The following is a 57,671-nucleotide window of genomic DNA, read 5'->3' on the forward strand; positions in this document are numbered from 1 at the left end:
CACCACCGATGCCAGAGAAGTTATTAACCTTAGCTGAGTCTCGGTGGTAATCAGGAAATTAAATATTAATTACCAATTAAAAATTGATCTTAATGGTGAATACTTCGTATATCCATATATTTAGTAAGAGATAATAAATATGGATAATATTCGATTATCATCATGTGATATTCAAACAATGGAAAAACGCCAAAGAGTTCAACTGATAAACTCTTTGCCAGGTTTTAAAAGCGCCAACCTTATAGGAACTACTGATAATGATGGAAATGAAAATGTAACCATTGTTAGTTCTGTTATCCATCTTGGATCATCACCTGCTTTATTAGGGTTTATATTACGCCCTGATACTGTCGAACGACACACTTATACAAATATCCAACAAACAGAACAATACACGATTAACGCTGTATCTGAAGAGTTTTACCAACGAGCCCATCAAACATCCGCTCGCTATCCTAAAGAAGTGTCAGAATTTAGTGAAACGCGTCTCACCCCTTTCTATGACAATCATTTTGATGCGCCATTTGTATTAGAGAGCCCAATAAAAATAGGCTTAAGACTAGCAGAGATTATACCGATCCCATCGAATGGTACACATATGATCATTGGAGAAATTGAGCGAGTTATTTTGCCTAAATACGCATTACGGAAAGATGGCTATATCAATATTGAAAGCCTAGATTTAATGACGCTTTCTGGGCTCGATAACTACCACGTAACACAAAGTGTCGGACGTTTAAGCTATGCAAAACCCGATAAGCCTATCGTACCACTCGATATTGACGGCAACGCTTTTTATATTAAAGAGTAAAAAAACAAGAGCCTCAATGATTGTTAAAAACAATATATTGAGGCTTATAACTTGAGGTTAATATACTGGTTATAATATTTTTTGCTTAATAACTGTCATAACACCCTGTTCGTTATTACTCGGCGCTTCAAATCGAGCTAATTTTTTAATCTCAGGATGTGCATTTTCCATTGAATAACTATGGTAGGTTTCTTTCAGCATTTCGGCATCATTGAAGAAATCACCAAAACTCATACTCTCCTCAAACGTAAAACCAAATTCTTTTTGTAAGTGCTTTATCGCGGCACCTTTTGACGCTGTTTTGTGCATTAAATCAAGCCAAATCTTTGCACTAACAACGACTTGATGCGTTTCACCAAACACAGGCGCTAAAACAGGGTAAATATGCTCTTCTGTACCATTGAAGTTTAATACTGCTATCTTGATAAATTCATCATCAACAGAAAACAAGTCATCAACCAACTCTAAGTTATGATAATACTTGCGGATTTCGTTAAGTGCTCGTTCGCTGGTGGCTTCTGTATAAGCTGAGTTTTTACCGCACAACACGATGTCACAATCAGGCACTTGCTGAACCGATTTTAAAATGGTGTGGATTTCATCGGTAGGTATAGTAGAACTGTAAATCTCTTTTCCTTTATACATCACCAAAGTGCCGTTTTCGGCAATAAACACCATGTGATCTTTTACTGGTTCAAATGTATTAACAAGACTTTGATATTGGCGACCTGACGCAGCAGAGAATAAGATATTTTTTTGTTGAAGCAGTTGAAATACTTCATAGAAATCTGAAGGTAACTGCTTATTATCACAAAGAAGCGTGCCATCCATGTCGGTAGCAATAAATTTGATAGACGTTGTCATTAGGGTTACCACTTAATTATTCTTATTGCCATATTACCTGTTTATTGCGCATTTATGAGTGATTAAAATAAAATATTGCACAATATTATCTTCGTTCATTTCGATAAATTATTTGTAACACGAAATTTAAGACCAATAGCTATAAGTAATTCACATCACATTGCATATTAATAATTAGTTACATTCACCACAAATATTATACTTAGATCACGGTTTAGTATTCTTATTTTCTATATTGTTCTGACATAATTAACTATAAAACAAAGGATAAAGTATGGCTTACCAAGCTAAAGATCTTAACTACCGTGGTGAAAACTGTGGCGTGCATAATTGGATCACAGATGGCGGTCAATCTTTTTACTGGCATCCAGATTGGCTTCATATTGCTGAAGAAGAAACCGGCTTATACGGCAAACATGAGATTGAAGTAGAGAAAGGTGGAGAAGTAACAAAGGGACACGCCGTTCATACAATTTTGAAAAAGTTAAACGAAATGCTCAAAAGTACTGATCACGAATAACAAAATCCCCTAACACGTTTGTTATGATCTGAAATATGTTAGGGGCTTTAATTAACTACAACGAATTAGCTATATTTTTCTGCTGTTTTTTCGACCACTTTGATGATCACACTCACTGCCTTTTCCATCCCTTCAACAGTAATAAACTCATGAATACCATGAAAGTTATAACCGCCAGTAAAAATATTCGGGCATGGTAAGCCTTTAAATGATAAACGCGCGCCATCTGTACCACCTCGAATCGGTTTGATCTCTGGCTGTACATCGCATTCAATCATTGCTGATTGCGCTAATTCAATGATATGTGGGTATGGCTCTACCATTTCACGCATATTGAAGTAAGAATCTGTTAGAACAAGCTCAACACGCCCTTTTTCTAACTGCGCATTTAGCTCATCCACTTTTTGCTGCATGAATGCTTTGCGTTGTTCCTGCCCTTCACGGCTAAAATCACGAATAATATAACCTAGCTCTGTTTTAGCGACAGATGGCTTCATTGATTTTAAATGGTAGAAACCTTCATATCCTTCTGTTGCTTCAGGCGTTTCATTGCTTGGCATCATTAATTGAAATTGCGCTGCAATGTTCATTGAGTTCACCATTTTACCTTTAGCAGTACCAGGGTGAACATTAGTGCCGTAGCAAATCACATCTGCAGATGTAGCGTTAAAGTTCTCGAACTCTAACTCGCCAACAGGACCACCATCTATGGTGTAGGCCCATTGTGCATTGAATTTCTCTACATCGAAGAGATCAGCCCCACGTCCGATTTCTTCATCAGGCGTAAAACCAATGCAAATATCACCGTGCTTAATTTCAGGGTGTGCAACAAGATACGCGATAGCTGTCATGATTTCTGCAACACCGGCCTTATTATCAGCACCTAGCAATGTTGTACCATCTGTAGTGATAATATTGTGACCGTGTAACTTATTTAAATCAGGGTATTGAACTGGAGATAACACTTCATCACCCATGCCTAATGCAATATCACCACCTTGATAGTTTTCTACAATTTGAGGCTTAACATTTAGACCTGAAGCATCAGGTGCTGTATCCATGTGAGCAATAAAACCAATAGCTGGAATATCAGCAGAAACATTTGAAGGAAGGCGTGCCATTAAATAGCAATGTTCATCTAATGAAATATCAGATAAACCCAATTCTTCCATTTCAGATTTTAATTGTTGTGCAAGGTTAAATTGCCCTGCGGTACTCGGACACGTTGCAACGTCACCATTAGATTGTGTTTCGATGCGGACATATCGGAAAAAACGTTCAAGTAACTTATCCATCATTAACCTTACATAGCTTATTTATTTCGAGATAAACACATAGCTTCTCATCTAGATAAATTATGACGGATAAGTTAATCAATGTTCTTGCGATGTATCAGTTTTAATATGAATAAACGCAGATTTACGATTTAGCTGGGATCCAAGGGGATATTTTTTCTATTGACTGGGTAAAACGTAACGTCTCATTAGCAGATAGATCATCAGGTTTAATTTTACCAATCCCTTCTATAAATGAAATGGTTTTACCGTTTTCTAACACTATTGTTTGGTCTACATTAGGATCTGATAACGTGACAACGACACCTTCCGCTTTGGGCATAAACCAGTTACTAAACATACCACCTAAATCTGTCATCATCACATTCATTTGCGGTACGATTGACGCTATATACTCTTTGCTTAGAGAATTGGGCTTATAGTTTAAACCTAAGATCTGCATAGAAACATCACAGGTAATACCCTCATCGATAACAAAAGTAACATCAGGATTGGCTTGCCGAAGGTTACTATCAAGAGGAATAGAAAGTGCATAATCAGCAGGTATCACCAAATCCTCATAATGCTTGTCTTTACGCATTGACGCTTTGTGAATTTTACAGGTATTACCCTGCTGATCGACAAGATATAAACGTATGTTTACGTCTTCATGCCCTTCTTTAAGATTATTTTTAAGCTTTCCATATAACGAGCTATAACGTATTTGAACATCTTGTGAATAAGCACTGTTCGCAGCCAACAATGAAAGGCAGCTCGTTATAATCAATAATCCCTTATTCAATTTCATTTCCCTTACATATAAAAGCTTTTAAATTATCGTATCACGATTTTAATAAGTTATTGCTTGTTATTTTTTTAACAAACAATAAAGTTATAGTGCATTAGGGTGTTGTGTGATTTTATTTTAACAATAAAAAAGCTCCAAATTCAGGAGCTTTTTTAACTTATAACGATTTAGGCATTAAAAACATCTTTATCTATCTTATCAACTGGTGGTTCACCGTTATCTTTCGGTGGTTGCTCATCATCACTTTTTGCCACAGAGGTGACTTGTAAAGTTACGCCAAACATATTGCGATAGATGATACCTTTCACGTTAAAGAAAAAAGGCAATGTCCAAATCAAACCAATACCAGCTGTTGCAATTGAGATAAAAAACATCAGCATGATCACAATATAGATAGCCGTCATTGGTAATACTTTACGGATCGTTGCCATGAAAGAATATTGGATCGCTTTTATTGGTGATACTTTCTTTTCACACACCAATAAAATAGCCATGCTTAATGCCATCGTTAAGAACAAGCCAACCAATGGGAATAAACTACTACCTAGCCCTTGGATTGAAGAAAGCAACAACATGGTAATAAGTGATACTATAGTAAAAGAAAAACCTTTTACTATCTGGCTTGGTTTACTCGGTAAACCAACTGCATGATTTAATGCCATTAAGCTAACACCCACATAAAGTGGTGCAATAAGCACATCAGACCAAAAGTTAGCCATAAAGCCCGCTTTTAGTATTTCAGGTGTAAAGCCCTGCCCTGTGATGAACGCATCAAAAAATACCGTTGGGCTGCCTAATTGAACTTCAAGCCCTAAAAGTAATAATGCAACTTGTGCAAGAAACAAACAAATTACTGCAGGTAAAAAACTAAAAATGTTTTTCCCTGTGATTTTCCATGCCTCAATTAAAACAGTGACGGGTTGTAGTTCCACTTCACCCTTCAATGCTTTTTCAATAGACCCACCAATGTGGAAGCTTCGATTAATTGGCTCTTTCATACTCATGTCAGTTATTGGTGTAATGGCGGCATTGTACGTCAGAGAGGATAAGACAAAAACATTTCTAAGATAAAAAATCAGTCAAGCTGACTAATTTGTGTGTTTTTCATGCAAAAACCCCAAAAAAGCTGATAATGAAATCGTCTTTTCATTAAATATCTACTAATGATACTAAGCTGTAATAAGGCTTTTTATTATAAGGATAGTTTTTTGAATAATAATATTACCGACATCATAGTAAAAGATTGTTTATAAAATCGATAAAGTGACTGACATCATATAAGGGATTTCGCTACTTAACGATGAAAAATATTACATCTTTGCATTAAAATTAGTGAAAAAACGCTTTAATTTGAAAGACTACAGGTCTATCATGCGCCCTTTATTTTTAAGCCAAAATGTTGGGATTTAACCAAATAATCCCAGGGTGGAGATAACGTAGAATTGAACGCTGAAAAAACATCTCAGAAACCTGTCATTCAGCTGAAGGGTCTTAGCAAAAGCTTTGACGGTAAGCAGATCATTTCAGGTTTGGACCTAAACGTAAACAATGGTGAATTTCTAACCATTCTAGGTCCATCAGGCTGTGGTAAAACCACAGTACTTCGTCTAATTGCTGGATTTGAAACTGCCGATAATGGGCAGATCACTATTGATGGCAAAGATGTTACAGACATTCCTGCTGAACAACGTCTAGTAAATACGGTGTTTCAGAGTTACGCACTGTTCCCACATATGACAGTGTTTGAGAACGTCGCGTTTGGTTTACGCATGCAAAAAGTACCCGCGAGTGATATTGAACCGCGTGTAATGGAAGCATTGCGTATGGTGCAACTTGAAAAGTTTGCCCCTCGTAAACCTCATCAACTGTCCGGTGGTCAGCAACAACGTGTTGCGATTGCTCGTGCTGTTGTAAACAAACCAAAAGTTCTTTTACTTGATGAATCACTGTCTGCACTTGATTACAAATTACGTAAACAGATGCAGCTTGAGTTGAAACAGCTACAGCGTAAATTAGGCATTACCTTTATTTTCGTAACACACGATCAAGAAGAAGCCTTATCAATGTCTGATCGCATCATTGTTATGCGCGATGGTCGCGTTGAGCAAGATGGTTCACCTCGTGAAATTTATGAAGAACCAACTAATTTATTTGTTGCCCACTTTATCGGTGAAATCAATGTCTTTGATGCAACAGTTAAAGAGCGTTTAGACGAAAAACGTATCATGGCTGATGTTGAAGGTCGCCACTCATTGATCCACTGTGATTTAGATGTGAATGTTGGTGATAAGGTTAAAGTATTACTTCGACCTGAAGACATTCTTATCGAAGAGATCCATAACGGTGACAAAACTAACGGAATTGTTGGTTATGTTCGTGAACGTACCTATAAAGGTATGACATTGGATTCTGTGGTGCAGTTAGAGTCTGGCAAGTCTGTGATGGTTAGCGAATTCTTCAACGAAGATGACCCTGACGTAGACCACTCTCTTGACCAAAAAGTTGCCATTACTTGGATTGAAAGTTGGGAAGTGGTACTCGCTGATGAGCAAGAAGTTTAATTTACAGAATTTCATTATCGCGTTAGTTGTTAGTTGGTTAGTACTGTTTGTTTTTGTACCTAACTTAATGATTATAGGAACCAGTTTCCTAACTCGTGATGATGCAAATCTAATCAAAATGGTCTTCACGTTTGACAACTATGAAAGACTGTTTGATCCACTGTACGCAAAAGTACTTTGGCACTCTTTTTACATGGCAATCACAGCAACCATTCTGTGTTTAGTAATTGGTTACCCTTTTGCTTATGCCATTGCAAAAATGCCAGAGAAATGGCGTCCATTTATGCTGTTTTTGGTTATCGTACCATTTTGGACTAACTCTCTAATTCGTACTTACGGCCTTAAACTGATGCTAGGTACCCGTGGTATTTTAAATAACACATTAATGTACCTTGATATTATCGATAAGCCACTGCGTATTATGTACACCGAGTACGCAGTAATGATCGGTTTAGTGTATATCTTGCTACCATTTATGGTGCTACCACTCTACTCCGCGATCGAAAAGCTTGATAATAACTACATTGAAGCAGCACGAGACTTGGGCGCAAATAAGGTTCAAACCTTTATTAAAGTGATCTTCCCACTAACCATGCCTGGTGTTATTGCAGGTTGTTTGTTGGTATTACTTCCTGCTCTAGGTATGTTCTATGTTTCTGACCTTTTAGGTGGTGCGAAGAACTTACTGATTGGTAATGTTATTAAGAGTCAGGTTTTAAACGCGCGAGATTGGCCATTTGGTTCTGCAACAAGTATTGCCCTTACGTTAGCAATGGCAATTATGCTGTATGCCTACTACCGTGCAGGTAAGTTGCTGAACAAAAAAGTGGAGCTTGAATAATGGGACGCTTGTTTAAATTTAGCTTTATGTCAGTGGTATATGCATTTTTATATACCCCTATCATTATTCTGATTGTTAACTCATTCAACGAAAGCAAATTCGGTATGAAATGGGGTGGCTTTACTACTAAATGGTATGAGCAACTGGTTAACAATGACAGTTTAATGCAAGCGGCAGGACACTCGATCACCATCGCCGTGTTCTCTGCAACAGCAGCATCTCTAATTGGTAGTTTAACGGCCGTTGCTCTGTTTCGTTATAACTTTAAAGGTAAGAAGTTTGTATCAGGTATGCTATTTCTCGTTATGATGTCTCCAGATATCGTAATGGCAATCTCGCTACTTGCACTGTTCTTACTATTGGGTGCTAACTTAGGTTTCTTAACGCTATTGCTTTCTCATATCACATTCTGTTTACCTTTTGTTGTTGTAACAGTTTACAGCCGATTAAAAGGCTTTGATGTGAAAATGCTTGAAGCGGCACGTGACTTGGGCGCTAGTGAGTGGGTTATCTTAAAGCAGATTATCCTACCATTGGCTAAACCCGCAGTTGCTGCAGGCTGGCTACTAAGCTTCACTCTATCGCTAGATGATGTAATTGTAAGCTCGTTCGTAACGGGTCCAACTTACGAAATCTTACCATTGAAGATTTACTCAATGGTTAAAGTAGGCATTTCACCTGAAGTGAACGCCCTAGCGACAGTGATGTTGATTGTTTCTCTTGTTCTGGTTATTTGTTCACAATTACTGGCTCGAGACAAAATAAAGTAAGCATCAACAACAGCTAATACTAAATGGCTAACTGTATCCAGTTAGCCATTTTTTTACCTATTATTCAATGACCTTCAAATATATTCCCCTGTAACATTTTCAAACACTTTTTTGCTATCTAAAAACTGAAACTTGCTCTAAATTTCGGCCACTTTTTATCGCATTCACTACGAAGACACTCGAATGAAAAAATGGTCATCTCTTGTTATCGGTACAGCGCTACTTTCAGCAAGCGTTAATGCTTTTGCTTCAGAAGAAGAGAAAGACAAACAGTTAGTTTTTATGAACTGGGGTCCGTATATCTCTACTGAGCTTCGTGAGCAATTCACGAAAGAAACAGGTATTAAAGTGATCTACTCGACTTATGAGTCGAATGAAACTATGTATGCAAAACTTCGTGCTCACCCAGAAGGTTATGATCTGGTTGTGCCATCAACATACTTTGTTGCAAAAATGCGTGACGAAGGCATGTTACAAAAGATTGATAAGTCTAAGCTGTCTAACTTCACTGAGCTAGACAAGAACTACCTAGACAAGCCATTTGATCCAAATAACGATTACTCTCTTCCACACGTAATCGCGATGACAGGTCTTGCCGTAAACACAGACATGTATGACCCAGAAGATTTCGATAGCTGGGCGGATTTATGGGACCCAGAGCTGAAAGGTCAGCTAATGCTAATGGATGATACTCGCGAAGTATTCCACATTGCATTACGTAAGTTAGGTTACTCAGGTAACACAACTAACCCAAAAGAAATTGACGAAGCCAAAGCAGAGCTTGAGAAACTAATGCCAAATGTATTAGTTTTTAACTCAGACAACCCTGCTGCGCCTTACCTTGCTGGTGAAGTAGGTCTAGGCATGCTATGGAATGGCTCTGCAGCGGCAGCGCAAAAAGAAGGTTTACCAATTAAGCTTATTTGGCCGAAAGAAGGCGGTATTTTCTGGGTTGATAGCCTAGCTATTGCTAAGAATGCGAAAAACGTAGAAGCGGCACACAAGATGATTGACTTCCTACTTCGCCCAGATATTGCAGCACAAATTTCAGAGCAAACGGGTTACCTAACCGCAGTAGAGAAATCAAACGCAAAATACAAAGACAACCCTACTCTATTCCCACCGCAAGCTGATCTTGATCGTGGTGAGTGGCAAGATTCCGTAGGTAACATGAATATTCGCTACGAAAATTATTTCCTTGAATTAAAAGCGGATCAATAAACAAAATAGAAAGCTGCCATTGGCAGCTTTTTTTATATCTCATATTTATTAATAAACATGGTTAGTTGTAGTTTTTTCTGAAGATTTACTTAGCAAGCTTGTTATTAATCAATATGATAGCGATATTTAACAGTCAAAATTCTGTTTTTTTGTGATGTGGTCGACGAATATTCTCTGCTATAATAACTTTGTTTTATGATTAACATCTGTTTATGCATTAAAAATAATACTCTAATGCGTTTACAACCAATTAGGAGAAGCGGTCAATACCGCTAGAGAACACTCTCGACATCCTGTTTAGTTAGGAGCTAACACAATGAAAAAATGGTCTTTATTAATGGCCGGTGCTGCATGTGCAATGTCAATGTTTTCGAACGTTGCGACTGCTGACGATAATAATAATAATAAATCTAATGAGCTGTACTTTTACAACTGGTCTGAATACATCCCATCAGATGTTTTAGAAGAGTTTACAAAAGAAACAGGCATTAAAGTTATTTATTCGACTTACGAGTCGAATGAGACGATGTACGCCAAGCTAAAGACCTACGATAAAGGTTATGACCTTGTTGTTCCTTCTACTTACTACGTAGCTAAAATGCGTAAAGAAGGTATGCTTCAAAAAATTGACCATTCGAAAATTCCAAACTTCGCAGGTCTAGATCCTAACTTCTTAAATAAACCTTTTGATCCTAACAACGACTACTCTATTCCATACATTTGGGGCGCAACGGGTATCGGTGTTAACACTGACATGATCGACAAGTCTAAAATCACTAGCTGGGCAGACCTATGGGACCCTAAGTGGCAAGGTCAGTTAATGATGATGGATGATGCGCGTGAAGTATTCCACGTAGCGCTACGTAAACTTGGTTACTCTGGTAACACTGAAGACCCTAAGCAAATCAAGGCAGCATACGAAGAACTGAAAAAACTAATGCCAAACGTATTAGTCTTTAACTCAGACTACCCTGCTAACCCATACATGGCAGGTGAAACCTCATTAGGTATGCTTTGGAATGGTTCTGCTTATATGGCACGTAAAGATGGCGCACCAATCGACATCGTATGGCCAAAAGAAGGCGCAATCTTCTGGATGGATAACATTTCAGTACCAAAGAATGCTAAAAACGTTGATAACGCATACAAGATGATCAACTTCTTACTGCGTCCTGATATTGCAGCGAAAATTGCATTACAAATTGGTTACCCAACACCGGTTGCTGCTGCTAAGAAATTACTGCCAGCAGACTTTGTTAACGACCCAAGCATCTACCCACCACAATCTGTAATGGATGCAGGTGAATGGCAGAACAGCGTTGGTCCTATGACTGAAGTTTATGAGCAATACTTCCAAAAACTAAAAGCTGGCGAATAATCGACACTGATAGTTAAATACAAAAACCGAGCCTCTAGTGCTCGGTTTTTTATTATCTATTCAAAACATCACAAAACATCAAAATTGTTATTTCTGCGCGTTAAGTAACTCTTCTACATAAGTAGGTACAAGTTCAGATGCTTTGCCATAACGTTTTTCTTCAAACTCATTTTCAACGTTACTTGGCTCAAGATTAAGTTCAATAGTATGAGCACCTTGTAATGCCGCCTCATGCACAAAGCCCGCAGCTGGATATACATTGCCAGATGTACCAATAGAAATGAATAAATCAGCCTTCACAATCGCATCATGGATTCTGTCCATCCCAATTGGCATTTCACCAAACCACACAATATCAGGGCGCATTGGGGCTGGTATTTGACAACAGTGACAATGATCGCTGGTATGTAAATCACCATGCCATTCAACTGTTTGTCCCGATTCACAGCAGCGTGCTTGTAATAACTCACCATGCATGTGAATGACGTTTTTACTGCCAGCTCGCTCATGCAAATTATCAATGTTTTGCGTAACGATAGTCACATTACCATCTAATTCTTGTTCAAGCTTGGCAAGTGCCATATGCGCAGCATTTGGGGCAACAGAACCATTTTCAATTTGTGCACGACGAGCATTGTAAAAGCGTTGAACAAGCTCAGGATCACGCAAATAGCCTTCTGGGGTTGCCACGTCTTCAACACGATGTTCTTCCCATAAGCCATCAGCAGCACGGAAAGTTCGGATCCCCGATTCAGCTGAAATGCCGGCACCCGTAAGTACGACAACGTTTTTGTAGGGGAAAAGCATAACAACATCCTTTCTTTAGTATTTATTATTCCTTTATAGCACTGATATCACACGACTTTAAGCATCTTTTATCTCGATATAATTTGTACGTGATATCACACAATAAACCAGCGTAATTATCATATTCATATACAACAGATATAAAAAAACCGACACGCATGTCGGTTTTTAAAATCACAAACTACGATTATCAATTAGACGAAGATTTTCCCTTCGCTTCTTGCTGTTGTGATTCACTGTATCCTGGTTGGTTTTCTGGAAGATCTTTTACTTCCTCATACCATTCACTGTGGTGTTCACGCGCCCAAGTTTCATCAACCTCACCCGTCACCATACCATCAATACCCGCTTCCATACCGAACAGGCCGATATAGATGTGGAAAATGAAACCACAGATCAGGATAAGTGCAGAGATCATGTGTACTAGGTTAGATAATTCCATGTGACGACGTGTTTGGTCGAAAATTGGGAAATCAAGCACAAAACCGCTGATCACAATAAATACACCAAAGATCGCTAACAGCCAAAACAAGGCTTTTTCACCACCGTTCGAGAAACCAGCTTTTGGGTGTGAGCCTTTATGTTTACCCACCATGCCGCCCATTTTCTTGAACCAATCAATATCCACTTTACTAAAGATACTCTTACGCCACCATTTAATGACAACGAAAAGAAGAATGATTCCAAACAATGGACCTATATAGTTATGATACTGCTTCGCTGCATAAATGATCCAGCCCCACACTTCTGTTGGTACGATAGGTTTAATAAAATGTTTACCGTAAACAAGAGTTAAACCGCTAAAACCTAACGTTAAAAATGTGAATGCTAAACTCCAGTGCAGAGCACGATCCATCCGGCTCCAGCGCTGAATTTTACGACCTGTTTTAGGCTTACTTAATTTAAGAGGACCTACAACAAAGTATGCTAGCGTCACCATCACAAGGCTGCCAAAAATAGCCATCGCGCCAAGTGGTGACATCCACTTTTCTTTTAAGATATACCATGTTTGACCAGGCACACTGATCAAAACATCGTGCTCAGGCCAACCTGATGTTGTATACCCTTTTTCGCCATCTTTGACCGCACGCCAATAATCAGCACCAGCAAAACCTATGACTTCTTTTTTTACCACAGATTCACCAAGTTGCTCACTACTGGTTGTTGTAGTAGCTTCGTTTGCCATCACTTGGACAGAAAACGCAACCATTAATGCGGTAACGAATACCGTTAACCAGCGTTGAATTCGCTTAGTCATTAAAGCTCCTGCCTGCTCAATTTGAACAGAAATTTGTTACATCCGAGATCTAAAATTTAGGCTCAACACATAGGCTGAGCCCAAATAAAGACAATTACGCTTTACGTACTTTTGCCGCGTCGTACGCTAGATCTTCAGTACTTGCCCAACCTGCATCTTTTGCACCACGAGCAACAACACGCTTGCTGAAGATTTCAGAAATCTTCTCAGCGTCACCTGCAAGTAGTGATTTAGTCGAACACATAGATGCACACATTGGTAACTTACCTTCTGCAATACGGTTTGCGCCGTAAAGTACACGCTCTTTTTCTGAACCAGGTTCAGTATTTGGACCGCCAGAACAATAAGTACATTTATCCATTTTGCCACGCTCTGCGAACGCTTCCTGTTTAGGAAACTGAGGTGCACCAAACGGACAAGCAAATAGACAGTAACCACAACCAATACAAAGATCTTTATCGTGCTGAACGATGCCATCTTCTGTTTGACTGAAACAATCTGCCGGACAAACCGCCATACAAGGCGCATCACTACAGTGCATACAAGCAACAGAAATAGATGTTTCACCTGGTAAACCATCGTTTAGTGTCACAACGCGACGACGTTGAATACCCCAACCTACTGCTTCTGAGTTAGCATTTTTACAAGCTGTCACACAACCGTTGCATTCAATACAACGCTTAGAGTCACAAAGAAATTTCATACGTGCCATTTGATGACTCCTTACGCTTTAGTGATGTTACAAAGGGTGACTTTTGTTTCTTGCATCTGAGTTACTGGATCGTAACCATATGTCGTTGCTGTGTTAGCAGCTTCGCCAGAAACATAAGGAGCACAACCTTCTGGGTAATGACTACGTAGGCTTTCACCTTCGAATTCACCACCGAAGTGGAATGGTAAGAATGCTAAGCCTTCGCGAACACGTGGGGTTACCATCGCTTTCACTTTAATACGGCCTTTTTCTGCACCTTCAACCCAAACCATCTCGCCATCTTTAATGCCACGATCGTTTGCATCTTTCAGGTTAAGTTCTACAAACATTTCTTGTTGTAGCTCTGCAAGCCATGGGTTTGAACGCGTTTCTTCACCACCACCTTCATATTCAACCAGACGACCAGACGTTAGAATAATTGGGTATTCTTTCGACATATCTTTGTCTTGAATTGACTTGTACAGAGTTGGTAAACGGAACAAATGCGCCTTATCATCCCAAGTTTGGTACTCAGGAAGAAGATCACGACGAGGTGTGTATAGTGGCTCACGGTGAATAGGCACTGCATCTGGGAATGTCCAAACCACAGTACGTGCTTTTGCGTTACCGTAAGGAATACAACCGTGTTTAATCGCTACGCGCTGAATACCACCAGAAAGGTCAGTTTTCCAGTTCTTACCTTCAGCAGCCACTTTCTCTTCTGCTGTTAGGTCGTCCCACCAACCAAGTTGCTTCAGCATCTTAGCGGTAAACTCTGGGTAACCATCTTCTAGCTCACAACCTAATGAGTAGCTATCGTCAGCAAGTAGGCTTACACCATTGTGCTCAACACCGAAACGTGCACGGAAGTTACCGCCACCCTGTGCCACAGTCTTAGATGTATCATAAAGAATATGTGTACCTGGGTGCTTCATCTCAGGTGTACCCCAACAAGGCCAAGGTAGACCGTAAGTTTCACCATTTGCAGGACCACCCACCGCTTCTAAAGAAGTACGGTTAAATGTGTGCCAGTTTTGTTGGTGCTCTTTTAGACGCTCAGGGCTTTGACCTGTGTAACCAATCGTCCACATACCTTTGTTGAATTCACGTGTGATGTCTTCAATGTGTGGGCGGTTGTTTTCAATTTTAATGTTCTTGAATAGTTGATCCGCAAAACCAAGACGCTTAGATAGCAAGTACATGATTTCGTGGTCAGGTTTTGCTTCAAATAGCGGCTCGATAACTTGATCACGCCATTGAATAGAACGGTTAGTTGCCGTTACTGAGCCGTATGTTTCAAACTGCGTAGTCGCTGGGAATAGGTATACATTATCTGTACGACCATTCATTACCGCTGCAACACCTGGGTATGGGTCAACGATAACCATCATATCCAGTTTTTCCATCGCCGTTTTCATTTCAGGACCACGCGTCTGTGAGTTTACAGCGTGACCCCAGTAGAACATGGCACGGATATTATCGCGCTGTTCAATCTTATCTTTGTTTTCTAAAACACCGTCGATCCAACGAGAGACAGGAATACCTGCACTGTTCATTGGTTTCTTACCGTTGTAAGTGTTTTGGTCGAAACGACCTTGTAGCCATGAGTAGTCTACATCCCACACTTGTGCCCAGTGTTTCCAAGCACCTTCAGATAGACCGTAGTAACCAGGTAGGTTGTCAGAAAGTACGCCAAAGTCTGTTGCACCCTGTACGTTATCGTGACCACGGAAGATGTTTGCGCCGCCACCTGATTTACCCATGTTGCCAAGTGCAAGTTCAAGGATACAGTAAGCACGTGTGTTGTTGTTACCTGTCGTATGCTGAGTACCACCCATACACCAAACAACACAGCCAGGACGGTTTTCAGACAGCATTTTCGCTGTTTGGTAAACTTGATCTTCTGGCACGCCAGTTACGCGCTCAACTTCTTTTGGATTCCATTTCGCCACTTCTGCGCGAACTTCGTCCATACCGTAAACACGTTGACGGATGAATTCTTTATCTTCCCAGCCATTGTTGAAAATGTGGTAAAGCACACCCCATACAAAAGCAACGTCAGTACCCGGACGCAAAGAAACGTAGTGATCTGCTTTTGCAGCAGTACGTGTACGGCGAGGATCGACAACCACAATCTTACAGCTGTTCGTTTCTTTCGCGATAAGGATGTGCTGCATTGCTACTGGGTGAGCTTCAGCTGGGTTTGAACCAATGAATAACATCGACTTACAGTTATGCATGTCGTTTAATGAGTTAGTCATTGCACCGTAACCCCAAGTGTTCGCTACACCTGCCACTGTTGTTGAGTGACAAATACGCGCTTGGTGGTCAACGTTGTTAGAACCCCACATAGAAACCATTTTACGGAACATGTAAGCTTGTTCGTTGTTATGCTTAGCAGAACCTAGAAAGTAAACAGAATCTGGGCCTGATTCTTCACGGATCTTAAGCACTTGCTGGCTTACTTCATCTAAAGCTTGTTCCCAGCTCAGTTTCTTCCACTTGCCATTAACAAGCTTCATTGGGTATTTTACGCGACGAGCACCGTGACCATGTTCACGAAGTGCTGCGCCTTTCGCACAGTGTCCACCAGCATTAAAAGGGTGATCGAAAGCGGGTTCCTGGTGAGTCCATACACCGTCTTGCGTCTCTGCGTAAATACCACAACCCACTGAACAGTGTGAACAAATAGTACGTTTAACCACTTTAGGCGCGTCATATACATCTTCAGATGCAGCTTCTGCTTTTTTCATCATACCTGGTGCAAACATGCTTGCACCAGCAACGCCACCAGCGGCAGCTAGAGATGTATTACGAATAAAAGAACGACGAGAAATACCCAGTTGGTTTTCTGCTTTGCTCACTTTATCGGAACGTTTAGTAAGTTTCATTTAGAGCTCCGTCTTACAAAGTGTTGTAGTAATCACGAATATGTTGGGTCTCGTGATAACCTTTAGTTGTTTTTGTTTTTTTCTCTTCTGACTTTTCAGCAGCCTGAACTGCTGTTGTCGTACCAGCAGCAACAGCACCAGCAGCCACAGTTAAGCCAATGTTTTTCAACAATTGACGGCGGCTTTCATTGGTTTTTTGCTCACTCATAAAGTTTGCTCCTTTATCGTCACTAAAATAAGTTACGATGGGTTTTTGCCTTAGTTTTATTGCTTTGAATCAAACCGTTGCAAGCAACGTATAGGGATTATTTTGATTCTAAAAAGCGTGTTTTCTCTACAGTTAAAAACTGCAAAGCAAGCTCACCAACAGCGGTATAAAAAACAGCGCTGTTAGCAGCTTTAACATCGGTACAGAACTTTTCACACCACTCAGCTAAGTGACGATTAAAGAACGTTTTTTGAAGGTGCTCATCGCCGCCTTCAACTAGCATTGCCATAACTTCAAGCAAAGCCGCAATATGATCTTCCGGTTCCTTCACTGACTCATCACGTTCAAATCCTAATTGCTTAAGATCTCGTCGAAGATAAGCCAGAGGCATTTCCATTAATGAACCTGTTAAATACCATGATCCAAAAGGCACAACTTCACCGCGACCAATACCAATAAATACATCTTGATATTCTTCTTCAACTGCAAGTGGCATGCTCTTTTGTGCTGCAAGTTTCAGTAAAGGCCAAGCAGCAGACATAGTAGATTGTTGAGGTTTATTCGCCGTATCAACATCTATATCAGCCAAAAAATTCAATACATTTTGATCAGGCGCTTGACGAAATAAATGTGCAAGCATGTTATAAATTTCAATACGAAGTACTGCGTCTTCATTCAATGACGTTTGAGCAGGGCTCATAGCAATTGTTTCCATCTTCGTTCCTTAAACTCGAGCCTGACTTTCTGGATCTTTTTCCATTTGTTCGAAAATATCGCGAACACGACAATCTTCACACATGGATAAACGACGAATAGCATCACCTTGGAAGTGAGAATGTCCTTGAAGTTTTTCAGTTAACATTTTCACCATAGATGCTGGCGCGAATGCATTTCCACAACTGATACAACAAGCCGCAGGCTCTTCATGAACAAGACGTGCTTCTTTACGAGCATGCCAATCCCAATTAAAACGAGGTTCTAATGAAATCACTTTTTCAGGACACGCTTTTTCACACATACCACATTGAACACAATCTTCCTCAATAAATAGAAGACCAGGACGATCACCAATGGCATGTAAGGCGCGAGTTGGACAAACGGCCACACAACTCATACATAACGTACAATCCGTTGTGTCACATGAAACAGAACCATAAGGCGCTTTTTCTACAACGGAAGATTGTTCTGGTTTTGTACTTGCTTGGGTGTAAAGCATTTCAAGTGAAGAAAATAGTTTTTCACGTTTAGAGCCAGTTAAAGCCTCTGTAACAGGAGAAACTAGTGCATCGTCATAAGAAACAAAGTTCTCAACATCACTAAAATCAAACAGGCAAATACGATCAGCGTCATAACCCATTTCCGTTAAGAAACGTTGAGCCATTGCAAGCTCATTAGATAAAACGCGATCAATCGTGGCAGGAATATATTTTTTGTTAGTCGCAAGAAGAACTTGATGCGCACCATAAACTAACGCACTAAACCAAGTATCCACACCCACTGTTGCAAGCTCTTCTAATGCAATCGCAATGACTGAACTTGGAAAAGTTGCTAATGCTGCAGTCACCACTTTCTCATCACGATTACCGTACAAAAGTAATGTTGGTTTCTCACCGCCCTCTTGCTTATAACGAGTAAGAACACGATGAACAAAGTTTTGTGTATTTTGAGGATCAGGTAATGCATATGTGATCGCCTCTGTTGGACAAGCTGTAGCACACGTGCCAACACCCTGACAAAGATAAGGATCAATCGCAATTTCTACCCCATCACTGCTTAGTGCGCCTGCAGGACAAGCATCTAAACAACGATCACAACCTTCAACACCACGAGATGAGTGTGCACATAGATCTGGGTTTAAACGAAAGTATTTAGGTTTATCAAAAGTACCCATCATAGCCGGTAAATCTTCCACCAGCTGAGCCAGTTTATCTTTACGACTACCTACTGCGTAATAACCCGGAGCAGGAATTTCTAACGACATAATGCCGTTTTCTGTCATATCTAGGATCAAATCAAAACAATCACGACCAATAGCTACTTTTGCTAAATTCGCTTTTGTTAATTGACCTGTAACCTGACAAGTCACTTCAAATGCACCAAGGTAACCTTTAGCTGATACATCTTGACTAAAATAAAGATTAGACAATCCTGCTTTATCGCCAGTTGTATCAATTGCCAGTAACGTTACGCTATTCAGTTCTGAAAACTGTTCGGCAAGTGCAATAATGTTTTCCTGAGAACCCACGATCAACAAATCCCCACGGCTTTCATACGTTACCGTAGGTGGAATTAAATTTGTTAGCTCTACTGTGCCATTAATTGCAGTAGCACGTGCTTTACCGTTTGTATCAGAAAATGCTTCTAGTGTACTTTTTAACATTCTTATTCCTGTTTGCCCGTCACCGCTAGTCAGTGCCGATTGAAGAAGCGACGAAGCTATGTCTTAATGTCTTTCCACATTAAAATCTAACTTTCATTTTCTTCTCACCCTTATAGAGCAATAACCGATCCAACTTTTCACGGAATAAAATGACTTAAAAGGAACTAAAGTCGGAGATGGATAATCACCCTTACCGCTATTGAGACATTTTGTCTTAACGCAAAAGACCCATTGCGCCAAAATGTCCCAACAATAAATATGGTTTTAGTTCCCTTTTTGTCTCACACAATAAATTTAACTGTCTTGCGCTGTTTTATTTTCTAAAGAAATCGATGTAGGGATCGTTTCTTCAACAGCATTATTTTCGTTAGATAGTGCTGAATAGTGAGTATATTGAGGAGCGACCGATTCAGCCTCAACTCGTTCAGTAGTTGATTCAGACAGTTCAGCTATCTCTGCTTTCTTCGTAACCTCAGAGTCAGGTGTTACTTCACTACCTAAGTCTTCAACAATATCTGTCACTTTCTCTACCGCTTTATCCATCCAGCCACGCATTTGAGAAGCAATCGCAGGATCAAGCGTTGGGATGTTGCTAAAATCTTCCGTGCAATCATCCATGTCACTGATATAATTAAATTCTTCCGAATGAAATAACTTGCGTAATGCTGCTTTCTTAACTGATTTCTCAACCGATTCTTTCATAAAAGATGCAACGCCAGAATCATAAGTCACTGTTGAAACATCATCATGAGTCAGTGCTATATCAGGGATATCACCAGCGACCAAATCAGTATTATCTAATTGATTATCTGGCGCTTTATCCGTTTCAATAAGTTCAACAACATCTGTATTAATAGCAGTATTTTCGGTAACAACTACGTCTTGTTCTAAGGCCGTTTCAGCACTTTCGAGAGTTAACTCTTCACCAGCAGATTTATCTTCTGTTTTGGTTAATTTTCTTTGAGACCAACGTTGAAAAAAATTAGTTGCCACTTGAACGCCCTTTTTGCTTTTTACCTTTGCCACCGCCTCGACGTTTACACTCTTCTAATTCGCCGTGTCGGCCAAGGTACGCTTCCATCCATACTTGAATAGGTAATGGAATTTGGATGTGAAGTACAACGTAATCACCATCCATATAACGTGCTGCAACCCCTTGAGCGGCCGTCATTAAAACAGGTTTAAGTTGTTCATCTTCTTCCGCACAAACAAAAAATAAATGCGGATCTTGTGCGTTTAAGTTAAAGCGGTACTCCATACGTTCATCACGAAATAATTCAAGTGGCAGCATGTAATTACCAGCACCGATTTCCGCAAGTTCTACATTTAGATCTTCTTCACCATTCAAGCAAAGATCTTCAATCGTCCACGCATATGTCGTCCAACGCCCAACTTGTCTCTCTTCGGCTTGAAGTCGAAAATAAATAGGCCAAACACTTTCATCTTTCTTTATTTCTAGCTTTGCTTGTTCTGGCACAATTACTCCTTACATCTTGCTTTTTACATACCCGCCTATCGCGGTATGTTGAGAATATTCGTCCGTTACAAGCAAAATTTAGACCAAGTAATCAATGGTAATTAAAATATCGCCAATAAGTAACAATCAGGAGACTCATCTACCCTGAAAGTTAAAATATGGAACAATATTTGCTTTAGTGCGTTTAAGGTGAACTTATTCACCTTGATACGTGTCATTTAATACTACTTATTGAGCTTAGTATCATTGTGTGTATTTTGACGGACTTATTTGAAATCTCGATACGTTTCTTGTAACCACTGGATATCCTAATGAGCCAACTGCCTAAAATTATAAAAACTAAATCCGCCGTTAAGCAGACAATGTCTGTGGAAATCATGGATGAGTACGGTGATTTGCAAATCAAAGAAATTGCATGTGAGCATCCCCTAACGGTTTATTTAAATTGGATTGAAATCGTTACCCTGATGACGTTGGGTGAACGTCCTTCTGCGCTTGTGCTCGGTTACCTAAAGAACCAAGGCTTTATCGAAGATATTAATGCCATCGAATCTGTGATCATTGATTGGGATACCAACTCTGCCGCCGTTATTACCCGTGAAAATACTGATGGCTTAGAGAAAAAATTAGAAAAGAAAACTGTTACCTCAGGCTGTGGTCAAGGCACCATGTACGGTAACGTAATGAAAAAGCTTGAAAACGTAACCCTGCCACAAGTACAAATAAAACAATCTATGTTATATGGGCTTCTTGAAGCGCTAACTCACCACAATGAAACTTACAAAGCTGCTGGTGCCGTTCATGGTTGCGCCGTTTGCCGTAATACCGAGATCTTATCGTTTGTCGAAGATGTAGGTCGCCATAACGCCGTTGATACCCTAGCCGGTGAAATGTGGCTAAAAGGTGAAATAGGCGAAGATAAGATTTTCTACACCACAGGACGCTTAACCTCAGAGATGGTGATTAAAGTCGCGCAAATGGGTATTCCCGTACTTTTATCTCGTTCTGGTGCAACGCAAATGGGTTATGAGTTAGCACAGAAACTTGGTATCACAATGATTGCCCGCGCTAAAGGTCATCGTTTCCAAGTTTATAATGGCGGCCATAACCTTATTCTTGATGTAAAAGGTGCTGATGCCTCACAACAATCAAATAAAACAGAACAACCATCTTCTAATAAAGAGCAAAACTAAATGGCAGACTTTCCAGAATTCATGAACGCGAAATTAGTCGCGGAATATTTAGATCTTAATGAAAAGAAAGTTTATGCCCTTGCTAACGATGGCTTACTTCCTGCAACTAAAGTAACGGGTAAATGGTTATTCCCTAAAGCGATGCTGGATAAATGGCTATTAGAATCTTGCCATAACGGCGTATTAACCGATCGTTTATTAATTGCTGGCTCAGACGATCCACTATTACAAATGGTAGTTGGTAAGATGGCTAACCAATTAGGCAGTACAGCATTAGTTGGTTATACCTCAACGGGTACACGACAAGGCTTAGCTATGTTAAGTAAAGGGCACGTTGATATGTGTGCCATTCACTGGGGCAACGCTGAAGAAGCTAGCCTTCGACACCCTGCACTGTTACAACAATACCAAGGTAATAAAAACTGGGTATTAGTCCACGCATTTGAACGTGAACAAGGTTTAGTGGTGAGTAAAGAATTAGCCGAAGCGGTAAATTCAAAGTCGATTCAATTACCTGAATTGCTGTCTTCTCGCTGGCGCTGGGCATTACGTCAGGAAGGTGCTGGTAGTATGCGAGCATTAGAAGAATGGTTACACGGTCACGCTTATAACCTCTCAATGCTGAATCAATCTGATGTGTGTAACAGTGAACGTGAATTGGCCTCATCCATTGCTCGCGGCCAAGCTGATGTAGGTTGTGCTAGCCAAAGTACAGCAGGTGAATTTGGTTTAGGCTTTATTCCACTGTGTACCGAAGCCTTTGAGCTAGTTATTCCAAAGAATATTTATTTTAGAACCCTACAACAGCAGTTGCTACAAGCAATTTCAGATGAGGATGTTCAAGCGCACGGTAACGCACTCGGTGGTTATAATTTCGCACGGACAGGTAAACAAGTATGGAGTGCTAACTAAGTCAGCCACCAGCTAATAGCCATCTTTGAAGTAAGATGGATAATAAAAAGCCCTGATAATACATGATGATTATCAGGGCTTTTTTCATTCAGTTTAAACCGCATTACTACTGGCTTAAGAGAATTAATAAGAGCGAGTAAACAAACCAATAATAGAAGCGCCTGTTTCACCAAAATGCAAGGTCACTGACTTTGTTTCACCTTGTGCAAACTTACCCTTTTGCTCAATTCGTATCGGTTCAACATATTGGTTATTACTGAAATACGCTTTGATCTGCTTCGGTTTAAGTGCAATACCACCGCCAGAATGGTTTGTGATTACCGCTTGGATCATACGCTTTCCACCTTGACTACTATAAATGTCATAAGAGACGATTTCATAGTAACTATAAGCTGGTTTATCTTCATTGTGTTTAGGCATAGGTACGGGAATTGAACCAGATACAGTCCGAACGTAATGCATCGTATCTTGTGACTTTTCTATACTGTTTTTAATATCATTTAAATCTGAATCATCTGTTGTCGCGTAAGATGATAATGACAGCAATGATACTGAAGCGATAAGTAAGCAACGAGCAAGCATAGTTGATCCTGTGAATCGAAGATAATTACACCATCCTATACCAACTCAGTATTTTTTATCACTTGCATCATGTTAGTTTTATGTCAACAGCCATTCATAATAGATATAGATCACACACCTTTAACTCATACTCATTCTGAAATATCTCGGTGAACAGCTTTAAGCCACAATGTACGCTCAAACAATCATTATAATCTTAGATAAGTGATAAAGAACACGACAACAATGCAATCAAAAAATAAAAGGCGGCCTGACACAACCATAGGCAATCACCATCTAAATCTAAGGTGAGGTTAATGGAAAAGTCAGTATGCAATCATAAGTAAGGAATCCTACATTCTACACAGTTCAGTGTTATCTTGTTTACAATTACTCTCAGTATTAGTAGATCACTTTTTATTTTATTGAATAATGTTTAATTACAGATGCATATGAATTGATAATTTTTATCGCAAATAAATGACCTATTTACATAAACATGACTTGCCTAACAGTATAGGTTAAGCCGACAATAGCTATATTAACAATACTGTTATTATTTCCCTTTGCATTATCAAGGAGCCGTTGTGCGTAACGCTTTCATTCTGTTTTTTACTCTTGCTAGTATTAGCTTCTCTTCCATGGCTAGCATCAATACCAGCAAACTGGATCCTAACAAGTTACAAACGGCATCAGTCAGTAATTATGTGATAGACCTAAGTACAGGCAAAACCCTGTACCGAAAAAACTCTAATGTAAAAATGCCTATTGCTTCACTAACGAAATTAATGACAGCGATGGTAACACTCGATGCAAAACTCCCACTTAACGAAAAGCTAACATTTACCCCTACCGATAAAGCACGTATGTACAATACATACACACGTATTCGTATGGGCTCTACGTTAAGTCGTGGCGAGACAATCCATATTGCTTTAATGTCATCTGAAAACCTTGCAGCTGCAACACTTGCCGGCAACTACCCTGGTGGCTACAAAGCATTCATCAAAGCGATGAACCGCAAAGCTAAATCTTTAGGTATGACTAACACACATTTCGTTGATAGCTCAGGCCTTGATCCTCATAACCACTCTACTGCATCTGATGTAGCTAAGATGGTACGCGCTGCTTATAAGTATCCTGAAATTCGTAAGTACAGTACAACACCGGTTCATACCGCTTACTTTGGCAAACCTAACTACAAGCTAGGCTACACAAACACCAACGCATTAGCTCGTGGTAAAAAATGGACAGTAAACTTAACTAAAACAGGTTTCTTAGATGAAGCTGGTCGATGCTTAGGCATGGTTACAACTATCGATGGTAAGAAGATCCTAATGGTTATGCTTGATTCTCAAGGTAAGCTAACGCCTATTGGTGATGCCGGACGTATTAAACAATGGCTACAAACAGGCAAAAGCAAACCTATTAGTGCAGATGCAAAATACTACCAACAGCAAAAACTGAAAGAATTAACAAAATAATCATTGTTGTTAATTGAGAAATATAGAGCCAGCACATATCAGCTGGCTTTTTTCTTTTATAGACATCCTAATATCTACTCCTCTCACAATGAGATAGCCTATTATTTTTTAACAAAAAACTCACGACAGTGACACTCTTCAACTATGCTTAAATGAGGCTAAATAAAAAGGAGTGCCTATGCAGCATCAAGAAATGATTAATCCCACCCATCTTAGTTTAATTACTCGTATATCCCTCACTGCTTTAGCCATTCTACTTATTGGTTTGTCATTCATGTAATTTCTAAAATAAACACATAACAAAAAGCCCCTTGGTATTTTCACTCACTTAGAAGAAATACCAAGGGGCTTTTGTTGTAGACAACACTAAGACATCATTAATAACTCTAAATCAGTGCTGGTTGGTATTTTTTGTCTTAAATAGACAGCGAACGTTGTACCCTGACCCAACTCAGACTCAACCGTTATTTCACCACCAATATCTTCAATTAGACTTTGACTAACCGAAAGACCAAGTCCCGTACCTGAACGACGAGTAGTAAAGAATGGATCAAATATTCGCTCTAAATTTTCTTTCGCAATACCACAACCATGATCAATAATTCTAACGACAGCACCAATAGGCTGCTCCTGTTCATCAAACCAATCATCCGTTTTAATAATCAAACGACCTTTATCATCCATTGCATGGATACCATTCATTTGAAGATTCACTAATACTTGCAATAACTGATGACGATTCACTTCCACACTGCATTTCGCATTTAGCTCAACAACAAAATCAACATCAAGTTTCTTTGTCCCTGAACGCACTAAGGTTAAGCTTTCTTCTACAATCTGATTTAAGTGATGCCACGTGACTTCATTTTGTACACCACCTTGACGGCTATATTGCAATAAACTTCGGGTAATATTCCGTATCCGATCAATTTGGACATGAATCGCATCAAGCTCTTCTTGAACTTGTTCTTTACTATCACCTAATTCAAACTGAATTAACTCAACATTTCCAAGTATTACACCAAGCGGGTTATTAATTTCATGGGCGATACCGGCAGTCAGTTCACCCAGTGCGGCTAATTTTTCACTCACTACCAGCTTAGATCGTGCTTGATTAAGCAACTTAATGTGTTGTTCTAACTCTTCCGTTTTGTAATGTAAACTATGAGTACGTTGCTCAACCTTCTCTTCTAATTCCACAGCCGCTTGTTTGATCGCTTGATTACGCTGTTCAAGTTGATCCAACATGGTGTCAAACTGATTACCTAAAATTTGGAGTTCATGATCTGGACAAACATCTAATTTACCCACTCGACGCTCAAACCCCATTTGTACTAACTTTGCAACTTGATAGATTTTTTCTATAGGTAAAAACAAATCACGTGAACCACGATAAACAAAGATGCCTGAAATAATCAGCACCAATACAATTCCGATACCTAACTCAATAATATTAGTTAAAAATGTTTTAAGCAGTGGCCATTGTAAATAACCAGTATAAAGCATACCGATCACTTTACCGTTGATATCACGTAAAGGCTCATAAGCAGACACATACCAACTGTCATAAACGTAGGCTCTATCTACCCACGTTTTTCCAAATTTAAGTACTTCACGGCTCACTTCATCTGAAACACGAGTACCGATTGCGCGTCCAATTAAGTTTTTACTATCTAATGGCACATTAGTACTAATACGTACATCATTCATAAAGATAGTAACAGTACCAATACTGCCTGTCGGTAACGTATCTGAAGCAAAGACTAAGTCACGGATTCTATCCACCAGCACCGTACTATTATTGAGTAAAATACCACCGTCAAGAATCCATTGAAGCTGTCCTTCATGATTAAAAATAGGGATCAAACTCCGACTCACTAAACCTTTCTGCTCAATCATGTGCTCTTTAAGCAAAGGAACTTGAGCTCGAGCAGGTAAATCACGATTCAACGCGCCTAGTTCACTACGATTCAACACTTGAAAAAATGTTTGTTCTTTTCCTTCTTGTAACAGATGGCGCTCTTGCTTTGAGAATTCGCCCAGTGCTGATGCTGGATGAAGAACAATAAAGTCCAATTTATATTGTTGATTTTCAGAGCGAACCCAGCTTGCTAATGATGATTCGTCAAAACGTAATCGATATTGAAAATCGTAAGAGTCAGCCATTGAATGTAATGCCGTGCGCTGCTCCTTTTGTAGTAACTCCATACTATGGTGAGCAACGGCTAAATCAGCTCTTACATTCATTAATGCATTTTGCCAAGTGTAAGTCACTGTCCAATAAAAAGTTAAACCAATTAACGCAAATAGTGTAATGATAATAGGGACAGACGTTAAAACTAACAGGCGATAGCGAACCATGGTCCGAAAACGCCTTAGCCATAATAAAATAAACGCTTTAGGATGCATTAACGCTTTAGTTATTCGCATGATGCCGACTCTTCAGCCCATTCTTTATATTTACGTTCTAACGTTTTACGTGCAACACCAAGCTGACGAGAAGCCGCAGATTTATTGCCATCATGTGAATCTACCACTTGCATAATATGGGCTTTCTCAACATCTTTTAGCGTCCAATCTGTTGGGTAACAATATTGCTCTTGCCCATCTTCATGACACTGACACGGACGTTTATCATCACCATTTCCAGAAGCACTGGTTTGATTCGAAGTGTTTTCAGCAGAAAGCGCTGGTGCATCACCATTTAATTCTTGCCAATATTCAGCAGGCGATTTACCGAGCAGAATACAGCGTTCCATCATATTACGTAGTTCACGAATATTACCCGGCCACTGATACGCTTGCATGGCAAGGATATCTTCATGAGTCCAATTGATCGGCTTCATGCCTAAATCTTTTGAAAGCTGTTGAGTAAAGTGATGCGCTAAAGCTGGAATATCTTCTACACGTTCTCGTAATGCGGGAAGCTCAATGGTTAATACATTAAGACGGTAATACAGATCTTGGCGAAAACGCCCTTCTTCCACTTCTTTTTTAAGATTTCGGTTTGTTGCCGCCACAATACGGACATCAACCTGTACTTCACGTTCAGCACCAACCGGACGAATGGCTTTTTGCTCTAACGCACGTAACAGTGATGACTGCATAGACAATGGCATTTCACCAATTTCATCTAAAAACAGTGTGCCATTATTAGCAACACGGAATAAACCATCACGACCTTTCTTCGCCCCAGTAAACGCACCAGATACGTGACCAAATAATTCACTTTCCAATAAATCAGGGGCAATCGCACCACAGTTAAGAGGAACAAAAGGACCTGTACGTTTACTCAATTGGTGAAGTGCACGCGCCACCAGCTCTTTACCTGTACCCGATTCACCTTCCACTAATACCGCAGCAACAGAAGGTGCAACTTGGGCAATCATCTTTTTCATTCGCTGGGTGCTTTCCGCATCGCCGATGATATCGACAGGATAGCTACGCTCAACATCGCGTTGCAAAGCAAAGTTTTGGCGCTCTACTAAACGACGCTCAATACAACGGCTGACAGACTGCATCATTTGCTCTAGGTTGAACGGCTTTAAGATGAAATCAGACGCCCCTGCACGTAGTGCCTGAATCGCCATATCTAAATCTGCGTAACCTGTCATAAAGATAACATCACTACGACGCGTATTTGGATCAAACGCTTCATGCCATTCAATCCCTGAACGCCCTGGCAGATTTATATCTACAATTAGTAAATCAAAGTGGCAGCGTTTTCTGATTTCTTCCGCTTCTTCAATACTGCCTGCAGTGTCAACCTGAGCAAACTTCTTACTTAATGCTTTTTTTAAGATGGCACGCATACCTGGTTCATCATCAACAACCAGCACAGACACAGCAGTCCAAGGCGTATTTAATTCAAGATCAGACATAAAGGGACATAATTACCTATAAAAAGATGCGACATTTTGTCCCACCGTCTGGATAAAAGTCAAAACACATTTAAAGCAGAATAATGACGCAGCGCAAAAAATCAAAAATAGCACTTTATAATCAACAAATTAGATAACATAAGATCACGTAATATAATTATTATATATTCTGGCATTTTATTTGCTTATAGGCGCATAAGCTATTGATTGGGACGAAAGGTCTCAAATTGTCTCTTTTCATTTTACGTTGAGTCTGTAAATCAAGGAATCTTATGAATTTTTTTAAGACGAGTTTAGTTATTTTAAGCTTAGCCGCAGCAAGCCTTAGCCATGCCGCGACCGATAATAAAGAAAATAAAACCATTCGTTTAGCAACAACAACCAGTACTTACCACTCAGGGCTTCTTGACTACCTTTTACCAGCGTTTAAAAAAGACACTGGCTACACTGTTGAAGTTCTAGCGGCAGGTACAGGCAAAGCATTACGCATGGGCGAAAATGGTGATGTGGATTTGGTGATGACTCACGCACCTAAAGCGGAAGCAAAATTCGTTGATGGCGGCTTTGGTGTACTTCCTCGTAAATTAATGCACAACGATTTTGTGCTTGTTGGTCCGAAAAGCGATCCTGCAAAAATCAAAGGCGACAAAGATGTTGCTGATGCATTAGTAAAAATTGCTGAAACCGATTCAGTATTCGTTTCTCGTGGTGATGATTCTGGCACAAATAAAAAAGAGCTGAACCTTTGGGCTCAAACTAAAATGGAACCAAACTTCGGTGGCTACAAAGCAGTAGGTCAAGGTATGGGCCCTACATTAAACATGGCGTCTGAATTACAAGCTTATACGCTTACAGATCGTGGAACATGGCTTGCTTACCAAAATAAATTGCACTTAGAAATCATGGTTCAAGGTGACAAACGTCTCTTTAACCCATACCAAGTGATCTTAGTGAATCCAAGCCGCTACCCTGACATTAACTACCAAGGTGCAAAAACATTCAGCGATTGGTTAGTCAACTCTAAAGCACAAACAATGATCAATGATTACCAACGCCATGGTGAACAACTGTTTGTTGCAGATGCAATCACACAATAAATAATCAGTTTTATTTGATTTTGTAACATTTTACGCCGAACACATCCTCATCTCTAATTAACACTTCTGTTATAATAAAACGAGGCCATGTTCGGCGTAACCAATTAAATATTAGATAAAAATAACAATGAATATTTGGCAAACAACGCAACAAGCAATCCAACTTCTATTTAGTGGAGACAGTTCGCTATGGGGCATTGTTGGTGTTTCTTTTTCAGTTTCTCTTTTAGCCATTGCTATTGTATTAATTCCCTCTTTATTAGTTGCGTTCTCCCTTGCTTATGGCAAATTCCCAGGTCGATGGCTAATCCTTTCTTTTGTTAATACACTGCAATCAGTTCCAACTGTTGTTATTGGCTTATTACTGTATATGTTGCTGTCACGCTCTGGTCCTTTAGGTGACTGGCAAATGCTGTTTACTCAACGAGCAATGATTCTTGGACAAATATTAATTTGTTTTCCAATCTTAATTTCTATGATGCATGCCGCTTTTCAAAACAGTGATCGTCGGGCATGGGAAACTGCAATTTCATTGGGTGCTAGTTATCCACGCGCATTAATGAGCCTTATGTGGGAAAGCCGCTTCCCCCTATTAGCTGCCATTGTTGCGTCTTTTAGCCGTATTATCACTGAAGTAGGTTGCTCAATGATGGTCGGCGGTAACATTTTAAATTCAACCAGAAATATTCCGACAGCCATTGCATTGGAAAGCTCTAAAGGTGCATTTGCACAAGGTGTCGCCTTGGGAATGGTATTATTACTTCTCGCTCTCGGACTAAACTTTATTTTATCGATCTCTCGTGGCAAAGCCCACTTGCGTACGAACTAAGCTGAGGGCATTGATATGACGCATATTTCAATTGAGGCAACAGATCTTTCTGTTCGTTTTAAGCATCGCCTACTTTTCCATATTCCTCAGTTAAAGTTAGAACCACAAGACGCGATTTATCTCACTGGTGATAACGGCGTTGGAAAAACAACATTACTAAAAGTGTTAGCTGGATTACAGAAACCGACCACTGGAAAAGTCAATACTCAACACCATTGGTTAAGTCGTTTGTTTGGAGGCTGCTACCAAAACGGTATTATCTACATGCATCAAACCCCATATATGTTTGATGGCACAGTGTTTGATAATGTTTGTTATGGCTTAAAATATATTGTTCGCGATCGTCAGCAACGCCGTAATGAAGCCATTAATGCCTTAAGAATGGTCGGATTAGAAACCCTTGCCGACGAGCATGTTTCTGTTTTGTCTGGCGGTGAACGCCAACGTGTTGCAATGGCGCGAGCATGGGTATTAAAACCAAGTGTATTACTGATGGATGAATCCAGTGCAAGTATGGATAAAGAGTCCATCAGTCGCCAAGTCATATTGGCAAAAGATTTATTAGAGCGAGGCTCGAGCCTTGTCATCACTAGCCACCAGCATAACGAATTAACCGCTTTATGCCGTCGTCAGTGGACAATCAATGACACAAAATTAATTGAGCGTGCAGATTTGCAGCTTGTTAAAAAGGATAAGGACAACTATGCCTACGCCTGAACAAACTCAGTGGGTTATTTTAGCTGGTGGACAAGCCAGCCGTATGGGAGGAAATGATAAGGGGTTAATTAAACTGGCTGATAAGCCTTTAATTCAACATGTTATCGATACGCTACGCCCACAAACATCACATATCATCATCAATGCAAACCGTAACCAAGAACGTTATGCTGAATTTGGCAAAGTCTTTGGTGATACCATCAAAGACTATCCCGGCCCTTTAGGCGGTATGCATGCCGCGCTTTCTCATATCGATAATGATTGGATCGGCTTTGTTCCTTGCGATTGCCCGCAACTCCCCCACGATTTAGTTGCACGAATGGCAAACGCTTGTACGGAAGAAACCGATATTGCCGTCGCTCATAATGGCGAGCATATTCAACCAGTAGTAACGCTTATCCACCGCCGTATTTTACCTAAGCTTGAAACCTTTCTTGCTAATGGCGACCGTAAGATTATTCTACTTTACCGCCAATGCAATATGATCACGGTTGATTTCAGTGATCAACCCGATGCCTTTGTAAACCTTAATACCCCTGAAGAACTCTCTCAATTTGGAGTACTACATGAGTCAAATTAACGCTTCTTTACCGCTACTTGGTTTTGCTGCATTTAGTGGTACAGGTAAAACAACACTACTTGAAGCTATGTTGCCTAAACTTGTTGAACGTGGACTACGTGTAGCTGTGGTAAAACACGCCCATCATAATTTTGATATCGACCAAGAAGGCAAAGACAGCTACCGTCTTCGTAAAGCTGGTGCAAACCAGATGCTGATCTCTTCACGTTACCGTCGCGCTCTTGTGACAGAAACACCAGATGAAGAAGCGCAACTTCCCTATTTACTTAGCCAATTAGATCAAAGCCAATTAGATCTGATTTTGGTGGAAGGTTTTAAAAAGCTCGATTTCCCTAAAATTGAACTACATCGAGAAGAAGTCGGTAAGCCTTGGTTGCATCCAGAAGACGCTAATATCATCGCCATTGCAGCAAATATTCCTGCTGAAAGTACATTGCCACAAATGGACATCAACAACCTTGACCAACTTACTGATTTCGTTATTGATTACGCTAACAACAGCGCAAATCATGAAGCGCAAACATTAAGCTGTAGCGATATCAATCCAACAGGTATGTTATCGGTTGCTCAAGGTCGTGAAAAAATTCTTCAGCAGATCAAACCATTAAACAACAGCGAGTCCGTTAGCCTTCACCAAGCGTTAGGACAAATTGTCGCACAAGACATTTTATCGCCAGTTAACGTGCCACAACATATCAATTCAGCAATGGACGGATATGCAATTCGTGGCGATGATCTCGATCGTGAAAGCTACCATGTTGTAGGTCAAGTACTGGCAGGCCATAGCTACGATAACACCCTACAAGCAGGTGAAGCTGTACGCATTATGACAGGTGCCCCTGTACCACAAGGTGCCGATACTGTGATTATGCGTGAGCAAGCAAACCAAGAAGGTGACACGGTCACGTTTAACCTTGCTATGGGTAAAATCAAAGCAGGTCAAAACGTGCGTCAAGCAGGTGAAGATTTAGCATTAGGTCAGGTTGCCGTTGCTGCGGGCACAACAATCACAGCACCAGAACTTGGCATGGTAGCGTCACTAGGTATTGATAAAATCACGATCAACAAACCTATTCGCGTTGCGATTTTCTCTACTGGTGATGAAGTACAACAACCGGGTGAAGCACAAAAACCAAACTGCATTTATGATTCAAACCGCTACACCCTGTTCGCTTTACTGACCAAGTTAGGTTGTGACGTGGTTGATCTTGGCATTATTGATGATAACGAAACGTCTCTTGAAAAAACCTTACAACAGGCAAGCAGCCAAGCTGACTTGATCTTATCATCAGGTGGCGTATCAGTCGGTGATGCAGATTACATCAAAACCGTTCTCGATAAGTTAGGTCAAATCAACTTCTGGCGTATCAATATGCGCCCAGGTCGACCTCTTGCCTTTGGTACTATTAGTGATGTGCCTTTCTTTGGCTTACCGGGTAACCCTGTAGCGGTAATGGTTGCGTTTTTACAATTTGTTGAACCTGCTATTCGTAAACAACAAGGGATTATTAATTGGCAACCTAAAACCCATCAAGCGATTGCCACAGAGAAGCTACGCTCTCGCCCAGAACGTACTGAATATACTCGTGGTATTTCAAGTTTTGATGCCAATGGTCGTTTGGTTGTGAAAAGCACAGGTTCGCAAGGTTCAGGTATATTACGCTCGATGAGCGAAGCAAACTGTTTAATTGAGATCACACCGGAACAAATAAATGCAGATATTGGTGATCGCGTGACTATTATTCCACTAGATATCCGCGTTTAACACTCAGCTTCACCATAACGTAAAAAGCCAAGCTATTTTAATAGCTTGGCTTTTTTTTATTTTAATTTTTTGTTGTAGCATCCATGCTACTTATTTTTTTCCTATCTTCTACACGTTTAGAAGTCGGCATAGATCTTTCATTATATGTTTATTTGTAACAAAAGATTTCTTTATTCTCTAGGCGAATGATAATACATAATAATTTATCGATATACACGTCAAAAATCGATTTTTAGAGAAAAACATTAAAAAAATAGTGGTTAAGTACATTAAGTGATCAGACTGAGTGTAAAGTTGAAAATTTCAAAAAAAACTTCAACTTTTTCTTTATCGTTAACACAAAATTAAAATGTGACATTGCTCGCAATAACAAGACAATAGATGATAGTTATGAATAGAACCTCTTGCATTTACACATAATTTAACAGCTAACAATATTTCATCTGGCTAGACCATTAAACAGCACTTTATGTTGTAGAATAGGTGCAGTCTCTATTTTAGGTATTCATACGTAACATGTTTTTAGATACATACTATTCAGATAAAAGTGGTGAGTTTTCTTTTACTCGTGAACAAGCAAGCGACTTTGCAAAACGCATCGCAGGTGATTTCAACCCAATTCATGATCCAGACAATAAGCGTTTTTGTGTTCCTGGCGATCTACTTTTCTCTGTCTTGCTTGCTAATGTTGGTATCAGCCAAAAAATGCGTGTGACATTTGCAGGCATGATAAATGAGAGTACAGAACTGAGTATTTCAGCTCAATCCGATACCGATTTATCATTAATTGATAGTAAAGGTAAAGAATTCCTGCACCTTGCACGTTCAGGTGAAACAACACATGACCAAGATTTAATTGCTCAAATAACTAAAAGTTACGTTCAATTTTCAGGAATGAATTTTCCTCACATCATGGTGCCTTTAATGAAATCTAAAGACATGATGATCAACCCAACTCGCCCATTAGTGATTTACGAAAGTATGGAACTTGAATTCTGTCGCCTTGACTTAACAGCACCCCACGTAGAGCTAACGAGTTCAAATATTGACGTTGATGGCAAACGTGGAAGTGTGACATTGAATTTCTGTTTTAAAGAAAATGGAGAGATAGTTGGTACTGGTCGTAAACGTATGGTAATGAGTGGTTTAAAACCTTATTGCCAAGATGGTATCGATGATTTGGTTTCTCGTTTTAATGCTAAGAAAGAACATTACAATAATCTTCAAGCAGCAGTTTAAACAAAATAAGTGATTATCAGCATAATAAGAAGCCCGCAGTTAGCGGGCTTCTTATTATATATCGTTAATTCGATGATCATGTTTTAACGGAAAGTATAATCGCGTTCGCAAGCCCGGATTATTATCACTAAAAGCTAAATCACCACCATGACTTTTCATCACCGCTTCAACAAGCGATAACCCTAAGCCAAAACCTTGATGAGTTCTGCTTTTATCAGCCCGATACATTGGCTCTTTGATACGTCCTTTATCTTCATCCGATACGCCAAGTCCATTATCAATCACCACTACACCAAAATGATCGACGACAACTTCAATACATCCCTCATCAGGGGTATATTTTATCGCGTTTTCAACCACATTATAAATGGCACGAAAGAGTAAACTCGGTTCCCCTTTTAAGTGGTATGGCTCATCTTCACGAAACGATAAAACCTGTTTCTTTTCATCCGAAATAGGTAATAAAAAATCAACAACATCTTGGCATACTTTTGATAAATCCACCCATTGCTTATCAATTTTATGTTTACCCGTATTGATATGAGAAATTTCTAACATACCATTGAACATGCCAAGCAGAACTTCTAAGTCATCATGACACGCTTCTAAATCTTTGGTAAACGGTGCCGTATCTTTGGTCAATAAGCTTTCAAGCCGAAGTTTCATTCTTGCAATGGGGGTACGTAAATCGTGTGCCATACCAACCGAAAGTTCTTTTAATGACTCTTCTTTTTTTTCCACTTGTTCAATAAGAAAATTAAGATGAATAGTGAGAACATCAAATTCATCATCATTCTTACTGACTGGTAATTTCACCCCTTTTTCACCAAGGCTGACTCGGTTCATACCATGATTAACACGTTCTAATTTCTTTAGAATCGTGATCGCAAATAACAAAGCACCTGCTAACATCAAAATCACGGGTATAACGATGCCAGAGACTAACATTGGTATCATATTATCTCGATACGAACGCATTAACTCAGGGTTAATATCTATAATCAAGCGCTTGTTATCAGGTAAATTCAATGTCCTTTCAAAACGATTAGCACGAAGATCTGTTTCTGATAGTGCTGCAGGATACGTTACCGTAGAATTCACCTCTGGTTGATTAGTAATTCTATATTCAAATGCATTTTGTATTTGTTGGTGCTCTTTAACTACGTCAGGAATCGAATCAATCTGGCCATTTTGTTCCATACGTTCAAACAACGCCATTTCATTGCTCAAATCTTGTGCTAACTGTTTATGGTAAAACATTTCGGAGTTAACAAAAACTTGGTTAATAAACAGGATAAATATAATGGCTACGCAACTTATGAAATAGAGCAGAACTTTAAAAATACTCGAACGTGATAGCCGATCAGAGCCTGCGTAAGACATAACCAGCACCTCGTACGGTATGGATCAAACTAGCCTCACCACCTTCTTCTAATTTTTTACGTAAGTTTGCAATATGTACATCGATAACATTAGTCTTAGGATCAAAATGATAGCTCCATACCGACTCAAATAAGCTCATACGTGAAACGACACTTTCAGCATGCTCCATTAAATATTGCAAGAGTAAGAACTCTTTTTGCTGTAAATTTAACACACGGGATCCACGCCACACTCGATGAGACTTAATGTCGAGCCGTAGATCATCGTAGCTATATTCAGATGAAATATTCACACTCGATTGGTGGCGTTTAACTAATATATTAGCTCGAGCAATGAGTTCAGCTAAAGCAAAGGGTTTCGTTAAGTAATCATCACTGCCTGCAGTTAATCCAGCGACACGGTCTTCTACACTATCCATGGCACTTAAAATTAATATAGGCGTTTCATTTTCTGTTGCACGTAATGCTGCAAGTACTTTTAAACCATCAAGCATCGGTAACATTCGATCTAAAATAATCAGTTGATACTCACAACTGGTTGCCATCATTAACCCTTGATGACCATCTTCAGCTTCATCAACCACAAAGCTATGCTCTCGCAACCCTTGCGCAATAAATTCACGCGTAGTGACATCATCTTCAATAACGAGAACTTTCATTTAATACCTAATCATTTTCTTCTCAGCGCTTATTTTCGCATTATATACATAAGAGATATAATTTTCAGGTAATAGGATCATAGCTTTACCTTTTAAGACAAAAAAAACGGCCTACCAAAAGGTAGGCCGTTTAACGTGACCATAGGGGGAATTATGAAATCACGAATCTCTTAACGCTAACGTCTTAAAGTGACTTCATCTGGTTAGCAATAATTTCAGCTTGTGGACCAAGGATAACTTGAAGGTTATTAGAACCTACATTCACTACACCTTTAGCACCAAGTTGTTTAAGTTTTGTATCATCGATGATTGTACGGTCAACAATACCTAAGCGTAAGCGTGTGATACATGCTGAAATATCAGTTAAGTTATCTTTACCGCCTAATGCTGCTAGATAAGCTTTCGCTAAATCTTCTTTACTACCGTCATTATCTTTTGATGGGTTTGAATCTTCTGCAGGTGCATCTTCACGACCCGGTGTTTTAAGATTGAACATCTTAATAACTGCCACAAACACAACGAAGTAGATAGCGCCTACCACAAGACCCATTGGGATAATTTCCCATGAATTATGTGCTGCTGGTGCGTTGTAGTTCAAGATGTAATCAATCAAACCTGAAGAGAAGCTAAATGCCATGTGAATATTCAGGTAAGACGCAACAACAATACTTACACCCATTAAAATTGCGTGTACTACGTATAATGCTGGAGCTAGGAACATAAACATGAATTCGATTGGCTCTGTGATACCTGTTAAGAATGCAGTTAATGCAACACTTAACAACATACCGCCAACTACTTTCTTGTTTTCTTTCTTCGCTGTTACATAGAATGCAAGCGCAGCACTTGGTAAACCAAACATAACAACTGGGAAGAAACCACTTAAGATTTGTCCTGCAGTAGGGTCACCAGCAAAGAAACGCGAGATTTCGCCCGTAACAACCTGACCATCAGCGGCAGTAAAGTTACCAAATACAAACCAAACCATGCTGTTTAGGATATGGTGTAAACCAAGTGGAATTAATAGACGGTTAGCAACACCGTACACAAATTCACCAGGTACGCCACTTGTTAGGATCCATTGACCAAGATGGTTGATACCATCTTGAATTGGAGGCCAAATAATGCTGAATGCGTAAGCAAGTACTAAAGCAACTAAACCCGTTACTATAGGTACAAAGCGCTTACCACCAAAGAAGCCTAGGAATTCTGGCAACTTAATTGCGTGGAAACGGTTATATAAAAGACCGGCGAAAACACCGATAATGATACCGCCAGCAACGCCAGGATCAACATCTGGGTTTAACGTTTTCAGTGCAGCCATAAGGATGAAATAACCTACGGCTGATGCAATTGCTGCTGCTGCTGAATTATCTTTCGAAAACCCAGCACCTACACCCATTGCGAAGAGTAATGCAAGATTAGTAAATACAGCCTGACCACCAGCTGCAATAAAAGGAATATTTAATAGATCAGGTTGTCCAATACGCAGCAAAATACCAGCAATCGGTAATACCGCGATAGGAAACATAATTGCGTTTCCTAGCTTTTGGAAATGTCCGAGAATGCTCATCCTCTTCTCCACGTTAAAAGTTAATTTAAAAGTATGCTTATTTATTACAGTAATAATACGCTGCGATTCTTAATTAGAATTAAGCAAAAGATTAAGGATTCTTAATGTTTGCCCTATAATGAACAAACCTGAGTGATGGGAGTCACAAAATGACTAATTTTATGATTTACCTCGTTTAATAGGTAACGGTTAACGATAACAACCACCATGCAGCAAGCGCATTAAGGATACCCATTAAGATTAAAATCATCGTATATATGAAAATAAAATGTCATTACTGTGGCACTTTCAGTAGAATTCGCGGTCAACCTACCCATGCCCTATTACTGATTGACTTTTACCATGATGTTTTTTATCTCTCAAAAACTTGTTAACTATCTCGCATTAGCTTTTTTTGCATTAGCACTTTTTATTGCTATCTCTCTATTCCCTGTCCCACTGTTAAGCGATCCCATTAATGATGCGGCTGGTTTATCATTTACTTTATTGACGGATACCGCAGGCAAGCCCTTCTTTCTTATCACAACCGTATTACTGTGTTTATTGCCAATTTTTTTCCGTTTACCTAAAAAGCAAATTATCAAACTATGGGTTCAATTCGCTATTTTGTTGGTATTAAGTTTTGGCGCTAAAACAGTCTTAAAACATGAAACGGCGATCCCTCGTCCTTATACTTACGAACTACAACGTTTAAACCTAATCCCATCAGCTGATAACTTTTATCAGCTGAATAAAACAGAAAAAGATAACGTTGTTAAAAAAGCATCTGCCTATATTAGCCAATGGCGTATTCATAGTTGGGAAGGTGAAACAAACTATTCTTTCCCATCAGGGCACACCATCTTCGCTGCAATTTGTATTCTTTTTTGGGGCGGCTTCTTATTACGTACTCGCCATTACTTGTTAGCCGGTGGGCTTGTCGTATGGGCTGTTGGTGTAGGCATTAGTCGTTTATGGCTAGGTATGCACTTCCCATCAGATGTCATGGGCTCTATCTTATCTGCTGCTGTGTTATATTTATTTGTACCCGAGTGGCAAGTAGATTCTGAGAAGTAATAAAAAAGGGCTCATTTGAGCCCTTTTTTACACCCTTTAGTATTAACTTACTGTACAGGTGTCGCTTTATGTTCGTATTCAACAACCAATTGATTACCCGAATACGTTACGTTGGTGATTTCACCATCAAAAATAAACGTATTCTTAATAGATAAATTAGCGCCTTGACCTAAAGCCATTTGCTCTCGCAGTGACGGTAAAATCAAAATAGGGTCAACATTTAACACACGACAAAACTCATTGACGAATTGCTGTTCAATCGGTTTAGAACCTCTCAAAATATCTGAAAACTCTAGTTGTGTTAATCCTAGCTTTTTAGCCATTTCAATCTGAGTTATACGCATTTTTGCTTTATAGCTCATCCATGTATCATGCAAAATTTGACGATCTTTTTCGGTATACAACATAATTAACCCTAACAGCGCATTTTTATTATTTTAAAACAGAGTAATGTCCTCTATGTATAGTAGTTTACGCCTAGTTGCTACATATTAATGTCAAAATCGCGTTAAGCTCTGCTTCAATAACACAACTCGTTACAACCTCACTATTGTACTTCTATTATGCTCATATATACTTATTAGCAGTTAAGATTTATAAGCTAATGTTATATAAGGATGCTTAGCGGTTTTATGATCAAGTTGTGTCGTTGCTCAATCCTCACACTATTTATCATTGTCAGTGTTTTTACTAACGCTGTGATTGCACGCACCATTAGCTTTGATCAAACACCTCAAACACATTGCCTACAAATAGCAACACCATTAATAGATCCTGCTCATTCAGATAAATGCTGCAATGAAGATATGTCAACGAAAATCACGACGCTTTCCTCTTGTGGAATGACTGATATCGCTGATACATCACTCACTCACACAGAAACTGATAAAGCAAAATCATCATGTTGCAGTGACGATGATTGCAAGAGTAAACAAACACAAGCCGCACTTTTAACGTTTTTTGCGTTTTCTGCGATTGTTAACAGCGATCAATTATATTCTAGTCAAACAAACACGCCTGTTTATTTTAGTGAAACACAGCTAAGACCTCCTCTCGTTTAACAAAATAACTTATCGGCATTTTGCCACCACTCTATTTTGTTATTTAGCGCGATAATATCCGCGTAACTTGAAGGATTTACAGATGAAAATTTCACATATCTTTGCAGCTACATGCTTATTTGTTACCTCATTGGCTCAAGCAAGTACACCTATTACAGGTACTAACTACCAGTCACCTTACTGTGGTTGTTGTAAAGAATGGGTTAAGCACATGGAAGACAATGGCTTTAAATTAGATATGGTGTACGAAGAAGACTTAACACCGATTAAGATTAAATTAGGTTTACGTCCTGAATATGCATCATGCCATACTGCACAAATTGAAGGCTACACTTTTGAAGGACATATTCCAGCCGCTGAAATTAAGCGTTTCTTAGAAAATAAGCCTGAGCGTATGATTGGCCTAGCTGTAGGTGGTATGCCTATGGGTTCACCGGGTATGGAATATGGCGATAAAAAAGATGCCTATGAAGTGTTAGCATTTGATAAGGACGGTCACACCATGGTCTGGTCACGCCATAACCAGTAATCTAAACGAGAATAAATTAAAAAGAGAGCCCGTTCTTACAACGGGCTTTTTTATCACTCTTATATCATTGCTTTTTCTTCGATGTCATCAGAGATACGCCTTTATTAACACTTAAGACTTCACCACTTTTATCAATTTTAACAGTAAAATTATTGTTAGTGATTTTTTCATACCCGTTAGCTAATTGCTCTATTGATTCTTGCTGTGTGAATTGAACTTGTAAATGCTCCGATTGATGAACCGCACTCTTAAAATGGTGTTGGACTAAAATAGGCTCTTTATAATTTTCAACAACCGCACCATACTTTTCAGTTATCGCTGATTCCGCTATAACAATGGCTCTCGACTTATCAACAAAGAAAAGTGAACTTTCGTTACTATGAACATTAACACTCACTAACAAGATTAAAAACAATAGATTTTTCACAAGCCCTCCTATGGCACAACGAAACACATATAGTCTCAGTAATCATTTTTATATACTGGCGACCTATTACACTAAAACATCAAAATATTTAATCGTCTTCACATCTCACGAAACATTCGTGTGCATCTAATTTGTACCTCTCGCTGGAATAATTCTCTGTCAACGTGTGGATTTTTCAAATATATAAATATCTGTATGGACAATGCAGGAAAAAATAAACTGATTGAAGAAAAGTATAATTAGCGGAGTAAGCAGAGCAAATGAGATTGCTCAAAATGCGATAAGTAACAAAGTGAGGCTGAAATAATGATTATTTACAGCACAGTCAATAAACGCTCTGTATTTAAAATATAAACCCCAGATAATATATTTATCTAAGTATTGTTATTAATAATAATCTTAACTTTTACTTGTATAAACTATTTGTTATGAATTGAGAATTTGTTTTCAAATATTCGATATCGGTAAGATAAGCAAGATGATGTCCATTATCAATATTCTCAATAAAGGCAACATTACCCTTGCTGGCTTCACTTTGCATAAAGTCAACTAAGGTTTGAATCCTATTAATCATTGTTTCAACTAACTTTCCCCGGTCTTTATTTGGTAAACCATAACCATCACAAAAGAGACGAGCTCTAATAGATTGAGCTCTTAAATCCCCTAAAGCATCATATTGATTGGTTTTAAATGGTGCCCAACAATAAATAGCATAGGCAATATCCCAAAGTCTTGGAGCCGGATGTGCTGTATCAAAATCAAAAAGACCAATTGTTTTAACACCATCTAAAGCAACATTGTAAGGTGCAAAATCACCGTGACAAATTACCTCATATGGCGCTCTACTTGGTAGCATCCATTGCGAATCTTCAAATAATGGGCTGGTGATAAATGAAACAGTACTATCATGGTATTGGCGTAAAAGCTTACTAGCAGAAATTAATGCATCATCCGTGGCAATATTTCCCTTTAATGGGTAGTTGTAAACATCACCTAACACGAAAGACAATACCTCGTTGCCATCATCGGCGAATCCCAAAAACTTTGGCGCGTTATAAAAGCCTTTACTTTCGAGATGCAACAACAAGTTATGAACTGACTCTGACCAAAAACTCGTTGGACGATACACTTTCTCGTCACTAAGAAAAATTAGCCCTTCTCGTCCACCTTGAAGCTCTTCCATTCTCATTCCTTTCAACAAAATCCATATTATAAGAGTGTGTTCATGAACAAACTGCGCCAATAGCCCAACTTTAACAAGACTATTCCAATACTTCAGTTTACGTTTAAAATGACAAATATTGGATGACTCTATACTTCAGTTTACGTTTAAAATGACAAATATTGGATGACTCTATCCTTATGCTCGTAACTTAACTGCAGTACCAAATGCCATGATCTCGGATGCACCGTCAGTGACAGAACTAGTGGTAAATCTCACGCCAACAATGGCATCCGCACCAAGCTTTTCAGCTTCCGTTACTAACCGCTCCGTCGCGATAGTTCGTGCTTCAGTCAACATTTCGGTATAACCTTTCAATTCACCACCAACAATACTTTTCAAACCCGCCATTAAATCTCTCCCCACATTCTTAGACTGAACCACACTGCCGTTTACCACACCAAGTATTGCTTCAATTTCACAACCTGGAACAGTTTCTGTTGTTGTATAAATCATAACTTAACTCTTAATTACATTTAAAAAATCATCAACGTATCATCAAAGTAACATTACTATTGTTTTAATACGTCATAATTTAAAAAATTTATCTCATTACTCTTAAAACTCTCATTAATGAATTTTGAGTGATCAATTAATATCCTTAAATCGTATTAGTTTAAATTAATTATATATACGTGGCATGATTATGATGGGGACACCTGCTGGCTCTATTATAGAGACGTTACGGTAACACTTATGTTTCATGACTCTCTTAACATTGAGTACGATAAACTTGTAAATTATTCTGATTTTACTCATCAATGCTTGGCTATGCTCGCCACGAACGATCGAGGTACGTAGGTTTCCTATGAAATTGTTCAGTATTTATCGATATGATTTATTTAAACACTTTTTATTACTGTTGGCATTGAACGTTACTTGTATTATTTTTTCTAAAGACACGTTGGCATCAAGACTTATTATGATTGATTTTACTCAACCTAATGAACATCAATACTGGACCGCTGTAAATGATAATGTCATGGGGGGTATTTCTACAGGGCAATTCACTTATGATGGAAGCGTAAGCCAATTTACTGGTGAGCTATCATTAGATAACAACGGCGGATTTAGTTCGGTAAACCGATCAGTATCACCATTAACTAATAACATTAACGCTGTGAACCTGAGTTATATTGGTGATGGTAGAACATATCAATTACGGTTTAGCACTTGGAAAGACGGCTATCGTATTAACTACAAACATGAATTTGAAACGATCAAAGGACAAAAGCAAAGTAAGACTTTTTACTTTAAAGAATTTAAAGCTGTTTTTAGAGGAAGGCTACTTAGCGGCGCACCTGAACTTGATGCACAGGACATCAAACAAGTTGGCTTTTTAATTGCTGATAAGCAGCCTCTGCCTTTCACACTAAATCTTATCCATATTCAATTTGAAACATCACAATAGACAAATATCAATTAGTTAAATAAATGTTTGTTTGGATCTAATTGCTCCGCCCACTCGATATCAATTTCACGCTGTTCAAGATATATTTGTAAGCCATTAAAATAAGTGAAGGCTGTTAATTCAGATTCTTTATTGAAGTGTTCGAAAAACGCATCTTCCTGTTCTGCTAACAATTGCAGTGTGGTTGCACCATGCTCTAGCGCCCATTGAATGGCATAAGGTGAAATCATCGTGCGATGTAAAATCAGCTCTTTAATCTCAGAAATAGCGACTTTTGTGTTTTTTCGACGACGATTATTGCTAGTTTCAATCTGTTTATTGGCTTTTTCTTCCGCTAACAGTGCTCGTAAACTCGCTAAACTTGCCGCAATTTCAGCACTTGAATAACCGTAGCTTGTTTTACAAAAACGCAAGGCATACGCCATTTTATCGCGTCCGACCAATTCAATGACCTGTTCCAAATAGGGCTGTGGGATCGCATACGCCGTTGCCAGTTGGATCACAGCATGATTTAAACTGGTATACACAATGCCATCAAATTCAAATTGAAACGCGGTTGTTAGCCCTTCAACAGGAATGCCATCAATACTTACCGCCCATCCACGGTAATTGACTCGCCCCTTTGCAATTTCAAACATTGCCCATGCGCTTTCACGAAAACCTTCAAGTGCTTTGCCTTCAAACTCACACTCTTCCAGCTCTTGCTTGGTCCAATTAACGCCAATCTGTAAATGCTTTTGATACTTCTTATGCAGTTTCTCTTTTACTTTATCGCGTAAAATATCAAGGCAGCTTGCTTTAATTTCTTTCGTAAAACTAAAACATTCTTGGCAGCAAGGCACCATGATCGGTGCAGATTGGCCATCATAATTAGGCTTTGCCATAAACGCATGGCTTTCATAATAAGGTTCGCCACAAAACCAACAGGTATGACGAAACTCAAAAGGCACATCAATCGACACATAATCGGTCGTCATATGGGGGTACTCATTGTTGTGGTTATTAGTAAGGTTGACACGCACTCAACCTGATATGCCTATTTATACTTAAAGTCTGTGTTTATGGCTAATATGATTTTATCTTTCATTACATATATAGGTGCTAGATAAAAGAAAGGCACTAACTTGCTTAAAAAGCGATCTATTTGGGCGTGCGCTCGTAATACATCATAGGAGGAAGTGTTATGAGTCTTAAAAGTTATTTAGATAAGTTATCACCAAAGTTCAAACCTGGTGGACGATACCAAACCTTTTATCCTTTGTTTGAGGCGGTTGAAACTGTTTTCTACACCCCGGGACAGGTCAATAAAGGTATTACTCATGTTAGAGATAGTATTGATTTAAAACGTATTATGATCATGGTTTGGTTAGCTGTTTTTCCCGCCATGATTTGGGGTATGTACAATATAGGACAACAATCCAGTAATGCGTTGTTATATGGGCTTGATGCGACAGCGGCACAGCAAGCATTGGATTCCTCATGGAGACTTAGCTGGGTATGGGGTTCTCTCGACGCCGTTCAGCAATCAAGTTGGATCAGTGATCTTTTAGTTGGTGCTAATTACTTTTTCCCTGTTTATCTTACTGTCTTTATTGTTGGTGGATTTTGGGAAGTATTATTTGCCATTATTCGGCGGCATGAAGTGAATGAAGGCTTCTTCGTCACTTCCATATTGTTTGCGCTTATTCTTCCTCCGACTATTCCACTTTGGCAAGCTGCGCTAGGTATTACCTTTGGTATTGTTGTCGCAAAAGAGATCTTCGGTGGTACTGGTCGAAATTTCTTAAATCCTGCACTCGCTGGTCGTGCTTTTTTATATTTTGCCTATCCTGCGAATATGTCAGGAGGCGCTGTTTGGGTTGCAGCTGATGGTTATTCAGGGGCGACACCACTCAGTCAATGGTATGAAGGTGGTCAAAATGCACTGATGAATAACATGACGGGGCAATCTATCTCATGGTTTGATGCTTTCATTGGTAATATTCCCGGTTCAATGGGAGAAGTCTCAACCTTGTTTATCGCGCTAACAGGCTTAATCTTAATCTTTATGAGAATAGCATCGTGGCGAATTGTACTAGGTGTTTTCATCGGCCTCGCAGGTACCTCTTTACTACTTAACACTATTGGTTCAAATACCAATTACATGTTCTCAATGCCCTTCTATTGGCACTTTGTGATAGGTGGTGTGGCATTTGGTACTTTCTTTATGGCAACCGATCCAGTTTCAGCTGCATTTACCAACAAAGGGAAATGGGCATACGGCATTTTAATTGGTGTGATGACCATATTCATTCGCGTACTTAATCCTGCTTACCCAGAAGGTATTATGCTCGCTATTTTATTTGCCAACTTGTTTGCACCACTGTTCGATTTTATGACCAAAACAGGAAATATTAAACGCCGTGCTAAACGGGCAGCATTAAAATAAATTCCTCCGCTGTTATCCTTCTCAACTGTCTGATTACACGACAATCTTTTATTTCGTGTAATCAGATAACAAGAAAAATATATCAGCATAAATTGACGCTATAGTCTGTTGTTATGATAAATATTCGATTCTTAGTATTAATTACCCTTATTAATCGCCGTTACGCTTGATGTAGTAGCAACTAAAGCGGTAAAATACGCGCCCTGTTTTAAATCGTGAGTATGTTGAATGTCTGAACAAAAGCGAAAGGCGCTAAAGAAAATAGCAAAATGCCTTGAGTTAGGTAACTCGGCTAACGTTAATGAAGCCGCGCAAGCTATTCGTATGGCCCATCGCCTCATGCTCAAATATGGTCTTGAGAAAGACGATATTGAATTCATCAAAATGGGCAAAACAAAATCTCAGACCTTACTGCCAAGTGATATTAGTGCACAAATTTTAAAAATCATTCGTGGTATTAACCGTCGATTCGGCGTGGAATGTGTATTAACTAATTATAAAGGACTAAAAAAAGCGGAATTCATCGGCATGGCTGAACGTGCAATTTTCGCAGCTTTTGCTTTTGATGTTGTATATCGTGAAATGAACCAACAAACAGGTCAATTCAGAAATAGTTTCGCAGGTACAGGTACTAGCACACAAGAAGTAACACGACGTGTAAACTCTTTCTTAGCAGGTTGGCTTGAAGGTGCTTTAGAAAAATTACCCGTATTAACAACAGACGATGATCATGATCAGCGTATGGCGAACTACATTGATAAACAGTTTGAAAACCTTGATCGTGAAACGTTTAAAAAGCAACTACAAGAAGCAATGAAGGCACTCACCGATGATTATGAAAAAGGCATGAAAAAAGGCCGCTCTATTTCGGTTAGCCGTCCTGTGGGTGGTAAATCAGCGCAAGAAGAATTAAAAAGACTTAATTGATTCTATCGCTTTATCATAAAAAAGCCGCTAATGCGGCTTTTTTTTGTAACTTAATAATTTATAAATTACAATGAACATCATAATTACTGCTATTTTATACCCATCAAAAAGCGCCGCACGACACTGGTAAATAGCTTAAAAGCATAGTTATTAGCCTCTTTTTGTTTAACTTTATTTGACTCGTTTAAAAAAACAGCAAAAGAACAAGTATAAACACGATATTTCAAAGAAATGAGATTCCAGTCGCGTTTTTATGTTAGAATAAATCAAAATCCCTTAATTCCATAGCCATCAAGACATGAAATTTCCTGGTCAACGTAAGTCAAAACATTACTTTCCTGTCAATGCACGTGATCCATTAGTTGTTCAAATTCAACAAGACAATCCATTAGCTAAATCACATCTAATTGGTGTTGGTCAAACTATTGTTGATATTGAAGCTCGCGTTGACGATGACTTCTTAGCCAGACATGCTCTCACTAAGGGACAATCTTTAGTTCTTGATGAAGATAAAGCTGAACTGCTTTATAAAGAATTAAAAGATCGTAAGCTGATTAGCCACGAATACCCTGGCGATACCATTGGTAATACATTGCACAACTACTCTGTATTAGCTGACGATAAATCTATTTTACTTGGTGTAATGAGCCAAGATCTAAAAATCGGTTCATACGCATACCGCTATTTATGTAACACTTCTAGCCGTATGGACTTAGATTACCTACAACCTGTCAATGGTCCTATTGGTCGTTGTTATACTTTGATCAGTGAAGATGGTGAACGTACTTTCGCGATTAACGAAGGTCAAATGAATCAACTTCGTCCTGAAAGCATTCCTGAATCTGCATTTGAAAAAGCATCAGCCTTAGTTCTTTCGACTTATCTTGTTCGTGGTAAGCCAAATGATCCAATGAAAGATGCCGCGCTTAAAGCTATCGAATACGCAAAAAAATACAATGTGCCAGTAGTATTAACTATGGGTACTAAGTACGTAATCGAAGATAAACGTGAATGGTGGATTGAGTTCCTAAAAGAGCACGTAACGTGTGTTGCGATGAACGAAGAAGAAGCTGAAGCATTAACAGGTGAAAAAGACCCACTGACCGCTGCTGATAAAGCACTTGATTGGGTTGATATGGTTCTGTGTACCGCAGGCCCTGCTGGTTTATACATGGCAGGTTACACCGAAGATTCATTAAAGCGCGAATCATCACTACCACTACTTCCAGGAAAAATCCCTGAATTCAATAAATATGAATTCAGTCGACCAATGGCAAAAAGTGCATGTGAAAACCCAATTCGCGTTTACTCCCACATAGCCCCTTACCTTGGTGGCCCTGTTGAGATCAAAAATACCAATGGTGCAGGTGATGCAGCTCTTTCCGCATTGTTACACGATATGTCAGCTAACCGCTTCCATAAAATCAATGTGCCAAACTCAGCAAAACATGCAGCGAGCTTTTTGTCATACTCATCTTTCTCACAGATTTGTCAGTACTCAAACCGTGTGAGCTATGAAGTATTAATACAACATGCTCCTCGACTATCTCATGGCCTACCAGAGCGTGAAGACTGTTTGGAAGAAGCATACTGGGAACGTTAATTCCCGTTGTAACCACATTAAAAAAGGAGCTAATTAGCTCCTTTTTTCATATCTACCATACAGATTAAATACTATAACCATTTGCATCTGCATATACTCAGTATATTCATTACATCACTACTTTACTGATGTAATGAATATAAAAAAACCGATAGCGCTTCAACTATCGGCTTTCATTTATTTTAAACAAACGCTGATCAACATTCGTTAATTGCGTTACGTACACGCTTATCTGATACAGGGTATGGAGTACCCAACTGCTGAGCAAAGTAACTAACACGTAGCTCTTCAATCATCCAGCGGATCTCTTTTACCTTATCAGGTACTGGCTGCCCTTTCGGGATCTTATTCAATAGCTCTTTGTACTCATTAACTACTGATTCAATCTTCAGAATATGCACACGATCTTTGTTTGGATCGATTGGCAGTTTTTCCATTCGACGCTCAATGGCACGCATGTAACGCAAAATATCAGGTAGACGCTTCCAGCCACACTCTGTTGCAAAACCTTTGAAGATCAAGCTTTCAATTTGTGCTTTGATATCAGACATCGCAAATGCCATGCTTAAATCAATACGTCCTTTCAAGCGCTTACTGATGTTAAATGCTGTGGTTAAGATTTCTTCTACTTGTTTGGCAATATCAACCACAGTGTCACCAAGCTCTGCACGAACATATTCTTTCAATGCTTCAAATGACTCTGGCTGCCATGCTAAACCGCCTTTTTGTTCAATCAGCTTATCAACACCACAAGCAATACAATCATCAATCAGATCAAGTACACGACCATATGGGTTAAAGTACAAACCTAACTTCGATTTGTTCGGCAGGTTTGAATGAAGATACTTAATTGGCGATGGTACGTTAAGCAAAATCAAGCGACGTTGACCTGCCTGCATCGCATTGGTTTGCTGCTCTTCAGTTTCAAACAATTTGATACCAACAGAATCTTTGTTATCCACCAGCGCAGGGTAAGCTTTTACTTCAAAGCCACCACGTTTCTGTTGGTAACGCTCAGGTAGCGCACCAAAGCTCCATGTTTGTAAACCATCTTGCTCGATATCATCATCAGCAACTTGTGACAAAGTTTCTTGAACCTTCTCTTTTAAGTTGTCTTTCAGGCCATAGATATCTTTGCTTTCACGTAACTTACGATTACGGTGATCAACAGCACGGTATGTGATTTTCAAGTGATCAGGGATCTGATCTAAGTTCCAATCTTCACGCACAATTGTCACGCCACTCATACGCTTCAATTCTTTTTCTAGTGAATCTAGCAATGGCGCTTCCATTGGCTTAACTCGCGCTAAGAACGCATCGGCATAGTTTGGCGCAGGCACAAAGTTACGACGTAACGGCTTTGGTAATGATTTGATCAGCGCAACAACCAACTCATGACGTAAACCTGGAATTTGCCAATCAAAGCCGTCAGGCTGAACTTGGTTTAAAATAGCCAATGGCACATGTACGGTCACACCATCGTTATCTTCACCCGGTTCAAACTGGTAGCTTAGTTTTAGCTTCAAGTTACCTTGATGCCAGAAGTTTGGATAATCTAAATCAGTAACATGACTTGCATCACCACGGAATAGCATCTCACGTTCAAAGTTTAATAACTCTGGATCTTCTTTCGATGCTTTCTTCCACCATGTATCAAAGTGGCGACCTGACGTTGCTTTTAAACCAATACGTTGATCGTAGAAATTAAACAGCTCATCATCATCGATCAGAATGTCACGACGACGCGATTTATGCTCAAGCTCTTCAACTTCGCGTAATAACTTACGGTTTTGTTGATAGAACTTATGACGCGTATCCCAATCTCCTTCAACTAAAGCTGAGCGGATAAAGATTTCACGCGATAACGTTGGGTCAATATTGCCGTAGTTAACTTTACGTTTGGCGACCACAGGAATGCCATACAGCGTAACTTTTTCAAACGCATGAACAGCAGCAGACTTTTTCTCCCAATGCGGTTCGCTATAACTACGTTTAATCAAATGACCGGCTAATGGTTCAACCCACTCAGGCTGAATTTTTGCGCCAATTCGTCCCCATAAACGTGACGTTTCAACTAACTCTGCAACCATCACCCACTTTGGCTGTTTCTTGAAAATGCCAGAGCCAGGGAAGATATTAAAGCGAGCATTACGCGCACCTTGGTATTCATTTTTCTCTTGGTCTTTCATACCAATATGCGAAAGCAATCCGCTTAGTAGCGAAATATGAATACTGTCATAGCTTGCTTCGTTGCCATTCATTTTCAACTCAAGCTCTTTAATCACTTGGTTGACTTGGAAATAGATATCTTGCCACTCACGAATGCGTAAGTAGTTTAAGTATTCTTTCTTACATAAACGGCGGAATTGATTACTAGAAAGCTCTTTTTGTTGCTCTTGGACGTAATTCCATAAATTAACGAACGCAACAAAGTCAGAATCTTTGTCGTTAAATCGGCGATGTTTCTCATCAGACTGTTGCTGTTTATCTGATGGGCGCTCACGTGGATCTTGAATAGATAGTGCCGATGCAATGATCATCACTTCACGTAATGCACCTAACTTAGGCGCTTCAAGTACCATACGAGCTAAACGCGGATCAATAGGAAGACGCGCTAGTTGGCGACCCATTGGTGATAAACGTTTACGAGGATCTGTCGCTTTAGAGTTAATCGCACCTAACTCTTCCAATAATCGAATACCATCTTGAATATTGCGATTATCTGGCGCTTCAACAAATGGGAAAGCTTGGATATCACCCAAACCGATCGCGGTCATTTGAAGAATGACTGACGCTAAGTTAGTACGTAGAATTTCTGGATCGGTAAATTCTGGGCGCGATAAAAAATCTTCCTCAGAATATAGACGAATACAGATACCTTCTTGAACACGACCACAACGACCCATACGCTGATTAGCACTGGCCTGTGAAATGGCTTCAATCGGTAGACGCTGTACTTTCGTTCGGTAACTATAGCGACTAATTCGTGCTGTACCCGGATCAATAACGTATTTAATACCCGGAACAGTTAGTGAGGTTTCCGCTACGTTTGTTGAAAGTACAATGCGTCGACCAGAGTGTGATTGAAATACTCTGTTTTGCTCACCAGCCGATAGACGTGCGTATAAAGGTAGAATTTCGGTATGGCGTAATTTACGCTTTTCTAACGCATCTGCAGTATCACGAATCTCACGCTCGCCGTTTAAGAAGATCAGGATATCACCCTCACCTTCATCACATAGCTCATCGACCGCATCAAAAATTGCATCTAACTGATCGCGATCAGTGTCATCACCGTCTTCAACCACAGGACGGTAGCGAACTTCTACTGGGTACGTACGACCTGAAACTTCAATAATCGGTGCATTATTAAAGTGCTTAGAAAAGCGCTCAGGATCGATGGTTGCAGAAGTAATTATGACTTTTAAATCTGGGCGCTTTGGTAATAATTCACGCAGGTAACCCATGATGAAATCAATATTTAAGCTACGTTCGTGCGCTTCATCGATAATGATAGTGTCATATTGACTTAAGAAACGATCGTGTTGAATTTCAGCCAGTAAAATACCGTCTGTCATCAACTTTACGTGGCTATGCTCTGAGACCTGATCGTTAAATCGGACTTTATAACCTACGTGAGAGCCCATTTCACATTCCATTTCTTCTGCAATACGAGAAGCAACAGAGCGTGCAGCCAGACGACGAGGCTGAGTATGGCCGATCATGCCGTGGGTACCACGACCGATTTCTAAACAGATTTTAGGTAGCTGAGTAGTTTTACCTGAACCCGTTTCACCCGCCACAATAACCACTTGGTTATTTAAGATCGCTTCAGCAATATCATCTTTCTTCTGACTTACGGGTAGCTGTGCAGGGTAAATGATTTTTGGACGCTGAGTACGGCGACGTTCCACCGTTTGCATTGATTTCGCAATCTCTAATGCAATTTCGTCAAATACAGCGTGCTTGGATTTTTCGTTTTTAATTCTTGATGCGCCTTGTACACGTTTGTGTAGACGAAAACGATCGCGCATCATGCAATCTTTAATCGCAGACTTTAATGTTTTTTCGTTATTCAACACGTCTGCTTGAGTTTGATTCGACTGACTCAATGTAATTCCTGTCTTTCTATGACTAATGGATACCGAGAACATCTGATGAAAACTCGCTCAGTATCACTTGGCGATTCGAAATTTTTGTTAATTCTATCACAAATGAAATAATCTGAGAGCCGCTTAAAAGACAATTACTAATAGGTAATGATCATTAATAGCAATCAATAAAATACTCACGCCTGTTTAGATGGTAAACCTATGATCAAATTGGTATTAATTTTAACAAAAAAACCTCGTAAACAAGCCTTAAGTCGACCTGTTTCGATGTTAATATCCAATAAAATAAGCGCTATTATGCGATTAGCGATTGACGCTGCGCTTCGTCATCATCATTAACAAGATTTTTTAGCCACTTACGCCCATAAATACGATAAGTTGTCAGTCCAACTTTCACTACTTCTTCTGCCAATATAGCAACAAGTACCCAATGTAATGGCCAGCCTAAAACAATACCCGTGAGTATGGCTAAAGGAATGCCTATTGCCCATTGGCCGAATAAATCGATAAAAATACTGTATTTGATGTCGCCACCGCTACGTAATACCCCTCCAATACCCACCATATTGAACACTTTTAGGAACATACCTAACGCCATCACTAAGGTAACATTCAGCGACATTTCAAGGTTCGGTGCTTGAGCCTTTGCCAACCACTCTCCAACAAGCCCACTCGATAACCAAATAGACACACCTAGCACAAAAGCAATAGACACACTCAAAGCTAGAAAGAACCACGACTGATGAAACGCTCGTTGATAATTTTCAGCGCCTAATTCATGCCCCAAAATCGTTGATGCAGCAACAGCAAAACCAATAAAGGCAGAAATTAATACCGCTTCTATCGGCGATAATAAGCTAATGATGGCAAGCTCTGTTACACCTAATTTGGCAAAAATAACGCTATAAACAAGTATTCCCATCGCCCATGCACCGTCATGAACAATCATAGGCCAAGCGACATTAAAATAACGTTTCCTTGCTTTGGCGTTACTTGCTGGCTCTATATCCTCCTGTGTTGGTAATACTTTTTTATAGGTTTTATAAGTAATAAACAGCAAAATAACTGTTTGTGCGCCACGCGAAATCGTTGTCCCCAGCGCGGCACCAGCAACACCCATTTCAGGAAAACCATATAATCCAAAAATTAATAGCGCATTAAGTACGCCATTAATAATGACAGCCACCAGCCCAACATACGTTGGCATTTTAGCTTCGCCTACTGCACGTAAAGCAGATTCAAGCGGTACAACAATAGCTGTAAAAATAATGCTCCAGCCGCAGACATACAAATAATCTCGCGCATAGTGAATAAAGTCGGATTGATCATTAACCAAAGAAACAATTTGCTCTGGAAAAACACGATATGCGACAGCAAAAGGTAATGTTAGAAAGATTGCGCATACCCAAGATTGCAACAAGGTGCGCCTCACCCCTTCCATTTTCCCTGCGCCAAAATATTGTGCCGCAAGTACACCAACTGCTCCACTGACGCCAACAACAAGCAATAAATTAAAGAAAAATATGCGGTTACCAATACCTACAGCGGCAACTTGTGACTCACCGAGTTTAGAGACCATGATGACATCGACTAAACCAAGTAGTGAAAACAACATAGATTGCATTGATACTGGCAACGCTAGACGCCATGTTTTTTGCCAAAATGTTTTATCTGCTGAGTATCGCCAGTGTTGCATGACCGCCACCTATTAATTGTTATCTTACTGTGAAGCTGATCATACCTATGTTTATTCAAACACGTTTATTCTAAGCAATCAAAAAGCTTTGCCAGACTATCATTTTTAATTTTGGAGCTCTGTAATGGGGTATATTGATACTTTTACTATTTCGCCAAAATGCCAATCTATCATTATTGATCAAGTACAATCGATTGAACTTGAGAAACAAAAAATCCTTCAATGTGGCATTAATTATGGCAAAGAGGCATTCAGTATTTATCGAAGAAGCCCAGACATGTATATGCTGCTCTATACAACGGGTGGTAAGGGGTTATTGAAAACACCAGACGGTGAATGGGCATTAGAAACCGGCAGTGTTATTTATGTACCGCCCAGTTATGAGAATGGCTTTGTCATCAACCCTGATGATAACCCTGACCTTCTTTGGGATGTTGCATGGGTTATGCTTGAAAAAGATAAGTATTGGGATAAGAGCTTACCTCATGATATTACCTATCAAGATTCACAATCAGGCTCATTACTATTTAAAACTATCATTTGCTTAAGCGAATCTTTAAGTTTCAGCTACCCATTAGGTGATGCGCTATGCAAGAGTATTACCGAACAGATCTGTTTATTAGTTAATACCCAAACCGCCTCTCACTCCCCTAAGGCACTTACCCGTTTAGAGCATGTTTTTCAACAAACGAAAAGCCAGTTACACTACCCGTGGCAAGTCACCGAACTAGCCTCACTGTACCCATGCTCTGAGCCGCATTTTCATCGATTATGTCAGCAGTATTACCAACAATCTCCCATTGCTTATTTAACTCAAATCCGAATGGAACATGCTGCGGGGCTGCTGACTACTACCAACTGGCCAATTCAACATATAAGTGATTTATGTGGATACCCAAACCCCACTAACTTTAGTACTCGTTTTAAACGTTGGAGTCGTTTTACCCCACGACAATTTCGGATTCAATTTCAGCCTAAAACATAAACAAATGTTCCTTACTATTTGCATAAATCTATTATTTTTTTCTCTCCGAGGAATATATCGGTTAAGCTAATAATGATAAAACTCAATTATTTGAGATTATTAGCCATAAACTCATTTAACGATGAAAGGATCACAAGATGCAAAACTGCTTTATATATAGTTATAAACTTGATGTAAGTAGTAGTGGTTCGTCACCACTTTCTCTCGATCAAATCAATAACTGGAGCAGTGATGATGGACTATTGTGGATCCATTTAAACTATACCGATGAACAAGGTCTAGCGTGGATCCTAAATAGTGATTTACCTGATATCGAAAAAGAAGCACTCACCACGCAACGTATTCGCCCTCGCTTAAACCAAACTAAAGATGGCTTTTTTTTATCATTACGTGGCATTGATTTAGATTCTGATAACCCTTCTGAAATTCCATCAGAAATGGTATCAATTCGAGGTTACTACACTCGTAATACAATTATCACAACCTCAGATCGCCCCGTAAGAGCACTAGATCGCGTTGCTGCGCATATTAATGGCAGTTATGGACCTAAAACGATTGGGGCATTTATTCTTTGTCTTTGTGATCATCTTACGAGTCATAAAATAGAAGTAATTGATTCTCTTGATGACAAGTTAACCTTACTTGAAGATCAGGTAATGAATAATAGTGACGAAAATTTACGTAATAATATTGCACAGTTAAGACGAGAAACGGTATATCTTCGTCGCTACGTCACACCACAGCGTGATGCTATCGCTAAATTACTTACAATAGATACTCCACTCCTTTCATTATCTGATAAGCAAAAGATTCATGAAGTTAATGAGAAATTAATCCATGTGCTTGACGATTTAAACGCTATTCGTGAACGTGCTAATGTCACTCAAGAAGAGCTAATGAGTTTACAATCTGAAGCTTTAAATCAGCGTTTATATTTTCTTTCTTTAATCACAACAATTTTTTTGCCGCTTGGCTTTTTAACTGGATTATTAGGTGTTAATTTAGGTGGGATTCCCGGTGCACAAGACCATTGGGCATTTTATATATTCTGCAGTCTATTATTTGGTGTGTTAATACTTCAACTAGTCCTTTTTTATCGAAGAAAATGGATATAATGAATACTGATAAAATAAATTAATTACATATATGTAATCCAATTTTGTTATTTTTAATATTGATTTATCAACTATATTATTAAATTATTAATATAATAGAAAAATATAATAAGGATAATAATGTTCAAATCGCTACGTACACTATTTCGACAACTGGTAAGTGATCCACATAGTAATGAAGCTATTGACACACCAGCACTTCATTTGGCTATGGCTTCTTTATTATGTGAAGTCGCCAGTGCCGATCATGAACATGATCCAAGAGAAGAGAAAGCAAAAAATCAACTCTTAATAAAATTACTTGAAATAGATGAAGCAACATCAAAACAATTACTAGATCAAGCACAACAACAAGCTGAAGCTTCTGTTTCTCTTTATGATTTTACTAATAAGTTACGGTCACTTGAACAGCCAGAGCGTTACCAGCTTATAGAGGCTATGTGGGAAGTTGCTTATGCAGATGGCGT

52 protein-coding genes and 1 pseudogene (1 of these 53 running past the window's edge) are annotated in these 57,671 nt (G+C 39.3%); 27 read left to right on the plus strand and 26 right to left on the minus strand.

The genetic code is table 11. The features are described 5' to 3' along the window. Positions 1-139 precede the first annotated feature (139 nt). Complete coding sequence (locus I3259_RS06350) at positions 140-811, plus strand: flavin reductase (protein ID WP_238028849.1); 672 nt, start codon at positions 140-142, stop codon at positions 809-811. Between the two features lie 69 nt (positions 812-880). Here the strand turns inward: I3259_RS06350 and I3259_RS06355 are convergent, their stop codons facing one another. Beyond that, on the minus strand, positions 881-1,675 hold the full coding sequence (locus I3259_RS06355; RefSeq protein WP_238028850.1) for a Cof-type HAD-IIB family hydrolase: 795 nt from the start codon (positions 1,673-1,675) through the stop codon (positions 881-883). Between the two features lie 274 nt (positions 1,676-1,949). Here I3259_RS06355 and I3259_RS06360 point away from each other — a divergent pair, with 274 nt between their 5' ends. Then, positions 1,950-2,195 carry a hypothetical protein gene (locus I3259_RS06360; protein WP_238028851.1) on the plus strand — a complete coding sequence of 82 codons (246 nt, stop codon included), beginning with the start codon at positions 1,950-1,952 and terminating at the stop codon, positions 2,193-2,195. Positions 2,196-2,260: 65 nt separating this feature from the next. Here I3259_RS06360 and pepT read toward each other — a convergent pair whose 3' ends face one another. The 3 genes from pepT to I3259_RS06375 form a co-directional block, all read right to left on the minus strand. Next, positions 2,261-3,490, minus strand: coding sequence for a peptidase T (gene pepT, locus I3259_RS06365; protein ID WP_238028852.1), 1,230 nt, complete (start codon positions 3,488-3,490; stop codon positions 2,261-2,263). 124 nt (positions 3,491-3,614) lie between these two features. Further along, entirely contained in the window at positions 3,615-4,277 is a 663-nt protein-coding gene (locus I3259_RS06370) for a DUF2987 domain-containing protein (protein WP_238028853.1), read from the minus strand. Between the two features lie 167 nt (positions 4,278-4,444). Continuing rightward, positions 4,445-5,275 (minus strand): hypothetical protein, encoded by an 831-nt coding sequence (locus I3259_RS06375; RefSeq protein WP_238028854.1) that lies wholly within the window; start codon positions 5,273-5,275, stop codon positions 4,445-4,447. Between the two features lie 444 nt (positions 5,276-5,719). On the opposite strand from I3259_RS06375, the gene potA reads away from it, so the two are divergent. The 5 genes from potA (at position 5,720) to potD (ending at position 11,048) form a co-directional block, all read left to right on the plus strand. Next, the gene (gene potA, locus I3259_RS06380; RefSeq protein WP_238028855.1) at positions 5,720-6,838 is read left to right on the plus strand and encodes a spermidine/putrescine ABC transporter ATP-binding protein PotA; all 1,119 of its coding nucleotides are present in this window, start codon (positions 5,720-5,722) and stop codon (positions 6,836-6,838) included. Further along, the gene (potB, locus tag I3259_RS06385) at positions 6,822-7,679 is read left to right on the plus strand and encodes a spermidine/putrescine ABC transporter permease PotB (RefSeq protein WP_045128969.1); all 858 of its coding nucleotides are present in this window, start codon (positions 6,822-6,824) and stop codon (positions 7,677-7,679) included. The genes potA and potB overlap by 17 nt, the downstream gene beginning before the upstream one ends. Beyond that, positions 7,679-8,449, plus strand: coding sequence for a spermidine/putrescine ABC transporter permease PotC (potC, locus tag I3259_RS06390; protein ID WP_045084112.1), 771 nt, complete (start codon positions 7,679-7,681; stop codon positions 8,447-8,449). The genes potB and potC overlap by 1 nt, the downstream gene beginning before the upstream one ends. A 183-nt stretch (positions 8,450-8,632) precedes the next feature. After that, positions 8,633-9,670, plus strand: a complete 1,038-nt coding sequence (locus I3259_RS06395) for an extracellular solute-binding protein (RefSeq protein WP_238028856.1) — start codon at positions 8,633-8,635, stop codon at positions 9,668-9,670. Positions 9,671-9,986: 316 nt separating this feature from the next. Next, positions 9,987-11,048, plus strand: a complete 1,062-nt coding sequence (gene potD / locus I3259_RS06400) for a spermidine/putrescine ABC transporter substrate-binding protein PotD (RefSeq protein ID WP_238028857.1) — start codon at positions 9,987-9,989, stop codon at positions 11,046-11,048. Between the two features lie 87 nt (positions 11,049-11,135). On the opposite strand, the gene cobB is transcribed toward potD, so the two are convergent. The 9 genes from cobB to I3259_RS06445 form a co-directional block, all read right to left on the minus strand. Continuing rightward, on the minus strand, positions 11,136-11,855 hold the full coding sequence (gene cobB, locus I3259_RS06405; RefSeq protein WP_238028858.1) for a Sir2 family NAD+-dependent deacetylase: 720 nt from the start codon (positions 11,853-11,855) through the stop codon (positions 11,136-11,138). 190 nt (positions 11,856-12,045) lie between these two features. Continuing rightward, positions 12,046-13,113: a formate dehydrogenase subunit gamma gene (locus tag I3259_RS06410; protein ID WP_238028859.1), complete on the minus strand. Its 1,068-nt coding sequence runs from the start codon at positions 13,111-13,113 to the stop codon at positions 12,046-12,048. Between the two features lie 94 nt (positions 13,114-13,207). Next, positions 13,208-13,825, minus strand: a complete 618-nt coding sequence (gene fdh3B / locus I3259_RS06415; RefSeq protein WP_005367779.1) for a formate dehydrogenase FDH3 subunit beta — start codon at positions 13,823-13,825, stop codon at positions 13,208-13,210. Between the two features lie 11 nt (positions 13,826-13,836). Further along, positions 13,837-16,695 (minus strand): formate dehydrogenase subunit alpha, encoded by a 2,859-nt coding sequence (locus tag I3259_RS06420; RefSeq protein WP_238028860.1) that lies wholly within the window; start codon positions 16,693-16,695, stop codon positions 13,837-13,839. A 13-nt stretch (positions 16,696-16,708) separates the two neighbouring features. Next, a complete protein-coding gene (locus I3259_RS06425; RefSeq protein WP_005367776.1) occupies positions 16,709-16,903 on the minus strand; it encodes a twin-arginine translocation signal domain-containing protein in 195 nt (64 codons plus the stop codon). Positions 16,904-17,000: 97 nt separating this feature from the next. Then, positions 17,001-17,618, minus strand: coding sequence for a molecular chaperone (locus I3259_RS06430; RefSeq protein WP_005367775.1), 618 nt, complete (start codon positions 17,616-17,618; stop codon positions 17,001-17,003). A gap of 9 nt (positions 17,619-17,627) precedes the next feature. Beyond that, on the minus strand, positions 17,628-19,283 hold the full coding sequence (locus I3259_RS06435; protein ID WP_238028861.1) for a 4Fe-4S binding protein: 1,656 nt from the start codon (positions 19,281-19,283) through the stop codon (positions 17,628-17,630). A gap of 294 nt (positions 19,284-19,577) precedes the next feature. Further along, complete coding sequence (locus tag I3259_RS06440; RefSeq protein WP_238028862.1) at positions 19,578-20,276, minus strand: DUF3306 domain-containing protein; 699 nt, start codon at positions 20,274-20,276, stop codon at positions 19,578-19,580. Next, positions 20,266-20,760 carry a DUF3305 domain-containing protein gene (locus tag I3259_RS06445; protein WP_238028863.1) on the minus strand — a complete coding sequence of 165 codons (495 nt, stop codon included), beginning with the start codon at positions 20,758-20,760 and terminating at the stop codon, positions 20,266-20,268. The genes I3259_RS06440 and I3259_RS06445 overlap by 11 nt, the downstream gene beginning before the upstream one ends. A gap of 311 nt (positions 20,761-21,071) precedes the next feature. Here I3259_RS06445 and fdhD point away from each other — a divergent pair, with 311 nt between their 5' ends. Both fdhD and I3259_RS06455 read left to right on the plus strand, forming a co-directional pair. After that, positions 21,072-21,953, plus strand: coding sequence for a formate dehydrogenase accessory sulfurtransferase FdhD (fdhD, locus tag I3259_RS06450; RefSeq protein ID WP_238028864.1), 882 nt, complete (start codon positions 21,072-21,074; stop codon positions 21,951-21,953). Beyond that, positions 21,954-22,865: a helix-turn-helix transcriptional regulator gene (locus I3259_RS06455; RefSeq protein ID WP_238028865.1), complete on the plus strand. Its 912-nt coding sequence runs from the start codon at positions 21,954-21,956 to the stop codon at positions 22,863-22,865. It begins immediately after the preceding gene. A gap of 123 nt (positions 22,866-22,988) precedes the next feature. On the opposite strand, the gene I3259_RS06460 is transcribed toward I3259_RS06455, so the two are convergent. Further along, entirely contained in the window at positions 22,989-23,447 is a 459-nt protein-coding gene (locus I3259_RS06460; RefSeq protein WP_238028866.1) for a hypothetical protein, read from the minus strand. Positions 23,448-24,013: 566 nt separating this feature from the next. On the opposite strand from I3259_RS06460, the gene pbpG reads away from it, so the two are divergent. Next, on the plus strand, positions 24,014-24,910 hold the full coding sequence (pbpG, locus tag I3259_RS06465; protein WP_238028867.1) for a D-alanyl-D-alanine endopeptidase: 897 nt from the start codon (positions 24,014-24,016) through the stop codon (positions 24,908-24,910). 366 nt (positions 24,911-25,276) lie between these two features. On the opposite strand, the gene I3259_RS06470 is transcribed toward pbpG, so the two are convergent. Together I3259_RS06470 and I3259_RS06475 are read right to left on the minus strand one after the other, a co-directional pair. Further along, complete coding sequence (locus I3259_RS06470) at positions 25,277-27,271, minus strand: cache domain-containing protein (protein WP_238028920.1); 1,995 nt, start codon at positions 27,269-27,271, stop codon at positions 25,277-25,279. A gap of 59 nt (positions 27,272-27,330) precedes the next feature. Then, positions 27,331-28,791 (minus strand): sigma-54 dependent transcriptional regulator, encoded by a 1,461-nt coding sequence (locus I3259_RS06475; RefSeq protein WP_238028868.1) that lies wholly within the window; start codon positions 28,789-28,791, stop codon positions 27,331-27,333. Between the two features lie 272 nt (positions 28,792-29,063). On the opposite strand from I3259_RS06475, the gene I3259_RS06480 reads away from it, so the two are divergent. From I3259_RS06480 to I3259_RS06505, 6 genes are all read left to right on the plus strand, one after another. Continuing rightward, positions 29,064-29,888, plus strand: a complete 825-nt coding sequence (locus tag I3259_RS06480) for a substrate-binding domain-containing protein (protein ID WP_238028869.1) — start codon at positions 29,064-29,066, stop codon at positions 29,886-29,888. A 127-nt stretch (positions 29,889-30,015) separates the two neighbouring features. Further along, the gene (locus I3259_RS06485) at positions 30,016-30,717 is read left to right on the plus strand and encodes an ABC transporter permease (protein WP_238028870.1); all 702 of its coding nucleotides are present in this window, start codon (positions 30,016-30,018) and stop codon (positions 30,715-30,717) included. A 15-nt stretch (positions 30,718-30,732) separates the two neighbouring features. Further along, entirely contained in the window at positions 30,733-31,434 is a 702-nt protein-coding gene (locus tag I3259_RS06490; RefSeq protein WP_238028871.1) for an energy-coupling factor ABC transporter ATP-binding protein, read from the plus strand. Beyond that, entirely contained in the window at positions 31,421-32,014 is a 594-nt protein-coding gene (gene mobA / locus I3259_RS06495) for a molybdenum cofactor guanylyltransferase MobA (protein ID WP_238028872.1), read from the plus strand. Before I3259_RS06490 ends, mobA begins: the two co-directional genes overlap by 14 nt. Further along, positions 32,001-33,779 carry a bifunctional molybdopterin-guanine dinucleotide biosynthesis adaptor protein MobB/molybdopterin molybdotransferase MoeA gene (locus tag I3259_RS06500; protein WP_238028873.1) on the plus strand — a complete coding sequence of 593 codons (1,779 nt, stop codon included), beginning with the start codon at positions 32,001-32,003 and terminating at the stop codon, positions 33,777-33,779. Before mobA ends, I3259_RS06500 begins: the two co-directional genes overlap by 14 nt. Before the next feature lie 516 nt (positions 33,780-34,295). Further along, complete coding sequence (locus tag I3259_RS06505) at positions 34,296-35,018, plus strand: DUF3581 domain-containing protein (protein WP_238028874.1); 723 nt, start codon at positions 34,296-34,298, stop codon at positions 35,016-35,018. Between the two features lie 54 nt (positions 35,019-35,072). Here I3259_RS06505 and I3259_RS06510 read toward each other — a convergent pair whose 3' ends face one another. The 3 genes from I3259_RS06510 to nagE all read right to left on the minus strand — a co-directional run bounded on the left by I3259_RS06510 (position 35,073) and on the right by nagE (position 38,632). Then, on the minus strand, positions 35,073-36,401 hold the full coding sequence (locus I3259_RS06510; RefSeq protein WP_238028875.1) for a HAMP domain-containing sensor histidine kinase: 1,329 nt from the start codon (positions 36,399-36,401) through the stop codon (positions 35,073-35,075). Then, positions 36,382-37,059: a response regulator transcription factor gene (locus tag I3259_RS06515; RefSeq protein WP_238028876.1), complete on the minus strand. Its 678-nt coding sequence runs from the start codon at positions 37,057-37,059 to the stop codon at positions 36,382-36,384. Before I3259_RS06515 ends, I3259_RS06510 begins: the two co-directional genes overlap by 20 nt. Positions 37,060-37,243: 184 nt before the next feature. Then, on the minus strand, positions 37,244-38,632 hold the full coding sequence (nagE, locus tag I3259_RS06520; protein WP_238028877.1) for an N-acetylglucosamine-specific PTS transporter subunit IIBC: 1,389 nt from the start codon (positions 38,630-38,632) through the stop codon (positions 37,244-37,246). Positions 38,633-38,974: 342 nt separating this feature from the next. Here nagE and I3259_RS06525 point away from each other — a divergent pair, with 342 nt between their 5' ends. Continuing rightward, positions 38,975-39,688, plus strand: a complete 714-nt coding sequence (locus I3259_RS06525) for a phosphatase PAP2 family protein (RefSeq protein ID WP_238028878.1) — start codon at positions 38,975-38,977, stop codon at positions 39,686-39,688. 47 nt (positions 39,689-39,735) lie between these two features. On the opposite strand, the gene I3259_RS06530 is transcribed toward I3259_RS06525, so the two are convergent. Then, positions 39,736-40,095, minus strand: coding sequence for a helix-turn-helix transcriptional regulator (locus tag I3259_RS06530; protein ID WP_238028879.1), 360 nt, complete (start codon positions 40,093-40,095; stop codon positions 39,736-39,738). 225 nt (positions 40,096-40,320) lie between these two features. Here I3259_RS06530 and I3259_RS06535 point away from each other — a divergent pair, with 225 nt between their 5' ends. Together I3259_RS06535 and I3259_RS06540 are read left to right on the plus strand one after the other, a co-directional pair. Next, complete coding sequence (locus tag I3259_RS06535; protein WP_238028880.1) at positions 40,321-40,749, plus strand: hypothetical protein; 429 nt, start codon at positions 40,321-40,323, stop codon at positions 40,747-40,749. An 82-nt stretch (positions 40,750-40,831) separates the two neighbouring features. Next, positions 40,832-41,278: a DUF411 domain-containing protein gene (locus tag I3259_RS06540; protein WP_238028881.1), complete on the plus strand. Its 447-nt coding sequence runs from the start codon at positions 40,832-40,834 to the stop codon at positions 41,276-41,278. 64 nt (positions 41,279-41,342) lie between these two features. Here the strand turns inward: I3259_RS06540 and I3259_RS06545 are convergent, their stop codons facing one another. From I3259_RS06545 to I3259_RS06555, 3 genes are all read right to left on the minus strand, one after another. Next, entirely contained in the window at positions 41,343-41,705 is a 363-nt protein-coding gene (locus tag I3259_RS06545) for a hypothetical protein (RefSeq protein WP_238028882.1), read from the minus strand. Positions 41,706-42,111: 406 nt separating this feature from the next. Continuing rightward, a complete protein-coding gene (locus tag I3259_RS06550; RefSeq protein WP_238028883.1) occupies positions 42,112-42,888 on the minus strand; it encodes a phosphotransferase in 777 nt (258 codons plus the stop codon). A 177-nt stretch (positions 42,889-43,065) separates the two neighbouring features. Continuing rightward, positions 43,066-43,383 carry a heavy metal-binding domain-containing protein gene (locus I3259_RS06555; RefSeq protein ID WP_238028884.1) on the minus strand — a complete coding sequence of 106 codons (318 nt, stop codon included), beginning with the start codon at positions 43,381-43,383 and terminating at the stop codon, positions 43,066-43,068. Between the two features lie 171 nt (positions 43,384-43,554). Between I3259_RS06555 and I3259_RS06560 the strand changes: the two are divergent. Together I3259_RS06560 and I3259_RS06565 are read left to right on the plus strand one after the other, a co-directional pair. After that, a pseudogene (locus I3259_RS06560) lies at positions 43,555-43,728 on the plus strand (DUF3081 family protein); the annotation flags it as partial. A 121-nt stretch (positions 43,729-43,849) separates the two neighbouring features. Further along, entirely contained in the window at positions 43,850-44,338 is a 489-nt protein-coding gene (locus I3259_RS06565) for a CIA30 family protein (RefSeq protein WP_346015689.1), read from the plus strand. Positions 44,339-44,349: 11 nt separating this feature from the next. Here I3259_RS06565 and I3259_RS06570 read toward each other — a convergent pair whose 3' ends face one another. Continuing rightward, complete coding sequence (locus tag I3259_RS06570; RefSeq protein ID WP_238028886.1) at positions 44,350-45,315, minus strand: hypothetical protein; 966 nt, start codon at positions 45,313-45,315, stop codon at positions 44,350-44,352. Positions 45,316-45,521: 206 nt separating this feature from the next. Between I3259_RS06570 and I3259_RS06575 the strand changes: the two genes are divergently transcribed. From I3259_RS06575 to I3259_RS06585, 3 genes are all read left to right on the plus strand, one after another. Then, positions 45,522-46,766 (plus strand): NADH:ubiquinone reductase (Na(+)-transporting) subunit B, encoded by a 1,245-nt coding sequence (locus I3259_RS06575; protein WP_238028887.1) that lies wholly within the window; start codon positions 45,522-45,524, stop codon positions 46,764-46,766. Between the two features lie 228 nt (positions 46,767-46,994). After that, positions 46,995-47,693 (plus strand): DUF2786 domain-containing protein, encoded by a 699-nt coding sequence (locus I3259_RS06580; RefSeq protein ID WP_238028888.1) that lies wholly within the window; start codon positions 46,995-46,997, stop codon positions 47,691-47,693. A gap of 298 nt (positions 47,694-47,991) precedes the next feature. After that, positions 47,992-49,296, plus strand: coding sequence for an inosine/guanosine kinase (locus tag I3259_RS06585; RefSeq protein ID WP_238028889.1), 1,305 nt, complete (start codon positions 47,992-47,994; stop codon positions 49,294-49,296). A gap of 197 nt (positions 49,297-49,493) precedes the next feature. Here the strand turns inward: I3259_RS06585 and hrpA are convergent, their stop codons facing one another. Further along, positions 49,494-53,408, minus strand: coding sequence for an ATP-dependent RNA helicase HrpA (hrpA, locus tag I3259_RS06590; protein ID WP_255721109.1), 3,915 nt, complete (start codon positions 53,406-53,408; stop codon positions 49,494-49,496). A 295-nt stretch (positions 53,409-53,703) separates the two neighbouring features. Further along, positions 53,704-55,104, minus strand: coding sequence for an MATE family efflux transporter (locus tag I3259_RS06595; protein WP_238028890.1), 1,401 nt, complete (start codon positions 55,102-55,104; stop codon positions 53,704-53,706). A gap of 124 nt (positions 55,105-55,228) precedes the next feature. On the opposite strand from I3259_RS06595, the gene I3259_RS06600 reads away from it, so the two are divergent. From I3259_RS06600 to I3259_RS06610, 3 genes are all read left to right on the plus strand, one after another. Then, positions 55,229-56,089, plus strand: coding sequence for an AraC family transcriptional regulator (locus I3259_RS06600; protein WP_238028891.1), 861 nt, complete (start codon positions 55,229-55,231; stop codon positions 56,087-56,089). Positions 56,090-56,226: 137 nt separating this feature from the next. Continuing rightward, on the plus strand, positions 56,227-57,204 hold the full coding sequence (locus tag I3259_RS06605) for a zinc transporter ZntB (RefSeq protein ID WP_238028892.1): 978 nt from the start codon (positions 56,227-56,229) through the stop codon (positions 57,202-57,204). Positions 57,205-57,324: 120 nt separating this feature from the next. Next, on the plus strand, positions 57,325-57,671 hold the 5' portion of the coding sequence (locus I3259_RS06610; protein ID WP_238028893.1) for a TerB family tellurite resistance protein. Its footprint extends 109 nt past the window's final position; the window shows 347 of its 456 coding nt (coding positions 1-347); it begins with the start codon at positions 57,325-57,327; its stop codon lies off the right edge, out of view.

Origin of the sequence: Photobacterium sp. Ph5, assembly GCF_022129445.1 — a bacterium.
Taxonomy (GTDB): domain Bacteria; phylum Pseudomonadota; class Gammaproteobacteria; order Enterobacterales; family Vibrionaceae; genus Photobacterium.

Excerpts from the sequence above, each read along its gene's own strand:
- I3259_RS06350 (WP_238028849.1), top strand. The coding sequence starts at position 140 with ATGGATAATATTCGATTATCATCATGTGATATTCAAACAATGGAAAAA.
- I3259_RS06355 (WP_238028850.1), bottom strand. The coding sequence starts at position 1,675 with ATGACAACGTCTATCAAATTTATTGCTACCGACATGGATGGCACGCTT.
- I3259_RS06360 (WP_238028851.1), top strand. The coding sequence starts at position 1,950 with ATGGCTTACCAAGCTAAAGATCTTAACTACCGTGGTGAAAACTGTGGC.
- pepT (WP_238028852.1), bottom strand. The coding sequence starts at position 3,490 with ATGGATAAGTTACTTGAACGTTTTTTCCGATATGTCCGCATCGAAACA.
- I3259_RS06370 (WP_238028853.1), bottom strand. The coding sequence starts at position 4,277 with ATGAAATTGAATAAGGGATTATTGATTATAACGAGCTGCCTTTCATTG.
- I3259_RS06375 (WP_238028854.1), bottom strand. The coding sequence starts at position 5,275 with ATGAAAGAGCCAATTAATCGAAGCTTCCACATTGGTGGGTCTATTGAA.
- potB (WP_045128969.1), top strand. The coding sequence starts at position 6,822 with ATGAGCAAGAAGTTTAATTTACAGAATTTCATTATCGCGTTAGTTGTT.
- potC (WP_045084112.1), top strand. The coding sequence starts at position 7,679 with ATGGGACGCTTGTTTAAATTTAGCTTTATGTCAGTGGTATATGCATTT.
- I3259_RS06395 (WP_238028856.1), top strand. The coding sequence starts at position 8,633 with ATGAAAAAATGGTCATCTCTTGTTATCGGTACAGCGCTACTTTCAGCA.
- potD (WP_238028857.1), top strand. The coding sequence starts at position 9,987 with ATGAAAAAATGGTCTTTATTAATGGCCGGTGCTGCATGTGCAATGTCA.
- cobB (WP_238028858.1), bottom strand. The coding sequence starts at position 11,855 with ATGCTTTTCCCCTACAAAAACGTTGTCGTACTTACGGGTGCCGGCATT.
- I3259_RS06410 (WP_238028859.1), bottom strand. The coding sequence starts at position 13,113 with ATGACTAAGCGAATTCAACGCTGGTTAACGGTATTCGTTACCGCATTA.
- fdh3B (WP_005367779.1), bottom strand. The coding sequence starts at position 13,825 with ATGGCACGTATGAAATTTCTTTGTGACTCTAAGCGTTGTATTGAATGC.
- I3259_RS06420 (WP_238028860.1), bottom strand. The coding sequence starts at position 16,695 with ATGAAACTTACTAAACGTTCCGATAAAGTGAGCAAAGCAGAAAACCAA.
- I3259_RS06425 (WP_005367776.1), bottom strand. The coding sequence starts at position 16,903 with ATGAGTGAGCAAAAAACCAATGAAAGCCGCCGTCAATTGTTGAAAAAC.
- I3259_RS06430 (WP_005367775.1), bottom strand. The coding sequence starts at position 17,618 with ATGGAAACAATTGCTATGAGCCCTGCTCAAACGTCATTGAATGAAGAC.
- I3259_RS06435 (WP_238028861.1), bottom strand. The coding sequence starts at position 19,283 with ATGTTAAAAAGTACACTAGAAGCATTTTCTGATACAAACGGTAAAGCA.
- fdhD (WP_238028864.1), top strand. The coding sequence starts at position 21,072 with ATGAGCCAACTGCCTAAAATTATAAAAACTAAATCCGCCGTTAAGCAG.
- I3259_RS06455 (WP_238028865.1), top strand. The coding sequence starts at position 21,954 with ATGGCAGACTTTCCAGAATTCATGAACGCGAAATTAGTCGCGGAATAT.
- I3259_RS06460 (WP_238028866.1), bottom strand. The coding sequence starts at position 23,447 with ATGCTTGCTCGTTGCTTACTTATCGCTTCAGTATCATTGCTGTCATTA.
- I3259_RS06470 (WP_238028920.1), bottom strand. The coding sequence starts at position 27,271 with ATGGTTCGCTATCGCCTGTTAGTTTTAACGTCTGTCCCTATTATCATT.
- I3259_RS06475 (WP_238028868.1), bottom strand. The coding sequence starts at position 28,791 with ATGTCTGATCTTGAATTAAATACGCCTTGGACTGCTGTGTCTGTGCTG.
- I3259_RS06480 (WP_238028869.1), top strand. The coding sequence starts at position 29,064 with ATGAATTTTTTTAAGACGAGTTTAGTTATTTTAAGCTTAGCCGCAGCA.
- I3259_RS06485 (WP_238028870.1), top strand. The coding sequence starts at position 30,016 with ATGAATATTTGGCAAACAACGCAACAAGCAATCCAACTTCTATTTAGT.
- I3259_RS06490 (WP_238028871.1), top strand. The coding sequence starts at position 30,733 with ATGACGCATATTTCAATTGAGGCAACAGATCTTTCTGTTCGTTTTAAG.
- mobA (WP_238028872.1), top strand. The coding sequence starts at position 31,421 with ATGCCTACGCCTGAACAAACTCAGTGGGTTATTTTAGCTGGTGGACAA.
- I3259_RS06500 (WP_238028873.1), top strand. The coding sequence starts at position 32,001 with ATGAGTCAAATTAACGCTTCTTTACCGCTACTTGGTTTTGCTGCATTT.
- I3259_RS06505 (WP_238028874.1), top strand. The coding sequence starts at position 34,296 with ATGTTTTTAGATACATACTATTCAGATAAAAGTGGTGAGTTTTCTTTT.
- I3259_RS06510 (WP_238028875.1), bottom strand. The coding sequence starts at position 36,401 with ATGTCTTACGCAGGCTCTGATCGGCTATCACGTTCGAGTATTTTTAAA.
- I3259_RS06515 (WP_238028876.1), bottom strand. The coding sequence starts at position 37,059 with ATGAAAGTTCTCGTTATTGAAGATGATGTCACTACGCGTGAATTTATT.
- nagE (WP_238028877.1), bottom strand. The coding sequence starts at position 38,632 with ATGAGCATTCTCGGACATTTCCAAAAGCTAGGAAACGCAATTATGTTT.
- I3259_RS06525 (WP_238028878.1), top strand. The coding sequence starts at position 38,975 with ATGATGTTTTTTATCTCTCAAAAACTTGTTAACTATCTCGCATTAGCT.
- I3259_RS06530 (WP_238028879.1), bottom strand. The coding sequence starts at position 40,095 with ATGTTGTATACCGAAAAAGATCGTCAAATTTTGCATGATACATGGATG.
- I3259_RS06535 (WP_238028880.1), top strand. The coding sequence starts at position 40,321 with ATGATCAAGTTGTGTCGTTGCTCAATCCTCACACTATTTATCATTGTC.
- I3259_RS06540 (WP_238028881.1), top strand. The coding sequence starts at position 40,832 with ATGAAAATTTCACATATCTTTGCAGCTACATGCTTATTTGTTACCTCA.
- I3259_RS06550 (WP_238028883.1), bottom strand. The coding sequence starts at position 42,888 with ATGGAAGAGCTTCAAGGTGGACGAGAAGGGCTAATTTTTCTTAGTGAC.
- I3259_RS06555 (WP_238028884.1), bottom strand. The coding sequence starts at position 43,383 with ATGATTTATACAACAACAGAAACTGTTCCAGGTTGTGAAATTGAAGCA.
- I3259_RS06565 (WP_346015689.1), top strand. The coding sequence starts at position 43,850 with ATGATTGATTTTACTCAACCTAATGAACATCAATACTGGACCGCTGTA.
- I3259_RS06570 (WP_238028886.1), bottom strand. The coding sequence starts at position 45,315 with ATGACGACCGATTATGTGTCGATTGATGTGCCTTTTGAGTTTCGTCAT.
- I3259_RS06575 (WP_238028887.1), top strand. The coding sequence starts at position 45,522 with ATGAGTCTTAAAAGTTATTTAGATAAGTTATCACCAAAGTTCAAACCT.
- I3259_RS06580 (WP_238028888.1), top strand. The coding sequence starts at position 46,995 with ATGTCTGAACAAAAGCGAAAGGCGCTAAAGAAAATAGCAAAATGCCTT.
- I3259_RS06585 (WP_238028889.1), top strand. The coding sequence starts at position 47,992 with ATGAAATTTCCTGGTCAACGTAAGTCAAAACATTACTTTCCTGTCAAT.
- I3259_RS06595 (WP_238028890.1), bottom strand. The coding sequence starts at position 55,104 with ATGCAACACTGGCGATACTCAGCAGATAAAACATTTTGGCAAAAAACA.
- I3259_RS06600 (WP_238028891.1), top strand. The coding sequence starts at position 55,229 with ATGGGGTATATTGATACTTTTACTATTTCGCCAAAATGCCAATCTATC.
- I3259_RS06605 (WP_238028892.1), top strand. The coding sequence starts at position 56,227 with ATGCAAAACTGCTTTATATATAGTTATAAACTTGATGTAAGTAGTAGT.